19 protein-coding genes and 3 pseudogenes (2 of these 22 running past the window's edge) are annotated in these 57,671 nt (G+C 63.2%); 16 read left to right on the top strand and 6 right to left on the bottom strand.

The annotated features are described in order from the left end of the window. Positions 1-1,098, bottom strand: partial view of an ATP-binding protein gene (locus tag FBY10_RS18980; protein ID WP_131700165.1) — the beginning only. The gene continues 2,286 nt to the left of window position 1, outside the view; the window shows 1,098 of its 3,384 coding nt (coding positions 1-1,098); its start codon is at positions 1,096-1,098; its stop codon lies beyond the left edge, outside the window. A gap of 215 nt (positions 1,099-1,313) precedes the next feature. Between FBY10_RS18980 and urtA the strand changes: the two genes are divergently transcribed. The 13 genes and pseudogenes from urtA to FBY10_RS18915 all read left to right on the top strand — a co-directional run bounded on the left by urtA (position 1,314) and on the right by FBY10_RS18915 (position 14,291). Then, positions 1,314-2,522 carry an urea ABC transporter substrate-binding protein gene (urtA, locus tag FBY10_RS18975; protein WP_131700166.1) on the top strand — a complete coding sequence of 403 codons (1,209 nt, stop codon included), beginning with the start codon at positions 1,314-1,316 and terminating at the stop codon, positions 2,520-2,522. 103 nt (positions 2,523-2,625) lie between these two features. Next, a complete protein-coding gene (urtB, locus tag FBY10_RS18970; protein ID WP_178116768.1) occupies positions 2,626-3,543 on the top strand; it encodes an urea ABC transporter permease subunit UrtB in 918 nt (305 codons plus the stop codon). Positions 3,544-3,553: 10 nt separating this feature from the next. After that, positions 3,554-4,705 (top strand): urea ABC transporter permease subunit UrtC, encoded by a 1,152-nt coding sequence (gene urtC / locus FBY10_RS18965; RefSeq protein WP_145337229.1) that lies wholly within the window; start codon positions 3,554-3,556, stop codon positions 4,703-4,705. Continuing rightward, positions 4,702-5,460, top strand: a complete 759-nt coding sequence (gene urtD / locus FBY10_RS18960; protein ID WP_145337230.1) for an urea ABC transporter ATP-binding protein UrtD — start codon at positions 4,702-4,704, stop codon at positions 5,458-5,460. The genes urtC and urtD overlap by 4 nt, the downstream gene beginning before the upstream one ends. A gap of 10 nt (positions 5,461-5,470) precedes the next feature. Beyond that, positions 5,471-6,160, top strand: coding sequence for an urea ABC transporter ATP-binding subunit UrtE (gene urtE / locus FBY10_RS18955; protein WP_145337231.1), 690 nt, complete (start codon positions 5,471-5,473; stop codon positions 6,158-6,160). A 432-nt stretch (positions 6,161-6,592) separates the two neighbouring features. Continuing rightward, positions 6,593-7,570 (top strand): hypothetical protein, encoded by a 978-nt coding sequence (locus FBY10_RS31535; protein WP_178116767.1) that lies wholly within the window; start codon positions 6,593-6,595, stop codon positions 7,568-7,570. A 250-nt stretch (positions 7,571-7,820) separates the two neighbouring features. Next, positions 7,821-7,961, top strand: a pseudogene (locus tag FBY10_RS31815) (GntR family transcriptional regulator); the annotation flags it as partial. A gap of 89 nt (positions 7,962-8,050) precedes the next feature. Then, on the top strand, positions 8,051-9,280 hold the full coding sequence (fmdA, locus tag FBY10_RS18940) for a formamidase (RefSeq protein ID WP_131700170.1): 1,230 nt from the start codon (positions 8,051-8,053) through the stop codon (positions 9,278-9,280). Between the two features lie 2 nt (positions 9,281-9,282). Then, positions 9,283-9,630: a zinc ribbon domain-containing protein gene (locus FBY10_RS18935; RefSeq protein ID WP_131700171.1), complete on the top strand. Its 348-nt coding sequence runs from the start codon at positions 9,283-9,285 to the stop codon at positions 9,628-9,630. Between the two features lie 15 nt (positions 9,631-9,645). Continuing rightward, positions 9,646-10,689 (top strand): aliphatic amidase, encoded by a 1,044-nt coding sequence (locus FBY10_RS18930; RefSeq protein ID WP_131700172.1) that lies wholly within the window; start codon positions 9,646-9,648, stop codon positions 10,687-10,689. A 3-nt stretch (positions 10,690-10,692) separates the two neighbouring features. Beyond that, entirely contained in the window at positions 10,693-11,685 is a 993-nt protein-coding gene (locus FBY10_RS18925; RefSeq protein ID WP_145337232.1) for an AAA family ATPase, read from the top strand. 37 nt (positions 11,686-11,722) lie between these two features. Continuing rightward, the gene (locus FBY10_RS18920) at positions 11,723-13,078 is read left to right on the top strand and encodes an MATE family efflux transporter (protein WP_145337233.1); all 1,356 of its coding nucleotides are present in this window, start codon (positions 11,723-11,725) and stop codon (positions 13,076-13,078) included. A gap of 40 nt (positions 13,079-13,118) precedes the next feature. Then, entirely contained in the window at positions 13,119-14,291 is a 1,173-nt protein-coding gene (locus FBY10_RS18915; protein WP_145337234.1) for an MFS transporter, read from the top strand. Between the two features lie 31 nt (positions 14,292-14,322). Here FBY10_RS18915 and FBY10_RS18910 read toward each other — a convergent pair whose 3' ends face one another. Together FBY10_RS18910 and FBY10_RS18905 are read right to left on the bottom strand one after the other, a co-directional pair. Further along, a complete protein-coding gene (locus FBY10_RS18910; protein ID WP_131700177.1) occupies positions 14,323-14,688 on the bottom strand; it encodes a type II toxin-antitoxin system HicB family antitoxin in 366 nt (121 codons plus the stop codon). Continuing rightward, a pseudogene (locus FBY10_RS18905) lies at positions 14,685-14,935 on the bottom strand (type II toxin-antitoxin system HicA family toxin). The gene FBY10_RS18910 and the pseudogene FBY10_RS18905 overlap by 4 nt, the downstream one beginning before the upstream one ends. A 211-nt stretch (positions 14,936-15,146) precedes the next feature. On the opposite strand from FBY10_RS18905, the gene FBY10_RS18900 reads away from it, so the two are divergent. After that, positions 15,147-29,180, top strand: a complete 14,034-nt coding sequence (locus tag FBY10_RS18900) for a non-ribosomal peptide synthase/polyketide synthase (protein ID WP_145337235.1) — start codon at positions 15,147-15,149, stop codon at positions 29,178-29,180. A 3-nt stretch (positions 29,181-29,183) separates the two neighbouring features. Beyond that, positions 29,184-51,936, top strand: a pseudogene (locus tag FBY10_RS18890) (non-ribosomal peptide synthase/polyketide synthase). A 152-nt stretch (positions 51,937-52,088) separates the two neighbouring features. Here FBY10_RS18890 and FBY10_RS18885 read toward each other — a convergent pair. Then, complete coding sequence (locus FBY10_RS18885; protein ID WP_145337237.1) at positions 52,089-54,524, bottom strand: TonB-dependent siderophore receptor; 2,436 nt, start codon at positions 54,522-54,524, stop codon at positions 52,089-52,091. Between the two features lie 100 nt (positions 54,525-54,624). Then, positions 54,625-56,277 (bottom strand): cyclic peptide export ABC transporter, encoded by a 1,653-nt coding sequence (locus FBY10_RS18880; RefSeq protein ID WP_145337238.1) that lies wholly within the window; start codon positions 56,275-56,277, stop codon positions 54,625-54,627. Between the two features lie 200 nt (positions 56,278-56,477). Between FBY10_RS18880 and FBY10_RS18875 the strand changes: the two genes are divergently transcribed. Then, on the top strand, positions 56,478-57,323 hold the full coding sequence (locus FBY10_RS18875) for a N(5)-hydroxyornithine transformylase PvdF (protein ID WP_145337239.1): 846 nt from the start codon (positions 56,478-56,480) through the stop codon (positions 57,321-57,323). Positions 57,324-57,429: 106 nt separating this feature from the next. Here the strand turns inward: FBY10_RS18875 and FBY10_RS18870 are convergent, their stop codons facing one another. Beyond that, positions 57,430-57,671, bottom strand: the 3' portion of a protein-coding gene (locus tag FBY10_RS18870; RefSeq protein WP_131700183.1) for a formylglycine-generating enzyme family protein. It continues 631 nt past the right edge of the window; 242 of the gene's 873 nt are visible here — the last part of the coding sequence; the start codon falls outside the window, past its right edge; the stop codon is at positions 57,430-57,432.

Below are 57,671 nucleotides of genomic sequence, written 5' to 3'. Positions count from 1 at the left end.
CACCAGCCATACCACGCGCCCGGGATGGCTGTGGGTCACGCGGGCGAAGAAGTTCGACCAGGCCAGGGAACCGGCGTAGGCGTTGGTCAGGTTGATCTTCATCTGCGAGATGAACACAAACAGCACCATGGCGCCGAGTGCCCATTCCGGTGAGCTGAACACGTAGCGGAATGCGACGAGGTACATCTGGGTCGGCTCGGCGGCGCGTTCCATGGGGATTTCGTGTTGCAGGGCCAGAAACGCGAGGAACGCGCCGGCAAACATTTTCAACGCCCCGGGGATGATCCAGCCGGGGCCGGCACAGAGCAGGGCGGCCCACCAGCGTGTGCGGTTGGCGGCGGTTTTTTCCGGCAGGAAGCGCAGGTAATCGACTTGCTCGCCGATCTGCGTGACCAGTGACAGGGCCACGGTACAGGCGGCGCTGAACGCCAACAGGTTAAAGCCGCCACCATCGCCAGTGCGCCCGACGAAGCTGGTCCAGTCGCTGAAGGCGTCGGGGTTTTTCCACCCCACAAAGCCGTAGGGCAACACCAGCAACAGCAGCCAGATGGGTTGCGTCCACAGTTGCAAGCGGCTGATCAGGGTCACACCGTACGCCACCAGCGGGATCACCAGCAGTGAGCAGATGACATAGGCGATGCCCAGCGGGATATGGAAATACAGCTCCAGTGCCAAGGCCATGATCGCCGCTTCCAGGGCGAAAAACAGGAAAGTGAAGCTGGCGTAGATCAGCGAGGTGATGGTGGAACCGATATAGCCGAAGCCGGCGCCACGGGTGAGCAGGTCCATGTCCACGCCGTAGCGCGCGGCGTAATAACTGATGGGCAGGCCGGTGAGGAAGATCACCAGGCTGATGGTCAGAATCGCCCAGAAGGTGTTGGTGAAGCCGTAACTCAAGGCCAGTACGCCACCGATGGCTTCCAGCGCCAGGAACGACACCGCGCCCAAGGCGGTGTTCGCGATACGCCACTCCGACCATTTGCGAAAGGACTTGGGGGTGTAGCGCAGGGCGTAGTCTTCCATCGTCTCGTCGGCGACCCAGGTGTTGTAGTCGCGGCGGATCTTGACGATGCGCTGGGTGCCGGGAGGGGATTGCACGGTGGGTAGGCTCCGGGAAGTTGGCGTGATTACTGAGCAAGTTCTATGCCTCAGCAGACGCTGAGGACCCACATGTGAAGTCGCTCGCCACAACCTGCCTTGAAACAGTGCGCAACGGCATACGTCAAATGACGTATGCCGTTACGTCAGGCTGCGTATACCCGCGCTGGCCGGCTGCCGCCATGCTGACCTCCTCATTGCAGAGGAGTCGCCCCATGGCATCACGATTGATTCGCTCCAAACCGCTGTTGGCCCTGTCATTACTGGCGGCCGCTTTGTTCAGTCAGGGCGTGCTGGCCGATAACGAAGGCCTGGCTGTGACCCCCACCGAAGTCACCGTCGGCCAGTTGCACTCGGCCACCGGCACCATGGCGATCTCCGAGACCGGCTCGATCCAGGCCGAGCGCCTGGCCATCGAGCAGATCAACGCCTCGGGCGGGATTCTGGGACGGCAGATCAAGGTGATCCAGGAAGACGGCGCCTCCGACTGGCCGACCTTCGCCGAAAAAGCCAAGAAGCTGCTGGTCAACGACAAAGTCGCCGCCGTGTTCGGCTGCTGGACCTCGGCCTCGCGCAAAGCCGTACTGCCGATTTTCGAGAAAGAAAATGGCCTGCTCTACTACCCAACCTTCTACGAAGGCCTGGAACAGTCGAAAAACGTCATCTACACAGGGCAGGAAGCGACCCAGCAGATCCTCGCCAGCCTCGATTGGATCGCCAAGACCAAAGGCGCCAAGACCTTCTATCTGGTCGGCTCCGACTACATCTGGCCGCGCACGTCGATGAAGATCGCGCGCAAGCACATTGAAAACGTGCTGCACGGCACCGTGGTGGGCGAAGACTACTACCCGCTGGGCAACACTCAGTTCGGGTCGCTGATCAACAAGGTCAAGCTGAAGAAGCCGGACGTGGTGTTCGCCGCAGTGGTCGGCGGTTCCAACGTGGCGTTCTATAAGCAGCTCAATGCGGCAGGTGTGAATGCGTCCAAGCAGACGCTGTTGACGCTCTCGGTGACCGAAGACGAACTGCTCGGCATCGGCGGCGAAAACATGGCCGGCTTCTACGCCTCGATGAAGTACTTCCAGAGCCTGGACAACCCCAACAACAAAGCCTTCGTCGATGCGTTCAAGGCCAAGTACGGCAAGGATTCGGTGATCGGCGATGTGACCCAGGCGGCCTACCTCGGGCCATGGTTGTGGAAAGCGGCGGTGGAGAAGGCCGGCAGTTTCGACGTGGATAAAGTCGTCGCCGCGTCTCCAGGCATCGAGCTGAAAACCGCGCCGGAAGGCTACGTGAAAATCCACGAGAACCACCATCTGTGGAGCAAGTCGCGCATCGGTGAAGTACTGCCCAACGGCCAGTTCAAGGTGATCTACGAGTCGGATCTGATCGAGCCGAACCCGTTCCCCAAAGGCTACCAATAAGTAACAGGCGAACCCAGATCCACATGTGGGAGGGCAAGCCCCCTCCCGCATACAGCAAAGCCAAAGCAGACTGCATTTTATCTCTTTGTAGGAGACCATCATCATGGAATGGCTATCGGAATTTGGAGCCATCGCGGCGATGCAGGGGTTCAACGGCTTGTCCGTATTCTGCGTGCTGTTGCTGATGGCCTTGGGGCTGGCGATCATCTTCGGCCAGATGGGCGTGATCAATATGGCCCACGGTGAGTTCCTGACCATCGGCGCCTACACCACCTACGTATGTTCCAGCCTTACCGCGCACTTTGCGCCGAGCTTCCAACCCTATTACTTCTTCTTCGCCATCGCCCTGTCATTCCTGGTGGCCGGTGCCGTTGGCTGGCTGGTGGAGTGGGCGATGATCAGTCGTTTGTACAAGCGCCCGCTGGACACCTTGCTCGCCACGTGGGGCTTGTCGCTGATGATGCAGCAAACCTTCCGCTCGGTATTCGGTGCCCGCGAAGTCAGCGCCGAACCGCCGACCTGGCTGATGGGCTCGGTCAACTTCACCGACGCCATCGAAATCCCGCGCAACGGCCTGTTCATGATGGCCCTGACCCTGCTGCTGACCGCTGTGATCTTCCTGATGCTGTACCGCTCGCGCTGGGGCTTGCAAGTGCGCGCTACCGTACAGAACCGCCTGATGAGCCGCGCGGTGGGCATCAATACGCGCAAGGTCGACCGCATGACCTTTGCCCTCGGCTGCGGCGTGGCGGGCGTGGCGGGTGCGGCGTTCACCACCATCGGCTCCACGGGACCCACGGCCGGTTCGCAGTACATTGTCGACACCTTCCTGGTGGTGGTGTTCGGTGGTGCGCAAAGTCTGTTTGGCACCATTGCCTCGGCGTTCGTGATCGCGCAGACCCAATCGCTGTCGGAGTTTTTCCTCAGTGGTTCGATGGCCAAGGTACTTACGTTGTCCTCGGTGATTCTGATCCTGATGCTGCGCCCGCAAGGGCTGTTCTCCATCAAAGTGCGCAAGTAGAGGCGAGCAGATGAAGGCTTTAGACAAGCTGCTGGGCGGCCAGCAAAACATGATCGGCCTCGTGCTGTTGGCGCTGCTGATCCTGGTGATATTCCCCCTGACCCTGGACGCTTTTCGCCTGAATATGGTCGGCAAGTACCTGACCTACGCGTTTGTCGCCGTGGGCCTGGTGCTGTGCTGGGGGTATGGCGGCATCCTCAGTTTGGGGCAGGGCGTGTTTTTTGGGGTTGGCGGCTACTGCATGGCGATGTTTCTCAAGCTTGAGGCATCGGACCCGCAGAGCACCAGGATCCAATCCACACCGGGTATCCCTGACTTCATGGACTGGAACCAGATCACTGAGTTGCCCTGGCTGTGGCAGCCGTTCCACAGTTTCAGCTTTACCCTGGCGGCGGTGATCGCCGTGCCGGTGCTGCTGGCGTTTGTCATCGGCATGGCGCTGTTCAAGCGGCGCGTAGGCGATGTGTATTTTTCCATCGTCACCCAGGCGATTGCGCTGATCCTCACGGTGCTGATCGTCGGCCAGCAAGGCCTGACGGGTGGCGTCAATGGCGTCACCGACCTCAAGACGCTGCTCGGCTGGGACCTGCGTACCGACAGCGCGAAGATGATGTTGTACTTCATCAACGCCGGCTTGTTGTTCGGCTGCATCTTTATCGGCCGTTTCATCCTCGCGTCCAAGCTCGGCCGGCTGTTGATGGCCATGCGCGACAAGGAAGAACGCGTGCGCTTTTCCGGGTATGACGTGGCCAGCTTCAAGATCTTCGTGTTCTGCGTGGCCGCCGCGTTTTCGGCGATTGGCGGGGCGATGTTCGCCTTGCAGGTGGGCTTTATGTCGCCGTCGTTCGTGGGCATTGTGCCGTCGATCGAGATGGTTATTTTTGCGGCGGTGGGCGGGCGCATGTCGTTGCTCGGCGCGGTGTATGGCGCGCTGCTGGTGAACTACGGCAAGACCTACTTTTCCGAATCCTTCCCCGAACTGTGGCTTTACCTGATGGGCGGGCTGTTTATCGCCGTGGTCATGTACTTCCCCAACGGTTTGGCCGGCTTGTGGGACAGTCATGGGCGCCAGGCGTTGGCGAAACTGCTGCGGCGCACACCTGTGGCGAACACCCCGGTTAAAGCCAAGGCCAACACAAAGATCCTGGAGACCCAGCCATGACCGCCGTCGGCTTTGAAATGAATAAACCGGTGCTGGCCATCGAAGGCCTCACTGTCTCGTTCGACGGCTTCAAAGCCGTCGACAACCTCAACCTGTATATCGACCGCAACGAAGTGCGCGTGGTGATCGGCCCCAACGGCGCCGGCAAGACCACGGTGCTCGACCTGATCTGCGGCAAGACCCGCGCCACCAGCGGCAGTATCCAGTTCGACGGCCAGGAACTGACCAAGATGCGCGAGTACAACATCGTGCGCGCTGGGGTGGGACGCAAGTTCCAGAACCCGTCGATCTACGAAAACCTCACGGTGTTCGAGAACCTGGAGATGTCTTATCCGGCAGGTCGCAAGGTGTGGGGGGCGCTGTTTTTCAAGCGTAACCCCCAGGTGATTGCCCGGGTGGAAGAGGTGGCGCGGGAGATCTTCCTTGGCGATTTGCTGCAGCAACAGGCCGACCTGCTGTCCCATGGGCAAAAGCAGTGGCTTGAGATCGGCATGCTGCTGATGCAAGACCCCGAGCTGCTGATGCTCGACGAACCGGTGGCCGGTATGAGCGTCAACGAACGCGCGCAAACCGCCGAGCTGCTCAACCGCATCAGCCAGGGCCGTTCGGTGCTGGTGATCGAGCACGACATGGAATTTGTCAAAAGCATCGCCCACAAAGTCACGGTGCTGCACCAGGGCAAGGTGCTGGCCGAGGGCAGCATGGAGTCGGTGCAAAGCAATCCGAAAGTCATCGAAGTGTATTTGGGCCACTGAGGAACCGCGCATGTTCAAGATCGACCAGTTGTCCTGCGGCTACGGGCAGAGCCAGATCCTCCACGACCTGGACCTGAGCGTGGCCAAGCGCGAGATTGTCGCGGTGATGGGCCGCAATGGCATGGGCAAGACCACCTTGTTCAAGAGCCTGATGGGCATCCTGCCGCAGTGGAAGGGCCAGGTCAGCGTTGACGGGCAGGATGTGTCGGCGCTGGAAACCCATGAACGGGTAGCGCGCGGGATTGCCTATGTGCCCCAGGGCCGCATGATTTTCCCGAGCATGAGCGTGCTGGAAAATATCCAGACCGGCCTGTCGGCGTCCGCGCGGGGGAAAGTGCCGGAGGATTTGTATGCACTGTTCCCGGTGCTCTACGACATGCAATCGCGCAAGGGTGGCAACCTGTCCGGCGGCCAGCAACAGCAACTGGCGATTGCCCGGGCGTTGGCAACCAACCCCAAGGTGCTGCTGCTGGATGAGCCGACAGAGGGTATTCAGCCGTCGATCATCAAGGACATCGCGCGCACGTTGAAGGAGATTCGCAACCTGCGGGATCTGACCATTGTGGTGTCGGAGCAGGTGTTGTCGTTTACCTTGGAGATCGCCGACCGCTTCCTGGTGATCGAGAAGGGGCGGTTCGTGATTGAAGAGACCCGGGATCGGGTGGATGAGGCGACGATCAGTCGGTACTTGTCGGTGTGAGCAGGGCGGCAAAGGCTGCGAGGATACAGGTTTATTCCAGGCGCTCTCCGACAGCCATGGCAGGTTTTATCGTATTGCTGCTCGGGGCGCATGCAGAGTATGTCCAAGTAGTTTTCCCGCGCTTAGTTGTACATTTAATTGGTTTTTTGGAACCGGCTTATTATCAGTCACCACAGAGAGGGGCGTTGATCCAGCAAGCAGTTTTATTGGATTGGCATTTATCGACCCCCATAACACTGAGGTGTAGCTATGGAACTGTATTGTCGTCAACAACCCCACTGTCAGCCAGTTGCCGGCACTGGCTTTAATCCAGTCACTGATGGCGCTGGAAGGGGTCATGGTTATAGCGGTTATGAGGGCGCTCAGAGCTCTAGAATCGCGCGAGACTTTTCAGGTAATTTTGATTACTTCAGAACCCCGGGAACGGCTTTTGTGTCGCGTGATTCGCTTCAGCTCGCTGCCGGTCGTCCGCCGACGGGAAACCCCTATCATGATCAGATGACCCTGTTGGCCCGCGCGATTCTCAACAATCCGAAAATGGAACACCTGCTTGACGCAATCAACCACGGCGGCCAGGAGGATGGCGTTATCAGCCATGGGGACGTATCCGCCGTCGTTGACCATTATGAAGCGCAGGAGGCACCCTTCAAGCAGTCGCCGCGCTCGGGGCCTTATAACGGCGCCATGCAGCAGCAAAGGGTCAACCAGCAGTTTCCCCAGCCGCACTTCGGGCAATCGCCGAGGTATGACAATTCAAACTTCGCCGCGCAGCAACCCTACTACGGTGGGGGCCAGGTCTTGCGCATGCCTGATGCCGAGAGTAAGTCCTATACCCACCTCAGCAAGGAAGACTTTTCCAATCAGGTACTCTCCCATTTCAGTTCCCTGGAAGACCCGAATACCCCTGGCGCCATAACCGACAGGTCGCTGAATGCAGTGGCCTCGGGTTACCGTCTGGACGGTACACCTGCCACTCAGGATGAGATAAATATTGCCAAGGAACTGCTGGCGCGGGGGAGTTTGTTCAAGGAACTTGATGAAGGTAAAACAGGCACGCTGGATGGGAGTTTTACCCGGGACGACCTCGGTAATACCTCCAATAGATTTAAAGGCATGAGTGATGAAGAGCTGCTTAGAACAATTAAAGCGAACTTTGTCGAGTACGGTGATGGTGATGACTATGTCAACTTCAAGGAGTTGAAACAAGCAGCAGGGTTGTTGCCTTCGGATAAAGCCTACAGTCCGGAAGCGCGCCAAGCGGCGGCAGAACTTCTCAAGCGCAAACAGCTTCTGGAAGATACGGATGTTGGCGTTAATGACAAAGGCGGCCCTGGGTACAAGGACGGGCGGTTTGATCTGGCGAACCTGGATCACGTGATCGATAAAAAGCGTGCAACTGCCGCTGGATGAACCGAGGGTGCCGCCGACCGTCTCGGTGGCACCTCGCTTCGTAGCGACGCGTTCATAGCCCAGTACGGGGTTGAGTGCTGTGGTCATAAACAGTGAATGCTCTACGTTGTGGATCAGCACCGGCTTGGCCACATTCAACTCGAACGTACTCGATAGTGCGTTGGCCCGGCGACTGGGGCTGGAACCGGGGGGCATTACTTCTGTGTGTCGAGCATCAAGGTCGACGCCAGCGCCGGTGATGCACTGCTTCAAAGCGCAAAGTGGCGCACTGGGCCTGGCCATCATTCGTCAATATCGCGATGAGCCCGGTGGGCTGATCGCCGTGTCGGAATCGGTCTACCCCACCGATCGTTTCACCCTGACCATGCAGATGAAACGCGACAAGGTCTGACCTCATACGTCATCCAACGTATTCCCCGATTTACCTGGCTCCCCGAGACTGGATCGAACGCCCTACGTCATCCGTCCAGGAGCCAGTCCATGACCGAAACGCTGATCAAAGTCGACCTCAACCAGCCTGTTACCGAGAACGAGCAAATCCATAACCGCTGGCACCCGGATATCCCGATGGCGTGCTGGGTGAAGCCGGGCGACGACTTCATCCTGGAAACCTACGACTGGACCGCCGGCGCAATCAAGAACAACGACGACGCCAGCGATGTGCGCGATGTGGACCTGTCCACCGTGCATTACCTGTCGGGCCCGGTGGGTGTGCACGGCGCCGAGCCGGGAGACCTGCTGGTGGTGGACTTGCTCGATATCGGTGCCAAGGCCGATTCACAGTGGGGTTTCAACGGGTTTTTCTCCCGGCAGAATGGCGGTGGTTTTCTCACTGATCACTTCCCCAGCGCACAAAAAGCCATCTGGGATTTCAAGGGCATGTTCACCCGCTCGCGGCATATTCCGGGGGTGAATTTCGCCGGCCTGATCCACCCTGGTCTGATTGGCTGCTTGCCCGATCCGGTGATGCTCGCCGACTGGAACCGCCGTGAACAGGAGCTGATCGACACCAACCCAACCCGTGTACCGCCACTGGCCAACGCACCGCTGGCCGCCACCGCGCATATGGGCAAGCTCAAGGGGCAGGCCCGCGACGATGCCGCCGCCACCGGCGCGCGCACCGTGCCGCCGCGTGAACATGGCGGTAACTGCGACATCAAGGATTTGTCCCGGGGTTCGAAGATCTTCTTCCCGGTCTACGTCAACGGCGCCGGGCTGTCGGTGGGCGACCTGCACTTCAGTCAGGGCGACGGTGAAATCACCTTTTGCGGCGCCATTGAAATGGCTGGCTGGGTGCATATGAAAGTCGAGCTGATCAAAGGCGGCATGGCCAAATACGGGATCAAGAACCCAGTGTTCAAGCCGAGCCCGATCACGCCGCACTACAAGAACTACCTGATCTTCGAAGGCATCTCGGTGGACGAGCAGGGCCAGCAGCACTACCTGGACGTCAACGTCGCCTACCGCCAGGCATGCCTGAATGCGATCAACTATTTGACCAAGTTCGGCTATTCGCCAGCCCAGGGTTACGCGTTGCTCGGCTCGGCACCGGTGCAGGGGCACATCAGTGGCGTGGTGGATATACCGAATGCCTGCGCGACCTTGTGGTTGCCCACGGAAATCTTCGAGTTCGATATCAACCCCAACGCCAACGGGCCGACCCTATTTCTCGACGGCAGTATCGACTTGCCCATCGCTCCGGACCTGTAGCCATGCCGACCTACGAATACGCCTGCGACACCTGCGGCACGTTCACGATGTTGCGGCCTATCGCCCAGCGCCACGAGCCCAACCAGTGCCCTTACTGCGCCGGGCCCGGCGGGCAGCTATTGGTGTCGGCCCCGGCGCTGCAAACGCTGTCGGCCAACCAGCGCAAGGCCATCGCCGGCAACGAGCGCAGCGCCAACGCGCCGCAAACCGTCGGTGAGTATCAGGAAAGCCGTCGACACCCGACCGGATGCAGTTGCTGTGGCACCCGCAAAAAGGAGCTGCCGAGCAAGGCCAACCCTTTGGGCCTCAAGACCAGGACCGGCCCGCGGCCGTGGATGATCAGTCACTAGAGCAGGAGCACTGCAATGCGTCATGGCGATATTTCCAGCAGCCCGGACACCGTCGGTGTCGCGGTGGTGAACTACAAGATGCCGCGTCTGCACAGCAAGGCCGAGGTCATCGACAACGCGAAGAAGATTGCCGACATTATCCTCGGCATGAAACAGGGCCTGCCCGGCATGGACTTGGTGGTGTTCCCTGAATACAGCACCATGGGCATCATGTACGACCACGACGAGATGATGGCGACCGCTGCGAGTATTCCTGGCGACGAGACGGCGATCTTCTCGGCCGCCTGCCGCCAGGCCAATACCTGGGGCGTGTTTTCGCTCACTGGCGAGCGCCATGAGGAGCATCCGCACAAGGCGCCCTATAACACGTTGGTATTGATCAATAACTGCGGCGAAATTGTGCAGCGCTATCGCAAGTGCATCCCCTGGTGCCCCATCGAGGGGTGGTACCCGGGCGATCGCACCTACGTGTGCGACGGACCCAAAGGCATGAAGATCAGCCTGATCATCTGTGATGACGGCAACTACCCGGAGATCTGGCGCGATTGCGCGATGAAGGGCGCGGAGCTGATCGTGCGCTGCCAGGGCTATATGTACCCGGCCAAGGAGCAGCAGGTGCAGATGTCCAAGAGCATGGCCTGGGCGAATAACTGCTACGTGGCGGTGGCCAACGCGTCTGGGTTCGATGGGGTGTATTCGTACTTCGGTCACTCGGCGATCATCGGCTTTGACGGGCGCACGTTGGGCGAGTGCGGTGAGGAGGAGATGGGCATCCAGTACGCGCAATTGTCGGTGTCGCAGATTCGCGATGCGCGAGCCAATGACCAGTCGCAGAACCATCTGTTCAAGCTGCTGCACCGCGGCTACACCGGTATGCATGCCTCGGGCGATGGCGACAAGGGCGTGGCCGACTGTCCGTTCGAGTTCTACCGTACCTGGGTGCTGGATGCGCAAAAGGCGCAGGAGAATGTGGAGAAAATCACCCGCAGCACGGTGGGCGTGGCCGAGTGCCCGGTGGGGCAATTGCCCCATGGCGGTAAAGAAAAGACGCTGGAGTAGCGCATGCGCTTTACCTTTGAACCGGCGCAGGTGATGGCGTTGTTGCGCAGCCGGATCGTCGGCCAGGACGCTGCACTGGCTCAGGTGGAAGGCTTGCTCAAGGTGGTCAAGGCGGATATCGGTGAGCGTGATCGACCGCTAAGCGTCAATCTGTTCATGGGCCCGACCGGTGTGGGCAAGACCGAGGTCGTGCGCCTGCTGGCCCAGGCGCTGCACGGCCGCGCCGACGGCTTTTGCCGCATCGACATGCACACCCTGGCCCAGGAACATTACACCGCTGCGCTCACTGGCGCGCCCCCCGGCTATGTGGGCAGCAAGGAGGGTATCAGCCTGTTCAACAGCGAGTTGATCCAGGGTACCTACAGCCGACCTGGCATCGTGCTGTTCGACGAACTGGAAAAGGCCAGCCAGGAAGTGCTGCGCAGCCTGCTGGGCATTCTGGAAAACGGCCAACTGACGTTGGCTGCAGGCACTCGCACCCTGGACTTTCGCAACTGCCTGATCTTCATGACCAGCAATATCGGCGCGCGGCAGGCGCGTCGTCATCGTCAGCGGTTCGCCCAAGGTTGGCGTCGGTTGCTGCGGGTATTTGTCCGGGATGAGGCGGCTGTATTGGAAGAGGCGCTGCATGGTCATTTTGAACCGGAGTTCCTTAATCGTATCGACCGCATCCTGATGTTCGAACCCATCGACGCTCAGTGGCTGGAAGCACTGCTGGAGGTGGAGCTGGGCAAACTCAATCAGCGCTTGGCGGCGCAACAGTGCTCGTTGGTGCTGGATGAACACGCGCGGGCCTGGCTGTGCCGTCACCACGATGCGCGGTTCGGCGCACGTGCGCTGGGCCGGCGTTTGCGGGTGGAGCTGGAGCCGGCGATTGCCGAATGCGTCTTGCAGGGCAATGCCCTGCGCCTGAATGCCACGGTACGCAATGCCTGCCTGGTGGTGGACGCGGTACAAGGACAAAGCACAGGAAGATCGGATCCAATTACGGTATAACCCTCGGACGCTTTAGTTCTCCGAGGCCCCGTTTTTCATGCAAAGCCCTGTGCAACGCCCGCTGTGGCAGATCTACCTGATCTTTCTGGCACCGATGGTGCTGTCCAACTTCCTGCAAAGCTTTTCCGGCACCCTCAACGGCATTTATGTCGGGCAAATGCTCGGCACCCAGGCGTTGGCGGCGGTGTCGGGGATGTTTCCCATCGTGTTTTTCTTTATTGCCCTGGTGATCGGCCTTGGGGCGGGCGCCTCGGTGCTGATTGGCCAGGCGTGGGGTGCCCAGGAAACCGGGATGGTCAAGGCGATTACCGGCGCCACCCTGACCCTCGGCGCACTGGTGGGTCTGATCGCAGCGGTGCTGGGCAGCCTGTTTGCGCGCCCGGCGTTGCAGGCATTGGGCACACCGATTGATGTACTCGATGATGCAGTGGGCTATGCCCAGATGATGATGTTGATCATGCCGCTGCTGCTGGTGTTTATCCTCTACACCCAGCTGTTGCGCGGTGTCAGCGACACGATCTCGCCGCTGCTGGCGCTGATGGTCTCGACCCTGGTCGGCCTGCTGTTGACCCCGGCGCTGATTCGCGGCTGGATCGGCCTGCCGCCCCTGGGTATCCAGAGCGCGGTGTACGCAGGCCTGGTGGGGAATGCCTCGGCAATGCTGTTTCTGGTCCTGCGCCTGCGCCATAAAAACCATGTGATGGCGCCGGATCGCGAACTGCTCGCGGCCTTGCGCCTGGACCGCGTCATCCTCGGCAAAGTCCTGCGCATCGGCTTGCCTACAGGCTTGCAGATGGTGGTGTTGTCGCTGTCGGAGCTGGTCATCCTGGCTTTGGTCAACGGCCACGGGTCCCAGGCCACGGCGGCCTATGGGGCGGTGACGCAGATCGTCAACTACGTGCAATTCCCGGCGCTGTCGATCGCCATCACCGCCTCGATCCTCGGGGCCCAAGCGATTGGGGCCGGGCGCCTGGAGCGTATCGGGCCGATTCTGCGCACCGGGCTGTTGATCAATACGTGCCTGACAGGTGGCCTGATCGTGCTGGGTTATGGGTTGTCCCACTGGTTGCTGGGCCTGTTCATCACCGACGATGCCGCGCGGATCAACGCCGAACACCTGCTGCACATCATGTTGTGGAGCATCCTCGTATTCGGCTTCCAGGCCGTGATCGGTGGGATCATGCGCGCCAGCGGCGTGGTGCTGATGCCAGTGGCGATTTCGATCTTCTGCGTGCTGTGTGTCGAGCTGCCGATGGCATACCTGCTGAATGCGCACTTCGGCCTGGAAGGCGTGTGGATGGCGTTCCCGGTGACGTACCTGGCGATGCTGGGGTTGCAGATCGCGTATTACCGGTTGGTGTGGCGGCATAAGCAGATCAAGCGGTTGGTGTGATAAAAGGATGCGCAATTTAAGGACAGAAGACGTTTAAATCATGGCAAACCCTTACGCCGAGTTGTTCCAGGTCCCCGGTGCCCGGGCCTTCGTATGGGCCGGCATGCTGGCGCGCATGCCGGTGTCCATGGCCGGTATTGGCCTGATCACCATGCTCTCCCAGGTGCACGGCGGCTATGGCCTGGCCGGATCGGTGGCGGCGGTGTTCGCCCTGGCCACGGCGTTTTGCGCGCCGCAGGTGTCACGGTTGGTGGATCGGTACAGCCAAGGCCGGGTGCTGCCGATTGCCGCCTTGATCGGCGGCGGGGCGCTGCTGATGCTGTTGCTGTGCACGCGGTTGCAGGCGCCGACCTGGACGTTGTTCCTGTTTGCTGCCCTGGCGGGTTGCATGCCGAATATGTCAGCCATGGTGCGGGCGCGCTGGACCGAGCTGTACCGGGGCCAGCCTAAGCTGCAGACCGCATTCGCCCTGGAATCGGTGCTGGATGAGGTGTGCTTCATCATCGGCCCACCGATTTCGGTGGGCTTGAGCGTGGTGCTGTTCCCCGAAGCCGGCCCTCTGGTGGCCGCGCTGCTGCTGGCGGTTGGCGTTACCACCTTTGTGATGCAACGTGCGACCGAACCCCCGGTGCATGAGCACCACGCTCACCATCGGGGCTGGCTGATCGCGTCACCGTCGGTGCTGATCCTGATGATCCTGCTGCTGGCCATGGGGGTGATCGTGGGCGTGGTGGATGTGGTCAGCGTGGCCTTTGCCCAGCACCAGGGCCAGCCGGCGGCGGCAAGCATCGTGCTCTCGGTGTACGCCATCGGTTCGTGCCTGGCGGGCCTGGCCTTTGGCACCCTCAAGCTCAAGGCGCCGTTGCCCCGGCAGTTCCTGTTCTGCGGCGTGGCCACGGCGCTGACCACCTTGCCGTTGCTGCTGGTCACCCACATTCCGGGCCTGGCGGTGGCCATCTTCATTTCCGGACTGTTCTTCGCCCCGACCCTGATCGTGTCCATGGCCCTGGTGGAAAAGATCGTGCCCGCGAGCCGCCTGACCGAAGGCATGACCTGGCTGATCACCGGCCTGAGCATCGGCGTGGCCATCGGTGCCGCCAGCTCCGGCTGGATGATCGACCATTTTGGTGCCGCCAGCGGATTCTGGGTGGCGCTGGCGGCGGGGGCGGTGGTGATGGGGTCAGCGGTGCTGGGGTATCGGCGGTTGGGTTGAGCGTCATAACCCACAATGAAACGTCGAAACGTCAGCCAATCAGGGGGCCGGAGTCCGCTCGGTGATGTTGCAGGAATTCGTTCAGCGCCTGGCGCGTCAGGTCGTTCAGGGTCACCTTTTTACGTGTCGCTTCAAGGGCGGCGGCAAGATGAAGATCGTGGCCGACCCGCACGTTAAAAGAGCCTTTGCACGGCTTCTCCGGTGTTTGCCCAAGGGCCTGGCAGGTAGTGAGGTAGTCGTCCACAGCTTCGCGAAATGCAGCGTCCAGTTCGGCGACGGTTTTGCCTTCGTAGCTCACCAGTGCCTTGATGAACAGGATCTTGCCGAACAGGCAGTTGTCTTCGAGGCTGGCTTCGATAGAGCCGATGTAGCCATTGTGTTTCAGTTGGTTGTTCACTGAATCAGTTCTCCTGATTTCAATTGTTCGATGATCTGGCGCCGAATGTAGTGTTTCAGTTCGTTGCCGGGATGAGGCTTGTGCAAGGTGCTCATTGCACCCGGATCGCCGAGGTCGAACTTGACGCGGCTTCCAGCCCCTCAATCTGTGTGTAGCCAAGACGACGCAGCAGCGTGACGAGCTCTGGCCAGGTAAATGCCATCTGCTCGTTGAGCCATTTGGCGAGCAGCTTTTCATTTTTGGACACGGCGCTCCCTGCGTGTAACTAGATGTAGTTGCAAAAAAGTGGTGTTCGTCAATGCTAGCTGGGGTTCGTGTGTCTTTCCCGGGGATTGATGTAACCCCTGATCACAGCTCGCTCTACGCCGCCCATCCCCCGCTAATTTTTCCCTGTCCGGTTCGTTTTATAGGGACGACGTGCCTTTGTGCTTCCTGCCTATTGCTCCGGACTCCAACAAATGAATGCTGAAGACTCCTTGAAACTTGCTCGCCGGTTTATCGGGTTGCCCCTGGAAAAACGCCAGCTGTTCCTGCAGGCACTGCAGAAAGAAGGGGTGGATTTTTCGCGGTTTCCGATTCCGGCCGGCGTGGAGGCAGAGGACCGCCAGGCGCTGTCCTACGCGCAACAGCGCATGTGGTTTCTCTGGCAACTGGACCCGAGCAGCGGCGCCTACAACCTGCCGGGTGCGGTGCGCCTCAAGGGTGCGCTGAACCTTGGCGCCATGGAGCAGGCGTTCGCCAGCCTTGTGGCCCGGCACGAAACCCTGCGCACGGTGTTCCAGCGCCAGGCCGATGAACGCTTGATGCAGGTGGCCGTAGCGCCGTCGTTGGCCATTGAACAGCTCGATCTAACGGCGTTGGCCCCGGCCGAACGCGAACACGCCGTCAACGACGCGGCCACCCGCCAATCGCTGCTGCCGTTCGACCTGGAGCACGGCCCACTGCTGCGCGTGCAACTGCTCAAGCTCGATGCCCAGGAGCACGTGCTGCTGCTGACCCTGCACCATATCGTCTCCGATGGCTGGTCGATGAACGTGCTGATCGACGAGTTCATCCGTTTTTACGACGCCCACGAGCGCAACGAAGCGCCGCAATTGCCGGCGCTGCCGATCCAGTACAGCGACTACGCCTTGTGGCAGCGGCGCTGGCTGGAAGCGGGGGAGCAGGCCCGTCAATTGGAATACTGGCAGGCGCGCCTGGGTGATGAGCATCCGGTGCTGGAACTGCCCACCGACCACCCGCGCCCGGCCATGCCCAGCTATCAGGGCACCCGCCACACCTTCGCGATTGACCCGACGCTGGCCGCGCTGTTGCGCGCCTGCGCGCAACAGCACAACGTCACCCTGTTCATGCTGCTGCTCGGCGCCTTCAATGTGCTGCTGCATCGCTACACCGGCCAGGGCGATATCCGCGTCGGCGTGCCGATCGCCAACCGTAACCGTACGGAAGTCGAGGGGCTGATCGGCTTCTTCGTCAACACGCAAGTCTTGCGCACTGAGCTGAGCGGGCAAACCCGGGTCACCGAGTTGCTGCAAGGGATCAAGGAGCATGCCCTCGGCGCCCAGGCCCATCAGGAGCTGCCGTTCGAGCGCCTGGTGGAAGCCCTGAATGTCGAGCGCAGCCTCAGCCATACGCCGCTGTTCCAGGTGATGTACAACCATCAGCCGGTGGTGGCCGATATCGCCTCGGTCAGCACCGCCTCCGGCCTGGAACTGGCCCTGGTGGAGTGGCAAGGCCGCACCACCCAGTTCGACCTGACCCTCGACACCTATGAAAAATCCGGCACCCTGCACGCTGCGCTGACCTACGCCAATGACTTGTTTGACGCGCCGTCCATCGCGCGTATGGCGCGCCACTGGATCAGCCTGTTGCAGGCCATGGTCGCCGATGGCGAGCAGCGCATTGGTGAACTGCCGATGCTGGCCGCCGATGAGCAACACATGCTGGTGCACGCCTGGAACCAGACCGCGCAAGCGTATCCGACCGAGCGCGGTATTCATCACCTGATCGAAGACCAGGTGCAGCGCACACCGGATGCGCCGGCGCTGGTGTTCGGCGCGACCACGCTGACCTACGCGCAACTCGACGCCCGCGCCAACCAATTGGCCCATGCCTTGGGCGAGCAGGGGGTCGGCCCTGACGCCCTGGTGGGTATCTGCGTTGAGCGCTCCCTTGAGATGGTCATCGGCCTGCTGGCCATTCTCAAGGCCGGCGGCGCCTACGTCCCGCTCGACCCCGAATATCCCCAGGAACGCCTGGCCTATATGATCGAAGACAGCGGCATCCAGCTGCTGCTCAGCCAGCACAGCCTGTTGCCGCTGCTGCCTGGCGAAGGTATTCGGGTGATGCTCCTCGACCAGGCGCCAGGCTGGCTCGACGGTTACAGCGTCACAGCGCCCGCCGTCGACATCCACGCGCTGAACCTCGCCTATGTGATCTACACCTCCGGTTCCACCGGCAAGCCCAAGGGCGCCGGCAACAGCCATCGCGCACTGGTCAACCGGCTGTGCTGGATGCAACAGGCCTACGGCCTCGATGCCAGTGACGCGGTGCTGCAGAAAACCCCGTTCAGCTTTGACGTGTCGGTATGGGAGTTCTTCTGGCCACTGATGACCGGCGCCCGCCTGGTAGTCGCAGCCCCTGGCGAACACCGCGAGCCGGCGCGGCTGATCGAGACCATCGGCGAGCACGCGATCACCACCGTGCACTTCGTGCCGTCCATGCTCCAGGCGTTTATCCATGAACCAGGCGTGCAGGCCTGCATAAGCCTCAAGCGCATCGTGTGCAGTGGCGAAGCCTTGCCCCTGGACGCGCAATTGCAGGTGTTCGCCAAGCTGCCCCAGGCCGGCTTGTTCAACCTCTACGGCCCGACCGAAGCGGCCATCGACGTGACCCACTGGACCTGCATCGACGAAGGCCGTGACGCCGTGCCCATCGGCCGTCCGATTGCCAACCTTGGCACCTACGTGCTCGATGCGCAGCTCAACCCGGTGCCTGCCGGCGTGTCCGGCGAGTTGTATCTGGGCGGCACCGGCCTGGCCCGCAGTTACCATCGCCGTCCGGCACTGACCGCCGAACGTTTTGTGCCCAGCCCCTTCGGTGACGGCGCGCGCCTGTACCGTACCGGCGACCGTGTGCGCCAGCGTGACGACGGTGTGATCGAATACCTTGGCCGCCTCGACCACCAGGTCAAGCTGCGCGGGCTGCGAATAGAACTCGGCGAAATCGAGACGCGCCTGATGCAACACCCGGCGGTGCGTGAGGCGGTGGTGCTGGTACACGGAGGCAAGCAACTGGTGGCGTACCTGGTGCTGGAGGGCGAGGCGCCCACCGACCTCAAGGCCTGGCTGCTCGGCAGCCTGCCGGAATACATGGTGCCGACCCACCTGGTGCACCTGGCCAAGCTGCCGGTGACCGCCAACGGCAAGCTCGACCGCAAAGCCCTGCCGGTGCCCGATACTGCGCCGCAACAGGCGTATGTCGCTGCGGAAAACACCCTGCAAAAAGCCCTGGCGGCGATCTGGAGCGATGTGCTCGGTGTCGAGCAAGTCGGTCTGGATGACAACTTTTTCGAGCTGGGCGGCGATTCGATCATCTCCATCCAGGTGGTCAGCCGCGCGCGCCAGGCGGGGATTCGCCTCAGCCCACGCGACCTGTTTCAGTACCAGAGCGTGCGCAGCCTGGCATTGGTGGCAAGCTTCGAGCAAACCACTGTGATCGACCAAGGCCCTGCCAGCGGCGAGGTGATCCTGACCCCGGTGCAGCAGGGCTTTTTCGCCCAGGCGATCCCTATGCGTCAGCATTGGAACCAATCGTTGTTGTTGACCCCGCGCGAGCTGTTGGAACCGGCACGCCTGGAAGCCGCCCTGACTCAGGTGATCAACCATCACGACGCCTTGCGCCTGCGTTTTGTGCAACAGGCCGACGGCTGGCAGCAAGCCTATGCCGCGCCAGTCACCGAGTCGGGCCTGTGGCAAACCCACGCCGGCAGCGACGATGAGCTGGCGGCGCTGTGCGATGAGGCCCAGCGCAGCCTCGACCTGGCGAAAGGCCCGCTGCTGCGTGCCGCGTTGGTGCGCATGGCCGATGGCAGCCAGCGCCTGCTGCTGGTGATCCATCACCTGGCGGTCGATGGTGTGTCCTGGCGTATCGTCCTGGAAGACCTGCAACAGGCTTACCGCAAGGCATCGCTACCGGCCAAAACCAGCGCCTACCAGCTGTGGGCCGAACAGTTGCAAGCCCATGCCCGCACGCTGGACGACCAACTGCCGTACTGGCAGGCGCAGTCGGTGGACGCGGACTTGCCGTGCGACAACCCCCAGGGCGGCCTGCAAAACCGCTTGGGCAGCAAGCTCGAAATCCGCCTTGATGCCGAACACACCCGTCAACTGCTCCAGGACGCGCCGGCGGCCTACCGCACCCAGGTCAACGACCTGTTGCTCACGGCCCTGGCGCGGGTGGTCAGCCGCTGGAGCGGCCAGAACGCCGCACTGATCCAACTGGAAGGCCATGGCCGCGAAGACCTGTTTGACAGCGTCGACCTGACCCGCACCGTCGGCTGGTTCACCAGCCTGTTCCCGGTACGCCTGCAAGCCGACGGTGAGCTGTCGGCCGCGATCAAGTCGGTCAAGGAGCAGCTGCGTGCCGTGCCCGCCAAAGGCATCGGCTACGGTCTGCTGCGCTACCTCGGCCCGCCTGCGGCCCGCGAAGCCTTGGCGAACCTGGCCGTGCCACGCATCACCTTCAACTACCTGGGCCAGTTCGACCGCCAGTTCAACGAATCCGCGCTGTTTATTCCGGCCACCCAGGGCAGCGGCCAGGCCCAGGATGCCGAGGCACCGCTGGCCAACTGGCTGACGGTCGAAGGGCAGGTGTACGGCGGTGAACTGGCCCTGCAATGGGGCTTCAGCCGCGAGATGTTCGAGGCGTCAACGGTGCAGCAGTTGGCGGATGACTACGCGGCAGAGCTCAAGGCCTTGATCGAGCATTGCCGAGCCACTCCGGCAGGGCAGGTTACCCCTTCGGACTTCCCACTGGCACGCTTGACCCAACAGCAACTGGACGCGTTGCCGGTGGCGGGGCCGGCGATTGCCGACCTTTATCCGCTGTCGCCGATGCAGCAGGGCATGTTGTTCCATACCCTCTACGAACCAGAAGCCCAGGCGTACATCAACCAGTTGCGCCTGGATATCGACGGCCTTGACCTGTTGGCTTTCGGCCGCGCCTGGCAGGCGGCACTGGACCGCCATGACATTCTGCGCAGCAGCTTCCACTGGCTGGGCCTGGACAGCGCGCATCAAGTGATCCAGCGTCAGGTCGACATGCAGTTGCATGTGATCGAAGACCTCGATGCCGACTTCGATGCGCTTGCCGAGGCTGAACGCGAGAAGGGCTTCGCGCTCAATGCCGCGCCGCTGTTTCGCCTGATGCTGGTGCGGGGTGCCGGTAACGCCTGGCACCTGATCTTCACCAGCCACCACATCCTCATGGACGGCTGGAGTAACGCCCAGTTGCTGGGTGAAGTCATCGCTCACTATGCCGGCCAGGCCTTGCCCGCGCCGCTGGGGCAGTTCCGCGATTACTTGGGCTGGCTGCAACAGCAAGCCTCGGGTGAGACGTTCTGGAAAGCCGCCCTGGCGCCGTTGCAAACACCTACCTTGCTCGCGCAAGCGCTGCGCGCGCCGGTCGATGGCCTGGGCACGGCTGAGCATCAATTGATCCTCGAGGGCGAGTTCACACAGGCCCTCGGCGAGTTCGCCCGTCGTCAGAAAATCACCCTCAATACCGTGCTGCAAGGGGCGTGGAGCCTGTTGCTGCAGCGCTACACCGGCCAGGATTGCGTGGCCTTCGGCGCCACCGTCGCCGGGCGTTCGGCACCGCTGCCGGGGATCGAGCAGCAACTGGGCCTGTTCATCAACACGCTGCCCATTGTCAGCGCGCCGTCGCCAGCCCAGCCGGTCGCCCAATGGCTCAACGAGTTGCAAGCCCTGAACCTCAGCCTGCGTGACCACGAGCATGTGCCGCTGTACGACATACAAGGCTGGGCCGGCCAGCAGGGCGCATTGTTCGACACCTTGCTGGTGTTTGAAAACTTCCCGGTGGCCGAGGCCCTGAAGCAGGGCGCGCCCGCAGGCCTGACGTTTGGCCGTATGCACAACCATGAACGCACCCATTACCCGCTGACCCTGGGCATTGAGTTGGGAGCCAGCCTGCGCCTGGAGTTCAGTTACGACCGGGCCCGCTTCAGCGCTGAGCAGGTCGCCCGCTTGAGCGCCAACCTGCAGCACCTGCTGGTGCAGTTGCTCACCGATGCCCAGGCGCCCCTTGGCAACCTGCAATTGCTTGACGCCACCGCACAACGCGACGTGCTTGCCCTCAGCCAATCACCGGGCGCGGCCCAGCGCCATTCGCGCGTGCACGAACGCATCGCGGCCCAGGCCGCTGCCACACCGCACGCGCTGGCGGTGCAGGCTGGCGAAGCACGCTTGAGCTATGCCCAGCTCAATGAACGTGCCAATCGGCTTGCCCATCGTCTGCTGGCGCTGGGCGTGGGCCCGGGCCAGCGCGTGGGCCTGGCGTCGCGGCGCGGCCCGCAACTGATCGTCAGCCTGCTGGCCGTGCTCAAAAGCGGCGCGGCCTATGTGCCCCTGGACCCGAACTATCCCGCCGACCGCCTGGCCTACATGCTGGCGGACAGCCGTCTGGACCTGCTGCTCAGCGAAACCGGGTTACTGGCCGACCTGCCGCTGCCGCAAGGGCTGGCCCGCCTGGACTTCACCGTCTCCGGTACCGAGCTGGCCGGCTACCCTGCCAGCAACCCACTCACCCACGCTGCCGCTGCCGATCTGGCGTACGTAATCTACACCTCGGGTTCCACCGGCCAACCCAAGGGCGTGGCCATCGACCATGCGGCCCTCGGCCAATTCTGCGACAGCGCCGAGGTCTACAGCCAACTGTGTGCAGAGGACCGCGTGCTGCAGTTCGCGACCTTCAGTTTCGACGGCTTTGTCGAACAGTGCTATCCGCCGCTGTGTGTGGGCGCCGCGTTGATCATGCGTGGCGATGAACTGTGGGATGCCGGGCAACTGGCACGGGAAATCGTCGAACAGGGCGTGACCCTGGCTGACTTGCCGGCGGCCTACTGGTACCTGCTGGCCAAAGAGTGCGCGGCCGATGGTCGTGCCCTGGGTAACCTGCGCCAGGTGCATGTAGGCGGCGAGGCCATGTCGGTGGAAGGGCTGCGCGCCTGGCACGCGGCCGGCCTGGGCGGCGTGCGCCTGGTCAACACCTACGGGCCGACCGAGGCCACCGTGGTGTCCAGCGTGCATGAGTGCCAACTGGCGGATGCCAGTGATGCGTTCGGCGTGCCGATTGGCCGGGCGATCGCTGGCCGCTCGCTGTACGTACTCGACAGCGGTTTCGAACTGTTGGCCACCGATGGCGTTGGCGAGCTGTGCATCGGCGCCGAGTTCGGCCTGGCCCAGCGTTACTTCGACCGCCCGGCGTTGACCGCCGAGCGTTTCCTCCCGGACCCGTTTTCGGCGGTGCCCGGTGCGCGGCTCTACCGCAGTGGCGACCTGGCCCGTTACAACGAGGCGGGCGCCTTGGAGTACGTGGGGCGTATCGACCATCAGGTGAAGATCCGCGGGTTCCGTATCGAAATGGGCGAAATCGAGGCCAGCCTGCAAGCCCTGCCGGGGGTGCGCGAAGCTGCCGTCGTTGCGCAGCCGAGTGCCACCGGCACGCAGTTGGTGGCGTACGTGGTCGCGGCCCACGGCCAGCCACTGGATACCCAGGCGCTGGCGGCGGTCTTGCGCCAGTCCTTGCCGGACTACATGGTGCCGGGGCATTGGCTGGTGCTCGATGCCTTGCCGTTGAACAACAACGGTAAGCTTGACCGCCGCGCACTGCCGCTGGCGGACCTGAGCCAGGCGCGGCAGGCCTACCGCGCTCCGCAAAGCCCTCTGCACATGCAGTTGGCGGCGATCTGGCAAGCGGTGTTGCACGTCGAGCAGGTGGGGCTCGATGACCATTTCTTCGAACGCGGCGGCCATTCGCTGCTGGCCACTCAGGTGATCTCCCGCGTGCGTCACGAGCTCAAGCTGGAAGTGCCGTTGCGAGCGTTGTTCGAACAGCCCACGCTGGAAGCGTTCGCGGTGGCCTGCGCAGGGGTGCAGGCCGGCACTGCCCGCCCGATGGTGGCCCTGGGGCGCGACCGACCGTTGGCACTGTCCTTCGCCCAGGAACGCCAATGGTTCCTTTGGCAACTGGACCCCGGCAGCGCCGCCTACCACGTACCGACCGCATTGCACCTGCGCGGTGAGCTGGATGTCCCGGCACTGGAACACGCATTCCAGGCACTGGTGCAACGCCATGAACCGTTGCGTACCACCTTCGTGGAAGAGGCTGAGCACACCTGGCAGGTCATCCAGCCAAACCTGGCGGTGGTGATCCAACGCCAGCAGGTGCAAGACTCGGCCATCGAGCAGGCGGTCGCGCAAGAAATCCAACGTCCGTTCGACCTGCTCAACGGCCCGCTGATGCGCGTCATGCTGCTGGAGATCACGGCCGCGCACCATGTGTTGGTGATCACCCAGCACCACATCATCTCTGACGGCTGGTCGATGCAAGTGATGGTCGACGAACTGCTGGCGCTGTATCAAGGCCAGGCGCCGTTGCCGGCCTTACCGATCCAGTACGCCGACTATGCCGTGTGGCAGCGCGATTGGATGGCGGCCGGGGAGAAACAACGCCAACTTGATTACTGGTGTGCACGCCTGGGTACCGAACACGCGGTGCTGGAACTGCCCCTGGACCACCCGCGCCCGGCGGTGCAAAGCCATCGCGGTGCGCGTCGGCGGGTACACCTGGACAACGCCCTGGTGGCCGAACTCAAGGCACTCGCCCAGCGCCAGGACGTAACCCTGTTCATGCTCCTGCTGGCGTCGTTCCAGACCTTGCTGCACCGCTACAGCGGCCAGGCCGAGATTCGTGTCGGGGTACCGATCGCCAACCGCAATCGCCTGGAAACCGAGCGTCTGGTTGGCTTCTTCGTCAACACCCAGGTGCTCAAGGCCGACCTGCACGGGCAGATGGCCTTCGAGCAGTTGCTGGCCCAGGTCAAGCAACGTGCCCTGGAGGCCCAGGCCCATCAGGACTTGCCGTTCGAACAACTGGTAGAAGCGCTGCAACCGGAACGCAGCCTCAGCCATAACCCGTTGTTCCAGGTGATGTTCAATCACCAGGACAACCTGCGCGCCGGCCCGGTGCAACTGCCTGGCCTGGATCTGCAGCCGGTGGATTGGACCGGTCACACGACCCAGTTCGACCTCAACCTGGAAACCGAGGAGTCCGTCGACGGCCTTTGGGCATCCCTGACCTACGCCACCGACCTGTTCGACGCCGCCACCCTGGAGCGCCTGGCTGTGCACTGGCAGAACCTGCTGCGCGCAGTGGTCAACGATGCCTCCCAGGCCCTGGATGAGTTGGCGATGCTCAGCCCATCGCAATGGCAGCAGATGGTCGAAGACTGGAACCACACGACCGTCGACTACCCACGCGAGCGCTGTGTCCACCAGTTGTTCGAAGCGCAAGCCCTGGCGCAGCCGCACGCCATCGCGCTGCAATTCAACGGCGAGGCCGTGAGCTACAGCGAACTCAACCGCCGCGCCAACCGCCTGGCCCATCGCCTGATCGCGGCGGGCGTCGGCCCGGACGTGCGGGTGGCGGTGCATGTGGAGCGTTCCCTGCCCATGGTGGTCGGCCTGCTTGCGACCCTCAAGGCCGGTGGCGCCTACGTGCCGCTGGACCCGCAATTCCCGGCCGATCGCCTGGCGTTCATGCTCGAAGACAGCCGCGCCCAGGTGCTGCTGACTCAGTCGCCGCTGATCGGGCGCCTGGTGCAACCGCAAGGCCTGCCGGTGCTGTTGGTCGAGGACGCCGGCGGTGACGAACACAACCCGCAGGTCAGCGTCACGCCACACCACCTGGCCTATGTGATCTACACCTCTGGCTCCACCGGCAAGCCCAAGGGCGTGATGGTGCCGCACCAGGCGCTGTGCAGCTTTACCTGCGGCATGGCCGGCACCCTGGACATCGGCGCGCAGGCGCGGGTGCTGTCGCTGACGACGTTCTCGTTCGACATCTTTGCCCTGGAGCTGTACGTGCCGCTGACAGTCGGCGCCACGGTGCTGCTGAGTGGCCAGGAACTGGCGCTCGACCCGGAGGCGATAATCGACCTGGTCACCGCCCAATCCGCCAACGTGCTGCAAGCCACGCCGTCCACTTGGCGCATGCTGCTGGAAAGTCCGCGTGCCGACGTGCTGCGCGGCATCAAGTGCCTGTGCGGCGGCGAAGCGCTGCCGGCCGACCTGGCCCAGCGCATGCTCGACCTGCAAGGCCCGGTGTGGAACCTCTACGGTCCCACCGAAACCACCATTTGGTCGGCGGCCCATCGCCTGCTGGAGGCGCAACCTCTGGTCGGGCGACCGATCGCCAACACCGCGTTGTTCATCCTCAATGCCGGGCTCAGCCCATGCCCGGTGGGCGCGGCCGGTGAACTGCTGATCGGCGGCGTCGGCCTGGCACGCGGCTACCACGCGCGGCCAGCCCTTACCGCCGAACGTTTCGTGCCCAACCCGTACGGCGCGCCGGGCGAGCGCCTGTACCGCAGCGGTGACCTGGCACGCTACCGTGCCGACGGCGTGGTGGAGTACATCGGCCGAGTCGACCATCAGGTCAAGGTGCGCGGTTTCCGTATCGAACTGGGCGAGATCGAAGCCTGCCTGCGCGAGCATGAAGGCGTTCGCGAAGCCGTGGTGCTCGCCGACAACGACCGCTTGATCGCCTACCTGGTGACGTCTGCGGCACAGCCGCCGCACGCCTACACAGCGGCCTTGCGTGAGCGCCTGCCGGACTACATGGTGCCGGCGCACGTGATGTTCCTCGACAGCCTGCCCTTGACCCCCAACGGCAAGCTCGACCGCAAGGCCTTGCCCAAGGTCGATACCCGCCTGTTGCTGAAAAGCCATGTGGCCGCCGTCACCCCGCGCGAACAACAGGTCGCGGCGATCTGGTCCGAGGTGCTGGGCGTACCCCAGGTCGGCCTCGACGACCACTTCTTCGAGCTGGGCGGGCATTCGCTGCTGGCCACGCGGGTGGTATCGCGGGTACGCCAGGCTCTGGTGCTGGAAGTGGCGCTCAAGACCCTGTTCGAACACCCGTTGCTGGGTGACTTCGTGGTGGCCCTGGGTGAGGAGGGCGTGGTCGCGCCGGCGCTGCTCAAGGCCGATCGCAGCCAGCCGTTGCCGCTGTCGTATGCCCAGGAACGCCAATGGTTCCTCTGGCAACTCGACCCCGAAAGCGCCGCGTACCACATCCCCAGCGCCTTGCGTTTGACAGGCCCGCTGGACCTGGCGGCGCTGCAACGAAGCTTCGACACTTTGCTCGCACGCCATGAAAGCCTGCGCACCCATTTGCGCCAGGACGCCGCCGGCACGGTCCAAGTTATTGAAGACTCGGGCCTGATTGAAATCGATCTGGCCGACACCGATGAAGCCGACCTCAAGACACGGGTGGCTGACGTCGTTGCGCAGCCATTCGACCTGCTGCGCGGGCCGTTGCTGCGGGCCCGGTTGCTGCGCCTGGCCGAGGACGAACATGTGCTGGTGCTGGTGCAGCACCACATCGTCTCCGATGGCTGGTCGATGCAACTGATGGTCGAGGAGCTGGTGCAACTGTACGCCGCCTTCAGCCACGGGCAGACGCCAACCCTGCCGGCCTTGCCGATCCAGTACGCCGACTATGCCGTGTGGCAGCGCCAATGGATGGAGGCGGGAGAGAAGGCCCGTCAACTGGCCTACTGGCGTGAACAGTTGGGTGGCGTGCAGCCGGTGCTGGAATTGCCTTTCGACTACCTGCGTCCGGCCGTGCAAAGCCATCGTGGCGCACGCCTGGGCATCGAGTTGCAACCGCAACTGCTGGCCGGTTTGCGTCGCCTGGCGCAGGGCGCCGGAGTGACGTTGCCGATGGTGCTGCTGGCGTCCTACCAGGCGTTGCTGCACCGCTACAGCGGCCAGGAAGACGTGCGTGTCGGGGTGCCGATTGCCAACCGCAATCGCCTGGAAACCGAGGGGCTGATCGGCTTCTTCGTCAATACCCAGGTGCTCAAGGCCGATATCCACGGGCAGATGAGCGTTGTGCAACTGCTGCACCAGGTACGCCAACGTTCCCTCGAAGCCCAGGCCCACCAGGACCTGCCGTTCGAACAACTGGTCGAAGCGCTGCAACCCGAGCGCAGCATGAGCCTGAGCCCACTGTTCCAGGTGATGTTCAACCATCGCGTGACCTCGGCAGCCAATCACCTGCAGCGCCTCACCGAACTGGATGTCGAGGTGCTGAGCTGGGATGAAGGCGTGGCCCAGTTCGACCTGGCACTGGATGTGGAGGAAAGTCAGGCGACCCTGCGTGCCTCCCTGAGCTACGCCACCGATCTGTTTGCCCCAGCCACTATTGAGCGCATGGCCGGCCACTGGCAAAACCTGTTGCAGGCGATGGTTGCCGACCAACAGCAAGCCATCAGCCAACTCAACCTGCTCGGCCAGGATGAGCAACAACACATTCTTCAACTGTGGGACCAGACCGACGCCGGCTTCTCGGCCAAGCGCCTGGTGCACGAACTGGTCGCCGACCGCGCCCGGGAAAAACCGGATGCAGTCGCGGTGAAATTCGACGCGCAAACCCTGAGCTACGGCGAGCTTGACCGCCAGGCCAACCGCCTGGCGCACGCTCTGATCGCCCGTGGCGTCGGCCCGGAAGTGCGTGTGGCGATTGCCATGCCGCGCAGCGCCGAAATCATGGTGGCGTTCCTGGCGGTGATGAAAGCCGGCGGCGTCTACGTGCCGCTGGACATCGAATACCCGCGTGATCGCCTGCTGTACATGATGCAGGACAGCCGTGCGAAGTTGCTGCTGACCCACACCAGTGCCTTGCAGCAACTGCCGATTCCCGAAGGCCTGGACAGCCTGGCGATTGATCGCACCGAGCAATGGGCAGGCTTCAGCGACACGGCACCGCAGGTGAAACTGGACGGCGACAACCTGGCCTACGTGATCTACACCTCCGGCTCGACCGGCATGCCCAAAGGCGTGGCGGTCTCTCATGGGCCGTTGGTGGCGCATATCATCGCCACCGGCGAGCGTTATGAAACATCGCCGGCCGATTGCGAACTGCACTTCATGTCCTTCGCCTTCGATGGCTCCCACGAAGGCTGGATGCACCCGCTGATCAACGGCGCCAGCGTGCTGATCCGTGACGACAGCCTATGGCTGCCCGAGTACACCTACGAACAGATGCACCGTCACAACGTGACCATGGCGGTGTTCCCTCCGGTGTACCTGCAGCAGTTGGCCGAACATGCCGAGCGTGACGGCAACCCGCCGAAGGTTAGGGTCTACTGCTTTGGCGGCGACGCAGTGGCCCAGGCCAGCTATGACCTGGCCTGGCGCGCGCTCAAGCCGACCTACCTGTTCAACGGTTACGGCCCGACGGAAACCGTGGTCACGCCACTGTTGTGGAAGGCGCGCAAAGGCGACCCCTGCGGCGCCGTCTACGCGCCAATCGGCACGCTGCTGGGCAACCGCAGCGGCTACGTGCTGGACGCGCAAGTCAACCTGCAACCCATCGGCGTCGCCGGTGAGCTGTACCTGGGCGGCGAGGGCGTGGCCCGTGGTTACCTGGAACGTCCGGCGCTGACCGCCGAACGCTTCGTGCCGGACCCGTTCGGCAAGCCCGGCAGTCGTGTGTATCGCAGCGGCGACCTGACCCGTGGGCGCCCGGATGGCGTGGTGGATTACCTCGGTCGCGTCGACCATCAGGTGAAAATCCGTGGCTTCCGTATCGAGCTGGGCGAGATCGAAGCGCGCCTGCGCGAGCAGGACAACGTCGGCGAAACCGTGGTGGTGGCCCAGGAAGGCCCGACCGGCAAACAGCTGGTGGCCTACGTGGTGCCGGCCGACGCCAGCCTGGTCAACGAAGCCGAGTTCCGCGACCACCTGCGCCGTGCCCTGAAAACCCGCCTGCCGGATTACATGGTGCCGACGTACTTCATGTTCCTGGCGCAAATGCCGCTGACCCCCAACGGCAAGCTCGACCGCAAGGGCTTGCCCGAGCCGGATGTGAGCCAGATGCAGCAAGCATATGTCGCACCGCAGAGCGAGCTGGAACAGAAGATCGCTGCCATCTGGGCCGATGTGCTGCGCCTGCCGCAGGTGGGCCTGAACGACAACTTCTTCGAAGTCGGCGGGCACTCGTTGCTGGCGATCCAGATCACATCGCGGGTCCAGGCCGAGCTGGGCCTGGAAGTGCCGTTGGTGGAAGTGTTCCAGACCGAAACGCTGCGCGCCTATGTGCAGGCCGCTGCCACCTTCCGTGCAGGCACTGCGGAAGATTTTGATGACCTTCGTGACTTTTTGAGCGAACTAGAGGCGATTTGACCCATGCTTTCCAACCCTAATATCGATCTGGTTTCGCGCTTTCTTCGCCTGCCTCTGGAACAACGCCAGCAGTTTTACCAGCGCCTGCAAAGCCGGGGCATGAGCTTCGCCCAGCTGCCGATTGCCTCGATCCGTGAGGACGGCCAGATGCTGCCGTTGTCCTACGCCCAGGAACGGCAGTGGTTTCTCTGGCAACTGGACCCGGACAGCGCCGCCTATCACGTGCCGGGCGCCCTGCGCCTGAGCGGGCGCCTGGACAAGGTTGCGCTGCAAAAGAGCTTCGACACCCTCGCGGTGCGCCATGAAAGCCTGCGCACGCGCCTGCACCTGGATGATGAACAGCGCTCCCAGGAAGTGCTGGCCCACGGCGTGATCGAGATCGCTGAAAGCTCGGTCGACGAGGCCCAGCTCAAGGCCCGCGTCGAAGCCGAAATCGCCCGCCCGTTCGACTTGCAGCAAGGCCCGCTACTGCGCGTCAGCCTGCTTACCCTCGGTGAAGACGAGCACGTGCTGGTGCTGGTGCAGCACCATATCGTCTCCGATGGTTGGTCGATGGGCGTGATGGTGCAGGAGCTGATGCAGCTCTACGCCGCCTACAGCCAGGGCCAGGACTGCGTGCTGGCACCTTTGCCGATCCAGTACGCCGACTACGCACTGTGGCAACGCCGCTGGATGGAAGCGGGGGAGAAGGCCCGCCAACTGGACTACTGGCGTGAACTGCTCAGCGGCACGCAGCCGGTGCTGGAGCTGCCATTCGACCAGCCGCGCCCGGCGCAACAGAGCTACCGTGGCGCGCGTCTGGACATCGCGCTGGAACCGGCACTGGTTGCAGGGTTGAAAGCCCTGGCCCAGCGCGAAGGCGTGACGATGTTCATGTTGCTGCTGGCCTCCTTCCAGGCGTTTCTGTACCGCTACAGCGGCCAGCAGGATATTCGCGTGGGCGTGCCGATTGCCAACCGCAACCGCGTCGAGACCGAATCGCTGATCGGCTTCTTCGTCAATACGCAAGTGCTCAAGGCTGACCTCGATGGCCAGATGAGCTTCGCCCAGTTACTGCAGCAGACCAAGCGCCGCGCGCTGGAAGCCCAGGCCCATCAGGACTTGCCGTTCGAGCAGTTGGTGGAAGCGCTGCAACCGGAGCGCAGCCTGAGCCATAACCCGCTGTTCCAGGTGATGTTCAGCCACCAGGCCAATTCCCCTGCCGCCGCGCAGCAACTGCCGGGCCTGCGCGTGGCCAACCTCGAATGGGACAGCCACAGTGCCCAGTTCGACCTGAGCCTGGATACCCAGGAGAGCGGCGACGCGATCTGGGCGTCCTTGACCTACGCGACCGACCTGTTCGGCGCTGCCACCGTCGCGCGCATGGCCGAACATTGGCTGAGCCTGTTGCGTGCGGGCGTGGCGAACCCTGCCTTGCCCTTGCAGGATATGGCGACACTCAATGCCGAGGAGCGCGAGCAAATCCTCTCGCAATGGAACGCCACCGCGCGCGACTACCCCCAAGGGCAGTGGGTGCATCAGTTGATCGAAACCCAGGCGCTGGCACAGCCGGATGCACCGGCGTTGCGCTTCAGCGACCTGTCCCTGAGCTACGCCGAACTGAACCGCCGCGCCAACCGCCTGGCGCATCGCCTGATCGAAGCCGGCGTGGGGCCGGACGTGCTGGTGGGCCTGGCGGTGGAGCGTTCCATCGAAATGGTCGTCGGCCTGTTGGCGGTGCTCAAGGCCGGTGGTGCCTATGTGCCGCTGGACCCGGAATACCCGCGCGAACGCCTGGCCTACATGCTGGACGACAGTGGGGTGAAACTGCTGCTGACCCAGGCGCATTTGCGTGAGCAGTTGCCGATTCCCCAAGGCCTGGAAACCCTGGTGCTGGGTGAATCTGCCTTCGAGGGCTACAGCGATGCCAATCCCGGGGTCATTGTGGACGGCGAAAACCTCGCCTACGTGATCTACACCTCGGGCTCCACCGGCCAACCCAAAGGCGCCGGCAACCGTCATTCGGCATTGCTGAACCGCCTGCAATGGATGCAGGAAGCCTATGGCCTGGACGCCAGCGACACGGTGCTGCAAAAGACCCCGTTCAGCTTCGACGTGTCGGTGTGGGAGTTCTTCTGGCCGTTGATGACTGGTGCGCGCCTGGTGGTTGCAGCACCCGGTGATCATCGTGATCCGGCCAGGCTGATCAACCTGATCAATCAACAGCGGGTCACTACGCTGCACTTCGTGCCATCGATGTTGCAGGCGTTCCTGCAGGATCCGGCGGTGTCGACTTGCCAAAGCCTGCACCGCATCGTGTGCAGCGGCGAGGCCTTGCCGGTGGACGCCCAGCAGCAGGTCTTCGCCAAGCTGCCGCAGGCCGGGCTCTACAACCTGTACGGCCCGACCGAAGCCGCCATCGACGTGACCCACTGGACCTGCGTGGACGAAGGCCGCGACGCGGTGCCGATTGGTCGCCCGATTGCCAACCTGGGTTGCTACATCCTCGACAGCCACTTCGAACCCGTACCGGTCGGCGTCCTCGGCGAGTTGTACTTGGGCGGTATCGGCCTGGCCCGTGGTTACCACCGCCGCCCGGCACTCACCGCCGAACGTTTTGTCGCCCACCCGTTCATCCAGGGCGAGCGCCTGTACCGTACAGGCGACCTCGCACGCTACCGCGCAGACGGCGTGATCGAATACGCCGGGCGCATCGATCATCAAGTCAAGCTACGCGGCCTGCGCATCGAACTGGGGGAAATCGAGGCGCGCCTGCTGGAGCACGAATGGGTCCGTGAGACCGCCGTGCTGGCGGTCGACGGCAAATACCTGGTGGGCTACCTGGTGTTGCAAAACGCCGGGGACGATTGGCGCGATGTGCTCAGCGCCCATCTCGCCCAGCAGTTGCCGGACTACATGGTCCCGGCACAGTGGATGCTGCTGGAACAGATGCCCCTGAGTCCCAACGGCAAACTCGACCGCAAGGCGCTGCCCAAACCCGAAGCCACCCACTCCTACGAAGCTCCGCACAGTGTGCTGGAGCAGCAGATCGCGGCGATCTGGGCCGAGGTGCTGGGCGTCGAACAGGTGGGTTTGAATGACAACTTCTTCGAGCGCGGCGGTGACTCGATCATCTCCATTCAAGTGGTCAGCCGCGCCCGTGCCGCCGGTATCCATTTCACCGCCAAGGCGCTGTTCCAGCATCAGACCGTGCGCAGCCTCGCCCGGGTGGCGCAGTTGCAGACAGCGCAGGTGATCGACCAAGGCCCGGTGCAGGGCGAGACGCCGTTGCTGCCGTTCCAGCAGTTGTTCTTCGAGATGGACCTGCCGGACCGCCACCACTGGAACCAGTCCTTGCTGCTGGTGCCACGCGAGCCGGTCCGGGCAGGTCGACTGCAAGCGGCGTTGCACGCCATCGTCCAGCACCACGATGTGCTGCGCCTGAGTTTCAGCCAGCAGGCCGAAGGGTGGCAGGCCGAGCATGCAGCCGCCACCCCTGAGGTGCTGTGGCAAGCCACGGTGAAGGATGCCGACGAACTGGCCGCGCTGTGCGAAAAAGCCCAGCGCAGCCTCGACCTGCATCAGGGGCCCTTGCTGCGTGCGGTGCTTGCCGAACTGGCCGACGGTTCCCAGCGCCTGTTGCTGGTGATGCACCACCTGGTGGTGGATGGCGTGTCCTGGCGGGTGTTCCTTGAGGACCTGCAACGCCTGTACCGCCAACAGCCGTTACCGGCCAAGACCTCGTCGTTCAAGGCCTGGGCCGAGCGTTTGCAGGCCCATGCCCGCAGCGAAGCGGTACAGCCGCAGAAACACTTCTGGCTGCAACAACTCCAGGGCGTGCCGGCCGATCTGCCATGCCGTGATCCGCAAGGCGCGCGTCCTGTCCGCCTGGCGCAGACGGTGGTCAGCCAGCTGGACGCCGAGCACACCCGGCAATTACTGCAGCAGGCGCCTGCGGCCTATCGCACCCAGATCAACGATCTGCTGCTGACCGCCCTGGCGCGCGTCATCTGCCAGTGGACGGGGCAGGCTTCAAGCTTGATCCAGCTGGAAGGCCACGGCCGCGAAGACCTGTTCGACGATATCGACCTGACCCGCACCCTGGGTTGGTTCACCAGCCTGTTCCCGGTGCGCCTGACCCCGGCCGAATCCCTTGGCGCTTCTATCAAGCAGATCAAGGAGCAACTGCGCGCCGTGCCGGACAAGGGCCTGGGCTTCGGCGCGCTGCGCTACCTCGGCGACGAGGCCACGCGCCAGGCGTTCAGCGCATTGCCGGTGCCGCGTATCACCTTCAATTACCTGGGCCAGATCGACGGCAGCTTTGACCAGCCGGACGGCTTGTTCGCGCTGGCCGCAGAAAGTGCCGGTGCCGAGCAGAGCCCGGAGGCGCCGCTGGGCAACTGGTTGACACTCAACGGTCAGGTGTTCGGCGGTGAGCTGCACCTGGGTTGGACCTTCAGCCCGCTGATGTTCGAGGTGTCGCAGATCGACGCCTTGAGCCAGGCCTTCAGCCGTGAACTGACGGCGTTGGTGGAACATTGCTGTACCCCCGGCAACCACGGCGTGACGGCCTCGGACTTCCCGTTGTCCCGCGTGAACCAGCAGCAGCTTGAATCCTTGCCGCTGGCCGCTGATGGGATTGAAGACATCTACACCTTGTCGCCCATGCAGCAGGGCATGCTGTTCCACACCCTGTACGAACAGGCCGCCGGCGACTACATCAACCAGATCCGCGTGACGGTCGAGGGCCTGGATGTAGCGCGGTTCCAGCAGGCCTGGGATGTCACGGTGCAGGCCCATGATGTGTTGCGCAGTGGGTTCTACTGGGAAGGCCAGCTGGAATGGCCGTGCCAGGTGGTGTATCGCGAGGCCCGGTTGCCGATCGAACACCTCGACTGGCGCGCCATGCCGGAGCGTGAGCTGGCGTTGCAAAACCTGCAGCAAGCCCAGCGTCGCCAGGGCTTTGACCTGGCCAAGGCACCCCTTGTCCGTCTGGTGCTGGTGCGCACCGACGAGCAACGCCATGAACTGATCTACACCAACCATCACATCCTGATGGACGGTTGGAGCAATTCGCGACTGTTCGGTGAAGTGCTGCAACGTTACGCCGGAGTGGCGGTGCCTGAAGCGGCGGGTCGCTATCGTGATTACATCGGCTGGTTGCAGCAGCGGGATGCCGGTGCGACCGAAACCTTCTGGCGCGAGCAGTTGAGTGCACTGCAAGCGCCGACCCGCCTGGGCAGCAGCCAGCCAAGCGCGGCGAATGGGCATGGCGAACACCAACTGAGCCTGGAGCGCCCGCTGACGGGTCGCCTCGAGGCCTTTGCGCGCAGCAATAAGGTCACGCTCAATACCCTGATCCAGGCAGCATGGCTGGTCCTGTTGCAGCGCCATAGCGGGCAGGCGGTGGTGTCGTTCGGCGCCACCGTGGCCGGGCGCCCGGCAGACCTCGTGGGGGTGGAGCAGCAGATCGGCCTGTTCATCAACACCTTGCCGGTGATCTGCGCAGTGGATGGCCAGCAAACCGTGGCTGACTGGTTGCAAGCGGTGCAGGCGCAGAACCTGGCCTTGCGCGAGCATGAACATACCGGGCTGTACGATATCCAGCGCTGGGCCGGGCAGGGCGGTGAAGCCTTGTTCGATAACATCCTGGTGTTCGAAAACTACCCGGTGTCCAAGGCCCTGGAGCAGAGTGGCGGCAGCGGTATCCGTTTTGGCCTGCCGGATTCCCGCGAGCAGACCAGCTTCCCGCTGACGGTGCTGGTGGACGTGGGTGACACGCTATCGGTGCAGTTCAGTTTCGCGCGTGCGCATTTCGACCTGGGCACGGTGCAAACCTACGGCCGCCATCTGCTCAATCTGCTGCAAGCCATGCTTGAGGGCGGCCAGCAACGTCTGGGTAACCTGCCCATGCTCGATGTGGCCGAGCGTCAGCAGGTGGTGCAGGAATGGAACGCCACGGCACGGGACTACCCATTGCAGCACTGCGTGCATCAACTGATTGAACAGCAGGTGGGGCGCACGCCGGACGCTGCGGCCCTGGTGTTTGCCGAGCAGCGCTTGAGCTATGCCGAACTGAACCGCCGCGCCAACCGCCTGGCGCATCGCCTGATCGAAGCCGGCGTGGGGCCGGACGTGCTGGTGGGCCTGGCGGTGGAGCGTTCCATCGAAATGGTCGTCGGCCTGTTGGCGGTGCTCAAGGCCGGTGGTGCCTATGTGCCGCTGGACCCGGAATACCCGCGCGAACGCCTGGCCTACATGCTGGACGACAGCGGCGTGAAACTGCTGCTGACCCAGGCGCATTTGCGTGAGCAGTTGCCGATTCCCCAAGGCCTGGAAACCCTGGTGCTGGGCGAGTCTGCCTTCGAGGGCTACAGCGACGCTAACCCAGGGATCGCCCTGGACGGCGAAAACCTCGCCTACGTGATCTACACCTCGGGCTCCACCGGCCAACCCAAAGGCGCCGGCAACCGTCATTCGGCATTGCTGAACCGCCTGCAATGGATGCAGGAAGCCTATGGCCTGGACGTCAGCGACACAGTGCTGCAAAAGACCCCGTTCAGCTTCGACGTGTCGGTGTGGGAGTTCTTCTGGCCGTTGATGACTGGTGCGCGCCTGGTGGTCGCCGCGCCGGGGGATCATCGCGATCCGACCAAACTGGTGCGCCTGATCAATGCCGAACACGTCACCACGCTGCACTTTGTCCCGTCGATGTTGCAGGCGTTCCTGCAGGACCCGACGGTTGCGACCTGTCATACCTTGCGCCGCATCGTGTGCAGCGGCGAGGCCTTGCCGGTGGACGCCCAGCAGCAGGTCTTCGCCAAGCTGCCGCAGGCCGGGCTCTACAACCTGTACGGCCCGACCGAAGCCGCCATCGACGTGACCCACTGGACCTGCGTGGACGAAGGCCGCGACGCGGTGCCGATTGGTCGCCCGATTGCCAACCTGGGTTGCTACATCCTCGACAGCCACTTCGAACCCGTACCGGTCGGCGTGCTGGGTGAGTTGTACTTGGGCGGTATCGGCCTGGCCCGTGGCTACCACCGCCGCCCGGCACTCACCGCCGAACGTTTTGTCGCCCACCCGTTCATCCAGGGCGAGCGCCTGTACCGTACCGGCGACCTCGCACGCTACCGCGCAGACGGCGTGATCGAATACGCCGGGCGCATCGATCATCAAGTCAAGCTGCGCGGCCTGCGCATCGAACTGGGTGAAATCGAAGCACGCCTGCTGGAGCACGAGTGGGTCCGTGAGACCGCCGTGCTGGCGGTCGACGGCAAATACCTGGTGGGCTACCTGGTGCTGCAAAACGCCGGGGACGATTGGCGCGATGTGCTCAGCGCCCATCTCGCCCAGCAGTTGCCGGACTACATGGTGCCCGCCCAATGGGTGCTGCTGGAGCAGATGCCCCTGAGCCCCAACGGCAAACTGGATCGCAAGGCCTTGCCCAAGGCGGACGCCAGTTTGCAAGCGCGGGAGTATGTCGCGCCGCAGAGCGAGCTGGAACAGAAGATCGCCGCGATCTGGGCCGAGGTCCTGGAGGTACCGCGCGTGGGTTTGAACGACAACTTCTTCGAACTGGGCGGGCACTCGCTGCTGGCGACCCAGGTGGTGGTGCGCCTGCGTGAGCAGCTGCACGCCGAATTCGACGTCAAATCGATCTTCACCACCCCGACCCTGGCCGACTTCAGCGCCTATGTGGCTGGCCAGCAGACAAATAATTCGCCGGTGCAGGACGCATTGGCTAAATCCTTGGAGGCTCTCAAACGTCTATCAGCAGAAGATTTGGATAAATTGATTTCCTGAGGGGCGTGGCGTGCAAGCATTAATCGAGTCGGTAGGGTCACTTTCAGCGCAACAAAAGAAAGCGTTGGCGGTAATGCTCAAGCAGCAAGGCATCAACCTGTTTGAGATTGCCCCGGTTTTCAAGCGCCAGGAAGGTGAGCCCCTTCGACTCTCTTATGCCCAGGAACGGCAGTGGTTCCTGTGGCAGTTGGAGCCGCAGAGCACTGCCTATCACGTGCCAAGGGCCCTGCGCCTGACCGGCCAGCTGGACGTGACCGCGTTGCAGCGCAGCTTTGACACACTGGTGATGCGCCATGAAAGCCTGCGCACGCATTTGCAGGAGGACGGCGACAGCGCCCTGCAGGTGATTGCCGATCAGGTACCGGTGGAGATCGCCCTGGTCGACGCCGAGGAATCCGAACTCAAGGCGTTGGTGGAAGCCGAGATCGCCCAGCCGTTCGATTTGCAGCAAGGTCCACTGTTGCGGGTCAAGCTGCTGCGCCTGGCGCCCGAGGAACATGTGCTGGTGCTGGTGCAGCATCACATCGTTTCCGATGGCTGGTCGATGCAGGTGATGGTCGACGAGCTGGTGCAGCTGTACGCCGCCTATGTGCAGGGCCAGGACCTGCAACTGCCGGCCTTGCCGATCCAGTACGCCGACTACGCGCTGTGGCAACGCAGCTGGATGGAGGCGGGCGAGCGTGAGCGCCAGTTGGGTTACTGGAAAGGCATGCTCGGCGGCGAGCAGCCGGTCCTCGAAATGCCCATGGACCGCCCGCGGCCAGCGGTACAGAGCTACCGCGGGGCCAGGCTGGACCTGACCCTGGAAACCTCGCTGGTGGCGGCCCTCAAGACCTTGGCACAGCGCGAAGGTGTGACGGTCTTCATGCTGTTGCTGGCGTCGTTCCAGGCCGTGTTGCACCGCTACAGTGGCCAGGGTGACATCCGCATCGGCGTGCCGGTGGCCAGCCGTAATCGGGTGGAGACCGAGCGCCTGATCGGCTTTTTCGTCAACACGCAAATCCTCAAGGCCGATATCGACGGCCAAATGACCTTCCGTGAATTGCTGCAGCAAACCCGCCAACGTGCGGTCGAGGCCCAGGCCCATCAAGACTTGCCGTTCGAGCAACTGGTGGAAGCGCTGCAGCCCGAGCGCAGCCTGAGCTACAACCCGTTGTTCCAAGTGATGTTCAACCACCAGACCGACACCCAACGCGGCGGCGGTAGCGTCACGGGCCTGCAAGTACAAGGGCTGGAGTGGGAAAGCAAGACGTCGCAGTTTGACCTCAACCTCGACACCCAGGAATCGGCTGATGGTATCCAGGCGTCCCTGACCTATGCCACCGACGTGTTTGATGCGCCGGGCCTGGAACGTTTCCTCGGCCACTGGCACCGTTTGTTGCACCTGGTGGTCCAGGATTGTAACGGCCGGGTCGGCGAGTTGCCGTTGCTGGACGATACGCAGTGGCAGCAACTGGTGCATACCTGGAATGACACGCACCAGGCGTTCCGGCAGGCTGTGGGTGTACACCATTTGCTGGAAGCCCAGGCCCAGGCCCGTCCGGACGCGATCGCGCTGGTCTGCAATGGCCAGGCGCTGAGCTACGCAGAACTGAACCGCCGTGCCAATCGCCTGGCCCATCGCCTGCGTGCCGCCGGTGTTGGCCCGGACGTGCTGGTGTCCATTGCCCTGGACCGTTCGGTGGACATGGTGCTGGCCTTGCTGGCAACCCTGAAGGCCGGTGGTGCCTATGTGCCGCTCGATCCGCAGTTCCCGGCGGATCGGCTGGCGTTCATGCTCGAAGACAGCCGCGCACGCGTATTACTGACTGCCGGCGACCTGCACGAACGCCTGCCACTGGCGGCTGACCAGCAATTGCTGCTCATGGACGCACAGGAAGATGCGCGCTACAGCAGCGCCAACCCCGACATCGAACTGACGGGCGAACACCTCGCCTATGTGATCTACACCTCCGGCTCCACCGGCAAGCCCAAGGGCGTGATGGTGCGTCATGGCGCACTGAGCAGCTTCACCCATGGCATGGCCAGCACCCTGTCCATTGGCGCTGACGCGCGGCTGTTGTCGTTGACGACGTTCTCGTTCGATATCTTTGCCCTGGAACTCTACGTACCGCTGGCGACAGGTGCGACGGTGGTACTGGCCGACAAGCACGTGTCCCTGGACCCCGAGGCGATTCTGGATCTGGTACAGCGCGAAGCGATCAGTGTGGTGCAAGCCACGCCCTCGAGCTGGCGCATGCTCCTGGACAGCGAACGCCGCGCCTTGCTGCGCGGGGTCAAGTGCCTGTGCGGTGGCGAGGCGTTGCCGGTCGACCTGGCGCAACGCATGCTGGCCCAGCAGGGCACGGTGTGGAACCTGTATGGCCCGACCGAAACCACTATTTGGTCGGCGGCCCATCTACTGGTTGAACCGTTGCCGTTTGTCGGTCGGCCAATCGCCAACACCTCGTTGTTTATCCTCAATGCCGAGCTCACCCCGAGCCCGGTAGGCACCAGCGGTGAGCTGCTGATCGGCGGTGTCGGCCTGGCCCGTGGTTACCACGGCCGCGCAGCGATGACTGCCGAACGTTTCGTGCCTAACCCGTTCGCTACTAACGGCGAACGCCTGTACCGCACCGGCGACCTGGCGCGCTATCGCGCGGATAGCGTGGTCGAGTACATCGGCCGCGTCGACCATCAGGTCAAGGTGCGTGGGTTCCGTATAGAACTGGGAGAGATTGAGGCGTGCCTGCGTGAGCAGCATGCGATCCGCGAAGCCGTGGTGGTGGCCGAGCACGACCAGTTGCTGGCCTATCTGGTGACCGACACCTCGACGCCGGAAGCCGATCAGGGCGCCTTGCGCGAAACGTTCAAGGCCGCGCTGCGCGAGGTGCTGCCGGATTATATGGTGCCGGCGCACATGCTGTTCCTGGCACGCCTGCCGCTGACACCGAACGGTAAGCTGGATCGCAAGGCGCTGCCCAAGCCAGACGCCAGCCTGCTGCAAAAACGCTATGTGGCGCCGGTCGGTGAGAAAGCCCGGCAGGTGGCCGCGATCTGGGCCGAGGTGCTGGGCGTGCCGCAGGTGGGCCTGGAAGACCATTTCTTCGAACTCGGCGGTCATTCGCTGCTGGCGACCCGCATGGTGTCGCGTGTGCGCCAGGCACTGGGTATCGAGGTGGCGCTCAAAAGCCTGTTTGAACAACCGGTGCTGGGCGCCTTCGTGGCGGCACTGGGGGATGCACGCGCCGAGGTCGCGCAGATCACCCGCGCGGATCGCGAACAGCCGTTGGCCCTGTCGTATGCCCAGGAGCGCCAGTGGTTCCTCTGGCAGTTGGAACCCGACAGCGCGGCCTATCACATTCCTGCCGCGCTACGCCTGTTGGGTGCGCTTGACCGTGTGGCCCTGCAACGTGCGTTCGACACCCTGGTGCAGCGCCATGAAACCTTGCGCACGGTGTTTTTTTCCGACGTGAGCCAGACCGTTCAGCGCGTGCTCGAACAGGCTGCGCCGGTGATTGAACACCAGGTCGTGGGCGCAGCCACCTCCGGCGAATTGCAGGGGTGGGTGGAGCGCGAAATCGCCCGGCCATTCGATCTGCAGGCCGGCCCGTTACTGCGCATCAAGCTGCTGCAACTGAGCGAGCACGAGCATGTGCTGATACTGGTCCAGCACCACATCGTGTCGGATGCCTGGTCGATGCAGGTCATGGTCGATGAACTGGTGAGTTTGTATGCCGGTTACAGCCAGGGGCTGGAGCCAATGCTGCCGCCGCTGCCGATTCAATACGCGGACTACGCCCAGTGGCAGCGTGGCTGGATGGAGGCGGGCGAAAAAGCCCGGCAATTGGCCTACTGGCGGGCGCGCCTGGGTGATGTGCAGCCGGTACTGGAGCTGCCACTGGACCGCCCGCGCCCGGCGATGCAACGTTACGAAGGCGCACGCCTGGATGTGCTGGTTGAGCCCGTCGTGGTCGAAGGCTTGCGCGCCCTGGCGCAGCGCGAAGGCGTGACCCTGTTCATGCTGCTGCTCGCGTCCTTCCAGTCGATGTTGTACCGCTACACCGGCCAGTCGGACATCCGTGTCGGCGTGCCTATCGCCAACCGTAACCGTCTGGAAACCGAGCAACTGATCGGCTTCTTCGTCAATACCCAGGTGCTCAAGGCCGAGATCGACGGGCACATGACCTTTGCCCAGCTGTTGCAGCAGGTCAAGGAGCACGCGTTGGGTGCGCAGGCCCATCAGGACCTGCCTTTCGAACAGTTGGTCGAGGCCCTGCAACCCGAGCGCAGCCTGAGCCACAACCCGCTGTTCCAAGTGATGTTCAATCACCAGTCCGACGCCCATGCCAACCGTAGCAGCCAGCAATTGCCGGGGCTGCAGGTGCAGGGGCTGGAGTGGGACAGCCATACGGCGCATTTCGACCTGAGCCTGGATACCCAGGAGTCTGCCGAGGGCCTGCACGCTTCGTTGACCTACGCGACCGCACTGTTCGACGCCAGTACCCTGCAGCGCTTCGCCGCGCATTGGCAAAACCTGCTGAAGAGCGTGGTGGGTACGGCCCGGCAGTGTATCGCCGACCTGCCGATGTTGGGCCGCGATGAGCAAGCGCAGATGCTCTATGGGTGGAACCCGCCGCAGCCGGCGCGTGCCGCCCACAGCAGCGTGCTGGTTAAATTCGAGCAGCAGGTGGCGAGCCGGCCCGACGCCGTCGCCCTGATCATGGATCAGCGGCGCATGAGTTACGCCGATCTCAACCAGCGCGCCAACCGACTGGCCCACGCCCTGATCGAGCAGGGCGTGGGCGCCGACAGCCTGGTCGGCGTGGCCGTGGACCGTTCGCTGGAAATGATCGTGGCCCTGCTGGCCGTGCTCAAGGCCGGCGGCGCCTATGTGCCGCTGGACCCGCAATACCCCCGCGACCGCCTGCAATGCATGATCGAAGACAGCGGTTTGCAGCTGTTGCTGACCCAGCAGCCGTTGCTGGAGCGCCTGCCGATCAGTGCCGACCTGGCGGTGATCTGCCTGGAGTGCGATCCGCAGTGGTTGGCCGAGTACCCGTCGAGCAACCCCGAGGTGCGCGCGTTCCCGGCCAACCTGGCCTACCTGATGTTCACCTCGGGTTCGACCGGGCGGCCCAAGGGCGTGGGCATCGACCAGGCGTCGTTGGCACGCCACGTCGAGGTGTTTATCGAGGTGTTTGCGCTGACCGCCGCCGACTGCGTGCTGCAATTCGGTACGTTCAACTTCGACGGTTTCGTCGAGCAACTCTACCCGGCACTCTGCTGCGGGGCTGCGGTGGTGGTGCGTGGCGGCGAGCTGTGGGACAGCGACACCTTCTACACCCAACTGATCGAACATGAGATTTCGGTGGTCGACCTCACCACCGCCTACTGGCACCTGATCGCCCGGGACTTTGCCGAGCGCGGTGTGCGGGACTATGGGCGGTTGCGCCAGGTGCATGCGGGCGGCGAAGCCATGCCGCCGGAAGGTTTGGCCTCCTGGCGCGATGCCGGGCTGGGCCATGTGCGTCTGCTCAACACCTACGGTCCCACCGAGGCGACCGTCACGGTCACGGCCCTCGATTGTGCGGGTTATGTCGATGGCAGCGAAGCCGTCACGCAAATGATGCCGATTGGTCGCGTACTGGACGGCCGTGCCATCTACCTGCTGGATGCCAGCCTCAACCCGGTGCCCGTGGGCGTGGCCGGCGAACTGGTGATCGGCGGGCCATTGCTGGCGCGGGGGTACTTCAACCGCGCGGCGTTGACCGCCGAACGCTTTATTCCCGACCCTTTTGACCCCGCTGGCGGCGGTCGCCTGTACCGCACCGGCGACCTGGCGCGCTACCGCGCCGATGGCGTGATCGAGTACATCGGGCGTATCGACCATCAGGTCAAGGTACGTGGCTTCCGTATCGAACTGGGTGAAATCGAATCGCGCCTGCTGGCCCAGGATGCGGTCCGCGAAGCGCTGGTGATTGCTGCCGACCAGCAACTGATCGCCTACCTCGTCACCTCCACGGCCGAGTCCGAGCAGGACGCACTGCGTGAGCAGCTTCGCGCGGCCTTGCGCGATGAGCTGCCGGACTACATGGTGCCGGCGCACTTCATGTTCCTGAAGGCACTGCCATTGAGCCCCAATGGCAAGCTGGATCGCCATGCCTTGCCACGCCCGGATGCGAGCCAGGCGCTGCACAGTTGGGTGGCGCCGGTCAGTGTGCTGGAGCAGCAGGTTGCCGCGATCTGGGCGAATATCCTCGGTGCCGAACGTATTGGCCTGACCGATCATTTCTTTGAGCTGGGCGGCCATTCCTTGCTGGCCATGCAAGTGGCGTCGCGCCTGCGGCATAACCTGGGGATCGAGTTGCCGCTGCGCGTGCTGTTCGAACAACCGCGCCTCGACGGCTTTGTCGCGGCCGTGCATACCGAGGGCAAGCGGGGCGGTTCGACGGCGCCGGCATTGGTGCCGTCTTCCCGCGATGTGCCGTTGGTGTTGTCGTATGCCCAGGAGCGCCAGTGGTTCCTCTGGCTGCTGGAGCCCGACAGCGCCGCCTACCATGTGCCCAGCGCGTTGCGCCTCAAGGGCCGGTTGGACCTGAACGCGCTGCAACGCAGCTTCGACACGCTGGTAGCGCGCCACGAAAGCCTGCGCACCCATTTGCATCAGGGTGATGAGCAGACCGTGCAGGTGATTGCGGCGCAGGCCACGGTCGACATCGTTCTGGTCGAGAGCGACCCGACCCGGCTCAAGGCCCAGGTCCAAGCCGAGATCGCCCGCCCGTTCGACCTGCAGGCCGGGCCATTGCTCAGGGCCACGTTGTTGCGCCAGGGCGAGGACGAGCATGTACTGGTGCTGGTGCTGCACCATATCGTCTCCGACGGCTGGTCGATGCAAATCATGGTCGATGAGCTGGTGCAGTTGTACAGCGCCTACAGCCAGGGCCTGGATCTGCAACTGCCGGCCTTGCCGATCCAGTACGCCGACTATGCCCGCTGGCAGCGCGAGTGGATGGACGCGGGCGAAAAAGCCCGGCAGCTGGCGTACTGGCAAGGTTTGCTGGGCGGCGAGCAACCGGTGCTGGAGTTGCCTTTCGACCACCAGCGCCCGGCCGAGCAAAGCCATCGTGGTGCGCGCCTGTTTGTCGAGCTGCCGCCCGCGCTGGTTGCCGACCTCAAGGGCCTGGCGCAACGCGAAGGCGTGACCCTGTTCATGCTGTTACTGGCCTCGTTCCAGGCGCTGATGCACCGTTACAGCGGCCAGGAAGACGTGCGCGTCGGGGTGCCGATTGCCAACCGCAACCGGGTCGAGACCGAGCGGCTGATTGGCTTCTTCGTCAACACCCAGGTGCTCAAGGCCGATATCGATGAGCAGACTTCGGTCACGCAACTGTTGCAGCAGGTCCGCCAGCGTGCGCTGGAGGCCCAGGACCATCAGGACCTGCCGTTCGAGCAACTGGTGGAGGCGCTGCAACCCGAGCGCAGCTTGAGCCTCAACCCGTTGTTCCAAGTGATGTTCAACCACCAGACCGAAGCGCGCCTGGGCGGCGCCGAACACGCGCTGTCCGCACTGCGCGTCGAAGGCCTGGAATGGGAGAGCCAGACCGCCCATTTCGACCTGGACCTGGATGTGCATGAAGGCACCGACAACATCTGGGCCACCTTGGGTTACGCCACCGACCTGTTCAACGCCTCGACCATCGAGCGCATGGCGCGCCACTGGCAGAACCTGTTGCAGGGCATGGTTGCGCACCCACAGCACAGCATCGGCGAGTTGAACCTGCTGGACCCGGCCGAACGCCAGCAGATCCTGCAATTGTGGGATCAAACCGCTGCCGGCTTCTCAGCCGAGCGCCTGGTCCACGAACTGGTCGCCGACCGTGCCCGGGAAAACCCGGATGCAGTCGCGGTGAAATTCGACGCGCAAACCCTGAGCTACGGCGAGCTTGACCGCCAGGCCAACCGCCTGGCCCACGCCCTGATCACCCGTGGCGTCGGCCCCGAAGTGCGCGTGGCGATTGCCATGCCGCGCAGTGCCGAGAGCATGGTGGCGTTCCTGGCGGTGATGAAAGCCGGCGGCGTGTATGTGCCACTGGATATCGAGTACCCGCGTGATCGCCTGCTGTACATGATGCAGGATAGCCGCGCGAAGTTGCTGCTGACCCACACCAGTGCGCTGCCGCAACTGCCGATTCCCGAAGGCCTGGACAGCCTGGCGATTGATCGCACCGAGCAATGGGCAGGCTTCAGCGACACGGCACCGCAGGTGAAACTGGACGGCGACAACCTGGCCTACGTGATCTACACCTCCGGCTCGACCGGCATGCCCAAAGGCGTGGCGGTCTCTCATGGGCCGTTGGTGGCGCATATCATCGCCACCGGCGAGCGTTATGAAACATCGCCGGCCGATTGCGAACTGCATTTCATGTCGTTTGCCTTCGACGGCTCCCACGAAGGCTGGATGCACCCGCTGATCAATGGCGCCAGTGTGCTGATCCGTGACGACAGCCTATGGCTGCCCGAGTACACCTACGAACAGATGCACCGTCACAACGTGACCATGGCGGTGTTCCCTCCGGTGTACCTGCAGCAGTTGGCCGAACATGCCGAGCGTGACGGCAACCCGCCGAAGGTTCGGGTCTACTGCTTCGGCGGTGATGCTGTCGCCCAGGCCAGCTACGACCTGGCCTGGCGCGCGCTCAAGCCGACCTACCTGTTCAACGGCTACGGCCCGACGGAAACCGTGGTCACGCCGCTGCTGTGGAAAGCCCGTCGAGGCGATCCCTGCGGCGCCGTCTACGCGCCAATCGGCACGTTGCTGGGCAACCGCAGCGGCTACGTGCTGGACGCGCAACTCAACCTGCAACCCATCGGCGTCGCCGGTGAGCTGTATCTGGGTGGCGAGGGCGTGGCCCGCGGTTACCTGGAACGTCCGGCACTGACCGCCGAGCGCTTCGTGCCGGACCCGTTCGGCAAACCTGGCAGTCGTGTGTATCGCAGCGGCGACCTGACCCGTGGGCGCCCGGATGGCGTGGTGGATTACCTCGGTCGCGTCGACCATCAGGTGAAAATCCGTGGCTTCCGTATCGAGCTGGGCGAGATCGAAGCGCGCCTGCGCGAGCAGGACAACGTTGGCGAAACCGTGGTGGTGGCCCAGGAAGGCCCGACCGGCAAACAGCTGGTGGCCTACGTGGTGCCGGCCGACGCCAGCCTGGTCAACGAAGCCGAGTTCCGCGACCACCTGCGCCGTGCCCTGAAAACCCGCCTGCCGGATTACATGGTGCCGACGTACTTCATGTTCCTGGCGCAAATGCCGCTGACCCCCAACGGCAAGCTCGACCGCAAGGGCTTGCCGCAACCCGACGCCAGCCTGTTGCAACAAGCCTATGTGGCTCCGCAGAGCGAGTTGGAGCAGCAGATTGCCGCGATCTGGGCCGAGGTATTGCGCCTGCCGCAAGTGGGCCTGAACGACAACTTCTTTGAGCTGGGTGGTGATTCGATCATCTCGATCCAGGTAGTCAGCCGTGCTCGCCAGGCGGGTATTCGGTTCACGCCCAAGGACCTGTTCCAGCACCAGACCGTACAAAGCCTGGCCGGTGTCGCGCGCCAAGGCGTCGAAGGCGTGACGATCAGCCAGGCCGCGCTCAGTGGCGAAACCTTGCTGCTGCCTATCCAGCAAGCGTTCTTCGCCGATGAGATCGCCGAGCGTCATCACTGGAACCAATCGGTGGTATTGCAACCCCATGAACACCTCGACGCCACGACGCTGACCCAGGCCTTGCAGGCGTTGATCGTGCATCACGATGCGTTGCGTTCGCAGTTCGTTGACGGTGCGGATGGCTGGCAGGGCGTCTATCGCGGTGCCGAACAGCACCAGGCCCATGCCGTTCTGTGGCACCGCACGCTGCAGGACATCGACGAACTCGCGGCCTTGGGTGAAGAGGCACAACGCAGCCTGGACCTGGGCTACGGCCCGCTGATACGGGCGGTGCTGGTCGAGTTGGACGGTGGTGCACAGCGCTTGCTGTTGGTGGTCCACCACCTGGTGGTGGATGGTGTGTCGTGGCGGATCCTTTTGGAGGACCTGCAAACGGCTTACCGGCAGCTCGCCCGTGGCGTTGCCGTGGCATTGCCGGCCAAGACCAGCTCCACCCGCGACTGGGCACACCGACTGCAGCAGTACGCCCAGGGCGATGCGCTGACCGGCGAACTGGCATGGTGGCAAGCGCAGTTGCACGGCGCCGAGGTCGACCTGCCAGCTGCCAGGCCGGGCGCCAGCTTGAGCAACCGGCATGCCGGCAGTGCGACCACGCATCTGGATACCACCCACACCCGGCGCCTGTTGCAGGACGCACCGGCGGCCTATCGCACCCAGATCAACGATGTGTTGCTGACCGCCCTGGCCCGAGTGATCGGGCGCTGGACCGGGCATGCGTCGACCCTGATCCGTTTGGAGGGACATGGCCGCGAAGACCTGTTCGACGATATCGACCTGACGCGCACCGTCGGCTGGTTCACCAGTCTCTACCCGGTCAAACTGACGCCGGCCCTGACCCTGACGGACTCGTTGAAGGGGATCAAGGAGCAACTGCGCGCCATTCCCGACAAAGGCATCGGCTTTGGTGCCTTGCGTTACCTGGGGCAACCGCAGGTTCGTGAAGCCCTGGCGGGCTTGCCGCAGCCTCGCATTACGTTCAACTACCTGGGCCAGTTCGATGCCAGTTTTGATGACAGCGAGGAGCAGGGCCTGTTTGCGCCTTCCGGTGACGCTGCCGGGGCTGATCAAAGCCCTGAAGCGTCCTTGGGCAACTGGCTGGAAATCAACGGCCAGGTGTATGGCGGCGAATTGAACCTGACCTGGAGCTTCAGTCAGCAGATGTTCGACCCGGCCAGCATCCAGCAATTGGCCGAGGACTATGCCCAGGAACTCAAGGCACTGATCGCACATTGCTGCCAGCCTGAAAACACCGGTGCCACGCCGTCGGACTTCCCATTGGCGCGCTTGAGCCAGGCACAGTTGGATGGCCTGTCGTTGCCGTTGAACCGGGTCGAGGACATCTACCCGTTGTCACCGATGCAACAGGGCATGCTGTTCCAATCCTTGTATGGACAGGGTTCCGGCGACTACATCAACCAGATGCGCGTCGATGTGCATGGGCTGGATGTAAGCAGGTTCCACGCGGCCTGGCAGGTTGCCGTGGAGCACCACGATATCCTGCGCACGGCGTTCCTCTGGCAGACCGAGCTGGAGCAGCCGTTGCAAGTGGTCTACAAGACGGTGCGGGTGCCTTTGCTCGAACACGATTGGCAGCACCGCGCGGACCGCGCCGAAGCACTCGACGCACTGGCCGAAGCCGCCCGGGCCGAAGGCTTTGTGCTTGAGCAGGCCCCATTGTTGAGCCTGGTGGTGGTGCGTACCGGTGCCGACAGCCATCATCTGATTTACACCAACCACCACATCCTGATGGATGGCTGGAGTTCATCGCAGTTGTTCGGCGAGGTGCTGCAGCAGTACGCCGGCGAGGTGTTGCGCGCGCCGAACGGGCGTTACCGTGACTACATCGCCTGGCTGCAGGCACAGGACCCGGTCACCAGCGAAACCTTCTGGAAGGCGCAGCTGGCGGGGATGCAGGAACCGACCCGGCTGTCGCGCGGTGCCAGGCGCGAGCAGGGTGTTTCCCAGGTCAACGGCATTCACCGGCTGGTGCTGGAGCAGTCGGCCACCGAGCAGCTCAAGGCCTTTGCCCAGCGGCGCAAGGTTACCCTCAATACCCTGGTGCAAAGTGCCTGGCTCCTGCTGTTGCAACGGCATACCGGCCTGGACACCGTCGCGTTCGGTGCGACGGTGGCGGGACGTCCGGCCGAGTTGCCGGGCATCGAGCAGCAGGTCGGTTTGTTTATCAACACCTTGCCAGTGGTGGCGACGCCGAGCCCGCAGTTGAGCGTGGACGCCTGGCTGCAGCAGGTGCAGGGGCAAAACCTGCGTCTGCGCGAGCAGGAGCACACGCCGTTGTTCGACATTCAGCGTTGGGCCGGGCTCGGTGGCGAAGCGCTGTTCGACAGCATCCTGGTGTTCGAGAACTACCCGGTGTCGGCGGCGCTGGAGCAGGGCGCCCCGGCGGGCCTGCGTTTCGGCGCGATGGACAGCCTGGAACAGACGCACTATCCCTTGACCGTATTGCTGGCCATGGGTGAACGCCTGGCCGTGGAGTTCAACTACGACCCGGCTGCGTTCGGCGAGCAGGACATCGTCCATCTGGCCGAGCACTTCGAGCAGGTATTGCAGGCACTCACTTTGCCGCAGGTGGAGCGCCTGGCGGACCTGCCATCCCTGCCGCAGGCACAGCGCAAGGTGATCGTCGAGGACTGGAATGCGACGGCGCGCGAGTACCCGCTGCCACGCGGTGTGCACCAATTGATCGAAGATCAGGTCGCCCTGACGCCGCAGGCTCCCGCCCTGGTATTTGGCGCGCAGCGCCTGAACTACGCCGAGTTGAACCGCCGCGCCAACCGCCTGGCGCATCGCCTGATCGAAGCCGGCGTAGGCCCGGACGTGCTGGTAGGCCTGGCGGTGGAGCGTTCCATCGAAATGGTCGTCGGCCTGCTCGCGGTGCTCAAGGCCGGTGGTGCCTATGTGCCGCTGGACCCCGAATACCCGCGTGAGCGCCTGGCCTACATGCTGGACGACAGCGGCGTGAAACTGCTGCTGACCCAAGCCCATTTGCTTGAGCAATTACCGATTCCCCAAGGCCTGGAAACCCTGGTGCTGGGCGACGCCGGGTGCGAAGGCTACAGCGACGCGAACCCAGGGCTCGCCCTGGACGGTGAAAACCTCGCCTACGTGATCTACACCTCGGGTTCCACCGGGCAACCCAAAGGCGCGGGCAACCGCCATTGCGCACTGACCAACCGCCTGTGCTGGATGCAGGAGGCCTACGCGCTGGATGCCCGCGACACCGTGTTGCAGAAAACTCCGTTCAGTTTCGACGTCTCGGTGTGGGAGTTCTTCTGGCCGCTGATGACCGGCGCACGCCTGGTGGTCGCCGCACCGGGGGACCATCGCGCCCCGGACAAACTGGTCGGCCTGATCACGCGTGAACAGGTCACCACGCTGCATTTTGTGCCGTCGATGCTGCAAGCGTTCCTGCAGGATTCGAACGTGTCTTCCTGCGCCAGCCTGCAGCGCATTGTGTGCAGTGGCGAGGCGTTGCCGGTGGACGCGCAACAGCAAGTGTTTGCCAAGCTGCCGCATGCCGCGCTTTACAACCTGTATGGCCCGACCGAAGCGGCCATCGACGTGACCCACTGGACGTGCGTGGATGAAGGCCGCGACGCGGTGCCGATCGGCAAGCCGATTGCCAACCTGGGCTGCTATGTCCTGGACAGCCATTTCGAGCCGGTACCGGCCGGCGTGCTGGGTGAACTGTTCCTGGGCGGCGTGGGCCTGGCGCGCGGTTATCACCGGCGTCCGGGCTTGACCGCCGAGCGCTTTATCGCGCATCCGTTCATCAAGGGCGAGCGCCTCTACCGTACCGGTGACTTGGCGCGCTACCGCCCTGACGGTGTGATCGAATACGCCGGGCGTATCGACCATCAGGTCAAACTGCGCGGCTTGCGTATCGAGCTGGGTGAAATCGAAGCACGCCTGCTGGAGCACGAGTCGGTGCGCGAGGCGGCGGTGCTGGCGGTGGACGGCAAGCACCTGGTGGGTTACCTGGTCTTGCAGGAGCAGGGCGAGGGCTGGCGTGAAACCCTCAGTGCACACTTGGCTGTGCAGTTGCCGGATTACATGGTGCCGACGCAATGGTTGCTGCTGGAACAGATGCCCCTCAGCCCCAACGGCAAGCTGGACCGCAAGGCATTGCCGAAGCCGGACACGCAGTCGACCCAGCGGTTTGAAGCGCCACGGACCGAGCTTGAACAGAGCGTCGCCGCGATCTGGGCCGATGTGCTCGGTGTGGAACACGTCGGGATGAATGACAACTTCTTTGAATTGGGCGGCCACTCGCTGTTGGTGCTGATGCTCAAGGAGCGGATTCGCAAGGCCAGCGGTATCGGCCTTTCGGTCAGCCAGTTGATGCTCAACCCGACCGTGCGCGCGCAGGTCGGCTGCCTCGAAGGCACCACTCGCCGCTCGCTGCTGGTGCCGCTCAACAGCCGCACCGAAGGCACGCCGCTCTACCTGTTCCACCCCAGCTACGGTTCGGTGCATTGCTACAAGGCCATCGCCCTGGCGTTGCGTGAACAGCGGCCGGTGGTCGGGGTGATCTGTCGTGCGTTGGCCGAGGAGGGCGCCGAAGTGCCGGCCTGGTCCGGCATGGTCGAGGACTACACCGCGCAATTGCTGGAGGCCCAGCCCGAAGGGTCCTTCCGCCTGGCGGGCTGGTCGTTGGGCGGCAACCTGGCGGTAGAGGTTGCCTATCACCTGGAACAGGCGGGCCGGCAGGTAGAGTTTGTCGGCTGGATCGATTCGTCGCCGCCGCGCTGGCTCACCCCGTACTGGGAAGCGGCAATCGTGACTGACGACAGCGAGATATCCGACAACGAACGGCGCGTGGACTTGCTCGGAGTGATGTTCCCGGCGTTTGCAGAGGCTGTCCATGCCACCTGGCAGGACGTGCAGGCCACCCACGCCGATGAAGACACGCGATGGGCACGCTTCGTCGAATGGGCCGAGGCCACCCTGGGTGACGCCTTCCTCGACATCAGGCAAGCGCTGTTGGAGGGCAACGAAGCGCAGGTGTCCTGGGACGTCGACCGTACGTTGGTCAAGCGCATGGAGCAGGCTGACTTCAAGCCACTCAAGGCGCCTGTCAGTTGCTGGTGGGCCGCCATGAGCCGGGCCGGTCAGCACCGGGCGATGATCGAGGCCAGTATGCAGCGGGTGATTGGCGAGGGCTGTGTGGTGCGGTCGGTGGTGATTGAGGTGGACCATGAGCGCATCATCGACAACGCCGAATTTGTACGCAGCCTGGTGACAGCCATGGCGTAACCGTCGCTTGGACAGAAAGCCCCGGCTCACGTGGTGTGAGCCGGGGCTTTTTTGTGGGTGAGCTGTGGGGGGAGGGGCGGCGAAGCATCGCCCATAAAAAACACCCTGGGCAGGCGGGCTGCGCAGGGTGTCTGGAGGTTGCCGGGGTTAGATCAGAAGTCCCAGCGGGTCGACAGCATCACGTTGCGCGGGTCGCCCGAGTAGGACGACGTGTAGAAGCCGATGTTGGTGTAGTAGCGCTTGTCGAACACGTTGTTGACGTTGATCGAGGCGGAGAGGTTCTTGCTGATCTGGTAGCGCGCCATGGCGTCGACCAGCCAGTACGGGTCTTGGGAGAACCGCTGGGTGACCCTCTTGCCGCGGTTGTAGACATCCTGCCACGCCTCACCTTGCCAGCGCGCACCGCCGCCGAGGGTGAGCTTGTCGAGGGCGCCGGTCAGCTTGTAGCTGGTGTAGAAATTGAGCTGGTCCTGAGGTTCCCAGGTGGAGAACTTCTTGCCATCGTCATCGCGGATCACCTTGTGGGTGTAGCCCGCCTGCACCTGCCAGCCTGGCAGCAGCTCACCGGAAATCTCGGCTTCATAGCCCTTGGTCTTGGCCTGGACGCCCATGTAGGCCCACTCGACAGGCGAGTTGGCCGGCATATTGTTGTTGTACTCGGTGTCTTCCTCGGCGCGATTGGACTCATGAATCTCGAAGTAGGCGAGGCTGGCATTCAGGCGGCCGTCATAGAACTCACCCTTCACACCCAGTTCATAGTTTTCCCCTTCGTCAGGCTCGACCATCTTGTTGTTGCGGTCGGGCCGCAGCTGCTGCGGCATGAAGATCGAGGTATAGCTGCCGTACACCGAGAAGTTTTTATTCAGGTCGTACACCACGCCCGCATACGGGATGAGTTTGCCGGTCTCGCGCGAGTCGTTGGTGCCGGTCAGGCGGTAGTCGGTCAGGCGCGAACCGAGCAACAGGGACAGGTCGTCAGTGAGGCTCAGACGTGTCGAGAAGTAGACCGCTGCCTGGCGGGTGATGTCGTCTTTCTCGGTAGCGCGGCCCCAATCCGGCTCCAGGCTGTCACCGTCCCATGAATAAAGAGGGAAGTCATTACTGTCCTTGTAGGTCGCATTGAAATAGTCGTTGCCTTCCCAGTGCGAACGCGAAACCGATGCCCCCACCACCAACTGGTGCTCGCGACCGCCCAGGCTGAACGGCCCGGAGAGATAGAAATCGCCGTTATTACTGATGGTCTTGCCGGTGTACTTGGCGGCATACACCGAGGCTCTGTCGGTGGAATTTTGCTTTGGAGAAGCGTAACCCAGTGGCGCGTTGTAGCCATTGAGCTGGTTGCTGTAGTTGGCCTTGGCGATCCAGCCGTTATCCAGCGCGTGTTCCAGAGTGGCGAAAACGCTGCGGCTGTATTGGCCCCAACTGCTCCATTTCGGGCCATTGTTGTAGCCACGGTTAAAGCTGATCTCGTTACCTGCACCATCGAACAACGAGCGGCTGCCGGACCAGCTCGAACCCTTGGGATCGGTGTCCTGATAGTCGGCACCGACGGTCAGCAGGGTGTCCGGTGACAGGTCGAATTCGAGGATGCCGTAGTAGACATTGGTCTTGCGTTCATAGTGGTCGATGAACGAATGCTTGTCCTGGTACACCGCCACGGCACGCCCGCGCACGTTGCCGCTTTCGGTCAGCGGGCCGCTCACGTCCAGCTCCGAGCGGTAGTTGTCCCACGAGCCGGCGCCCAGGCCCACATGCCCCTGGAACTCGGCGGTCGGCTTCTTGCGCACCAGGTTGATGGTGCCTCCCGGGCCGCCGGCGCCGGTCATCAGGCCGGTGGTGCCCTTGAGGATTTCGACGCGGTCGTAGATCGCCATGTCGCTCAGGGTCTGGCCGGCCGAGTAACCTTCGTTGCGGGTGGTCGGCACGCCGTCGTACTGGAAATTCTGGATCGGGAAGCCCCGGGAATAATAGTTGGTGCGCTCGCTGTCGAAGGTCGAGACGGTGATGCCCGGTGTGTGGCGCATCACGTCGTCGATGCCGTTCAGGCCGAAGTCGTCCATGGTCTGGCGGGTGACCACGGAAATCGACTGCGGCGTCTCGCGCGGTGTCAGTACCATCTTGGTGGCGGTGGCGATGGTGCCTGGCGTGTAGGAACCGGAACCTTCGGTGATGGTACCCAGTTGGTTGGCGTTGATCTGGGTGGCGCCAAGCTCGAGGGCGCCGCTACCGGAGCCGGGCGCGTTGATGATCATCGAGCTGCCTTGCAGGCTGTAGCTGACGCCGGTCCCTCCCAGCATTTGCTCGATCGCCCGTACCGGGTCCATCTTGCCGCTGACTGCCGTGCTGCGTTTGTTTTGCACAGTTTCCGGGCTGTACAGGATTTGCAGGTTGGTCTGTTGGCCAAATACCTGCAGCGCAGTACTCAACGGCTGCGCGGGGATGTTCAATTCGAACTCTTGCGCCTGCACATAACCCGCCATCGACAGGCTGGCCGCCAGGGCCAGGCTATTGGGCAGAGCGTTGAATTTCAGGGCCCGCCGCATGGAAAGTGCGGTGCTCAATGGGCTGAGGGCAAGCCGTACTGGCATGGTGTTGTTTCTCTTTTTAAGTGTTGGCAGATGGGTACTTAATGCGGTTAATTCTCATTGCTGCATATGAGACGTTCGCACTCGCATAAACCGGAAAAAATTATGCGGGCTCCAACTCCGCAACGACTTTCCCTGCACTCAAGCGCACCAGCTGGTCGGCGATATCGAAGTAGCGGTCGTCGTGGCTGATCACAATGATCGTCTTGCCCAGGCGCTTGAGGTCCGGCAGCAGCTCGGTATAGAACACGCGGCGGAAGGCCGGGTCCTGGTCGGCGGCCCATTCGTCGAACACCAGCACCGGGCGTTCTTCCAGCCAGGCGTTGACCAGTGCCAGGCGCTTGCGCTGGCCGGTGGAGAGGTCGGTGGTACTGAATACGCCGTCCTTGACGCTGACCTTGTGCGCGATTTCCAGGCGCTCCAGGTACTTGGCGGCGCTGTCCAACGACTGAGTGGCGCTGCCCTGGACCAGGTCGTCGAACAGGTAGTAGTCGGCGAATACCGTGGTGAACAACTGGCGATAGTCGTCGCGCGCCGGGTCGGTCACGGTTTCGCCGTTGAGGCGGATTTCCCCGCTATGGGGCTGATACAGGCCCAGCAGCAGCTTGATCAGGGTGGTCTTGCCGCAGCCGTTCTCGCCAACGATAAACACGATATCGCCCTGCTTGATGCTCAGGTTGATCGGCCCCAGGTGGAACGGCTGGCTGCCTTCCACCGGCGGCGGGCTGTAGCTCACGCCGCGCAACTCCAGGCTGTGCACCAGCGGTGTCGGTGCTTCGCTGCCGTCCATCAGCAAGTGCGGTTCAGGGGAGGAGAAGCGTTGGGACAGTTCGGTGATGCGCGCAAACGCAATGCGCGCCTTGCCGATGATCGGCAGGTAACCCACCACGTGTTCCAGCGGGCCTTTCATGTACAGCAGCACCAGCACGAAACCGGTGATCACCGCCGGGTCCGGGTTCGGGTTATAGGCCTGCATCGCCAGCGCCAGGCCGATGACCACGAAGAACAGCATCGAGCCGAAGGTCTTGGCGACGATATAGATGTTCACCGAACGCACCTGGATATCGCTGATGCGGTCGGCGGTTTCCTGGATGCGGTGTGTGTTCATGCGGTAGCGCCGTGGCCGGTGGATACGCAGCTCCTTGGCGCCGGAGGCGATCGCCGAATAGTAGCGTTGCAGCTCATCTTCCTGGTCGCGGGCCTCGTCGAAGCCGCGAATGCCCTTGGCGCCGGCAATGAATTGCACGCTGCTGCCGATGATGATCGCCACCACCATCATCAGGAACATTGGCACCGACAGGTACGCCAGGTAGCCCAGGCAGCCCAGGGTCACCGTGGTGGCGATGGCCAGTGGGGTGAAGGCGAAGGAAAAGTCGCTGATGGTGTCGACGTCATGGGTCAGCACCGGGATCAGGCGGTGGGAGCGATACTGTTCGATCTGCTCGATGGGCGCCGACAGCACCTTTTCGCCGAGATCCTTGCGCAGGGCGGCAATGATCCGCTGGCCCACGTAGTTGGTGCCGATATCGGAGACGATCGAACTGGTCAGCGCCAGCACGCACAGCGCAGCAAAGCTCAGGATCACGCCTTGGGTCATACCGGTCGAAGAGTGCAGCGCGTTGTTGATGGTCGCCAGCAACAGCGTGATGGCCAGGCCGCCGGCCATGCCCAGGGCGATGGAGACCGTCACGATGGTGCGAAACGGCCTGAGCAATGCAAGCAAACCTTTGAAGGCGCCGCGCTTGGGGTCGGTCATAAGTACTTCCCGGAAAGTGAAAAAGAGGGGGCTGGGCACACAGACCCTTACCCATGACAAACGAAAGATTGGCGCGACTATTTACCTCGGCATGCCCGGCGGTGTGGTGGGTGGATAAATTGCCCTGCGGCTGGTTCGTTCTTGTGGTGTAGGCGCACGCGTATCGGTGCGTGCCTGATCTTTCCAGCGAGAGCGAAACAATGACGAAAAAGAATCTGGTGTACGTGTGGTCCCTGCGCAATGCCGCCGCCGACAAGGCCGGGCAGCCGGTGGCCTACAAGGACCACGAGCGCTACATGAAGTCGGTGCTGGAGTTTCTGGTGGGGTCGCTGAACGACACGCCCCTGGGCGAGGCCTACAACCTGGTGGGCGTGGTGTATGACGACGATGAGCAGAACCCGCGCGACCAGCAGTTGGTGGCTGACTATGGGTTTGCCTATAAACCGGGGCGCCAGTGGCTCTATCCGGCGGATTTGCAGGTACAGGGCAACCTGGTCAACGACCTGCTGCTGAGCGTGCCGTCCACCTATCGCCGCCTGCCACGGGGCAGCGCCGAGCATATCGCCGGCAAGCAGGACTTCGAACGCCGCCTGCATGACACGCTGGTGGAATTGAAGGCCGATATCGTGGTGCTGGACGGCCTGCTGGTGATCCTGGACGAGCTGGTGCGCCCCGGTGCGCCGTTTGCCCGTCGCATCATGAACATTCACCCCGGTATCACCCGTATCGAATCGCCCTATGAGCGCCGGGGTGCCTACGCCACCTGGAATGCCTTGTACGGTGCCCGTGGACAAGCCGTGGTGGATTGGGCGACCAAGCAGACGCAGCCGTGTGAACCGCTGTACCTCACTGGCGCATCGTTCCACTACGTGGACAACGGCATCGACTCCGGCGAAGTGTTCCACGACGTGCTCAAGACCGAGATCTCGCCGGACGACACCATCCTCGAGCTGCGCTGGAACAACTTCAACAACAGCCTGTTCCCGGCGCTGCATGAAGGCCTGGAGTTGTTGGCGCAGAAGGGGTCTAAGTCACGCACGATTTGACTGTGGGAGGGGGCTTGCGCCCGATGGCGGAGTATCAGTCAATGGCGATGTCGACTGCCGCACCCCACCGGGAGCAAGCCCCCCCCCACATTAAATCCCGTCAGCTTCAGAGATCGCGCACTACCCTGAAGCCAATCCAATCCCCCCGCGTCTGCGGATAGATGGTGTTGCGGTTGCCCGAACGCGAGAACACCGGCGCTTCGCCCCAGTCATTGCCGCGAATCATGTAGCCCTCGCAGTTCGGCTCCATCCAGGCGCTGCCATCCGTCGGCGCGCCGACATAGTTGGGGTGCTCGCAGTCGGCCACCCGCTCATAGACATTGCCATGCATGTCGTACATGCCAAACG

Source organism: Pseudomonas sp. SJZ103 (genome assembly GCF_007828335.1).
Classification (GTDB): Bacteria; Pseudomonadota; Gammaproteobacteria; order Pseudomonadales; family Pseudomonadaceae; genus Aquipseudomonas.
The sequence above is the reverse complement of the archived record's forward strand: the minus strand, read 5'-3'. Positions and strand labels throughout refer to the sequence as shown.

What these genes read in the sequence shown, in the direction of transcription:
- FBY10_RS18930 (WP_131700172.1), top strand. Translation starts at nt 9,646, where the DNA reads ATGCGTCATGGCGATATTTCCAGCAGCCCGGACACCGTCGGTGTCGCG.
- FBY10_RS18925 (WP_145337232.1), top strand. Translation starts at nt 10,693, where the DNA reads ATGCGCTTTACCTTTGAACCGGCGCAGGTGATGGCGTTGTTGCGCAGC.
- FBY10_RS18900 (WP_145337235.1), top strand. Translation starts at nt 15,147, where the DNA reads ATGAATGCTGAAGACTCCTTGAAACTTGCTCGCCGGTTTATCGGGTTG.
- FBY10_RS18875 (WP_145337239.1), top strand. Translation starts at nt 56,478, where the DNA reads ATGACGAAAAAGAATCTGGTGTACGTGTGGTCCCTGCGCAATGCCGCC.
- FBY10_RS18935 (WP_131700171.1), top strand. Translation starts at nt 9,283, where the DNA reads ATGCCGACCTACGAATACGCCTGCGACACCTGCGGCACGTTCACGATG.
- urtC (WP_145337229.1), top strand. Translation starts at nt 3,554, where the DNA reads ATGAAGGCTTTAGACAAGCTGCTGGGCGGCCAGCAAAACATGATCGGC.
- FBY10_RS18920 (WP_145337233.1), top strand. Translation starts at nt 11,723, where the DNA reads ATGCAAAGCCCTGTGCAACGCCCGCTGTGGCAGATCTACCTGATCTTT.
- urtA (WP_131700166.1), top strand. Translation starts at nt 1,314, where the DNA reads ATGGCATCACGATTGATTCGCTCCAAACCGCTGTTGGCCCTGTCATTA.
- fmdA (WP_131700170.1), top strand. Translation starts at nt 8,051, where the DNA reads ATGACCGAAACGCTGATCAAAGTCGACCTCAACCAGCCTGTTACCGAG.
- urtE (WP_145337231.1), top strand. Translation starts at nt 5,471, where the DNA reads ATGTTCAAGATCGACCAGTTGTCCTGCGGCTACGGGCAGAGCCAGATC.
- urtB (WP_178116768.1), top strand. Translation starts at nt 2,626, where the DNA reads ATGGAATGGCTATCGGAATTTGGAGCCATCGCGGCGATGCAGGGGTTC.
- FBY10_RS18915 (WP_145337234.1), top strand. Translation starts at nt 13,119, where the DNA reads ATGGCAAACCCTTACGCCGAGTTGTTCCAGGTCCCCGGTGCCCGGGCC.
- urtD (WP_145337230.1), top strand. Translation starts at nt 4,702, where the DNA reads ATGACCGCCGTCGGCTTTGAAATGAATAAACCGGTGCTGGCCATCGAA.
- FBY10_RS18885 (WP_145337237.1), bottom strand. Translation starts at nt 54,524, where the DNA reads ATGCCAGTACGGCTTGCCCTCAGCCCATTGAGCACCGCACTTTCCATG.
- FBY10_RS18880 (WP_145337238.1), bottom strand. Translation starts at nt 56,277, where the DNA reads ATGACCGACCCCAAGCGCGGCGCCTTCAAAGGTTTGCTTGCATTGCTC.